Origin of the sequence: Alkalibaculum sporogenes (assembly GCF_009362815.1) — a bacterium.
Taxonomy (GTDB): domain Bacteria; phylum Bacillota; class Clostridia; order Eubacteriales; family Alkalibacteraceae; genus Alkalibaculum_A; species Alkalibaculum_A sporogenes.
In genome coordinates, this window is the sequence record NZ_WHNX01000001.1 from 115,344 (window position 1) to 173,014 (window position 57,671).

Annotated in this window: 49 protein-coding genes and 2 pseudogenes (1 of these 51 only partly in view); 35 read left to right on the forward strand and 16 right to left on the reverse strand. The window is 32.7% G+C overall.

Annotated features, from left to right (window positions below; genetic code table 11):
* Positions 1-548: the 3' portion of a uroporphyrinogen decarboxylase family protein gene (locus tag GC105_RS00565; RefSeq protein ID WP_152800625.1), read on the forward strand. The gene continues 433 nt to the left of window position 1, outside the view; only the last 548 of its 981 coding nucleotides appear in the window; its start codon lies beyond the left edge, outside the window; it ends in the stop codon at positions 546-548.
* 179 nt (positions 549-727) lie between these two features.
* Entirely contained in the window at positions 728-982 is a 255-nt protein-coding gene (locus GC105_RS00570) for a hypothetical protein (protein ID WP_152800627.1), read from the forward strand.
* Positions 983-1,014: 32 nt separating this feature from the next.
* Here GC105_RS00570 and GC105_RS00575 read toward each other — a convergent pair whose 3' ends face one another.
* From GC105_RS00575 to GC105_RS00585, 3 genes are all read right to left on the reverse strand, one after another.
* Positions 1,015-1,392, reverse strand: coding sequence for a zinc ribbon domain-containing protein (locus tag GC105_RS00575; protein WP_152800629.1), 378 nt, complete (start codon positions 1,390-1,392; stop codon positions 1,015-1,017).
* A 238-nt stretch (positions 1,393-1,630) separates the two neighbouring features.
* Entirely contained in the window at positions 1,631-2,617 is a 987-nt protein-coding gene (locus GC105_RS00580; RefSeq protein WP_152800632.1) for an acyltransferase family protein, read from the reverse strand.
* A 166-nt stretch (positions 2,618-2,783) separates the two neighbouring features.
* Entirely contained in the window at positions 2,784-4,055 is a 1,272-nt protein-coding gene (locus tag GC105_RS00585) for a hypothetical protein (RefSeq protein ID WP_152800634.1), read from the reverse strand.
* Between the two features lie 433 nt (positions 4,056-4,488).
* On the opposite strand from GC105_RS00585, the gene GC105_RS00590 reads away from it, so the two are divergent.
* Positions 4,489-5,586 (forward strand): radical SAM/SPASM domain-containing protein, encoded by a 1,098-nt coding sequence (locus tag GC105_RS00590; RefSeq protein WP_152800636.1) that lies wholly within the window; start codon positions 4,489-4,491, stop codon positions 5,584-5,586.
* Positions 5,587-5,733: 147 nt separating this feature from the next.
* On the opposite strand, the gene GC105_RS00595 is transcribed toward GC105_RS00590, so the two are convergent.
* Entirely contained in the window at positions 5,734-6,546 is an 813-nt protein-coding gene (locus tag GC105_RS00595) for a DUF169 domain-containing protein (protein ID WP_152800638.1), read from the reverse strand.
* Positions 6,547-6,823: 277 nt separating this feature from the next.
* Between GC105_RS00595 and GC105_RS00600 the strand changes: the two genes are divergently transcribed.
* Positions 6,824-7,186, forward strand: coding sequence for a hypothetical protein (locus GC105_RS00600; RefSeq protein WP_246169633.1), 363 nt, complete (start codon positions 6,824-6,826; stop codon positions 7,184-7,186).
* A gap of 108 nt (positions 7,187-7,294) precedes the next feature.
* Here GC105_RS00600 and GC105_RS00605 read toward each other — a convergent pair whose 3' ends face one another.
* A complete protein-coding gene (locus GC105_RS00605; RefSeq protein ID WP_152800640.1) occupies positions 7,295-9,034 on the reverse strand; it encodes an ABC-F family ATP-binding cassette domain-containing protein in 1,740 nt (579 codons plus the stop codon).
* A 590-nt stretch (positions 9,035-9,624) separates the two neighbouring features.
* Between GC105_RS00605 and GC105_RS00610 the strand changes: the two are divergent.
* The 8 genes and pseudogenes from GC105_RS00610 to GC105_RS00645 form a co-directional block, all read left to right on the forward strand.
* Positions 9,625-9,759 (forward strand): annotated as a pseudogene (locus GC105_RS00610) (P1 family peptidase); the annotation flags it as partial.
* A 65-nt stretch (positions 9,760-9,824) separates the two neighbouring features.
* Positions 9,825-10,478 carry a response regulator transcription factor gene (locus tag GC105_RS00615; protein ID WP_152800642.1) on the forward strand — a complete coding sequence of 218 codons (654 nt, stop codon included), beginning with the start codon at positions 9,825-9,827 and terminating at the stop codon, positions 10,476-10,478.
* A gap of 1 nt (position 10,479) precedes the next feature.
* Positions 10,480-11,901, forward strand: coding sequence for an ATP-binding protein (locus GC105_RS00620; RefSeq protein WP_152800644.1), 1,422 nt, complete (start codon positions 10,480-10,482; stop codon positions 11,899-11,901).
* Positions 11,888-12,622: a hypothetical protein gene (locus GC105_RS00625; protein WP_152800646.1), complete on the forward strand. Its 735-nt coding sequence runs from the start codon at positions 11,888-11,890 to the stop codon at positions 12,620-12,622. Before GC105_RS00620 ends, GC105_RS00625 begins: the two co-directional genes overlap by 14 nt.
* 108 nt (positions 12,623-12,730) lie before the next feature.
* The gene (locus GC105_RS00630; protein ID WP_152800648.1) at positions 12,731-13,594 is read left to right on the forward strand and encodes a M15 family metallopeptidase; all 864 of its coding nucleotides are present in this window, start codon (positions 12,731-12,733) and stop codon (positions 13,592-13,594) included.
* 240 nt (positions 13,595-13,834) lie between these two features.
* Positions 13,835-14,161, forward strand: a pseudogene (locus tag GC105_RS00635) (Ryanodine receptor Ryr); the annotation flags it as partial.
* A gap of 543 nt (positions 14,162-14,704) precedes the next feature.
* Positions 14,705-16,639, forward strand: coding sequence for an FAD-dependent oxidoreductase (locus GC105_RS00640; protein ID WP_246169646.1), 1,935 nt, complete (start codon positions 14,705-14,707; stop codon positions 16,637-16,639).
* A 106-nt stretch (positions 16,640-16,745) separates the two neighbouring features.
* Positions 16,746-17,564: a MurR/RpiR family transcriptional regulator gene (locus GC105_RS00645; protein ID WP_152800652.1), complete on the forward strand. Its 819-nt coding sequence runs from the start codon at positions 16,746-16,748 to the stop codon at positions 17,562-17,564.
* A gap of 143 nt (positions 17,565-17,707) precedes the next feature.
* On the opposite strand, the gene GC105_RS00650 is transcribed toward GC105_RS00645, so the two are convergent.
* The 3 genes from GC105_RS00650 to GC105_RS00660 are packed head-to-tail and all read right to left on the reverse strand — an operon-like array spanning position 17,708 to position 20,141.
* Positions 17,708-19,069 carry a DUF6179 domain-containing protein gene (locus GC105_RS00650; protein ID WP_152800654.1) on the reverse strand — a complete coding sequence of 454 codons (1,362 nt, stop codon included), beginning with the start codon at positions 19,067-19,069 and terminating at the stop codon, positions 17,708-17,710.
* Positions 19,056-19,538, reverse strand: a complete 483-nt coding sequence (locus GC105_RS00655) for a DUF6323 family protein (RefSeq protein WP_152800656.1) — start codon at positions 19,536-19,538, stop codon at positions 19,056-19,058. Before GC105_RS00655 ends, GC105_RS00650 begins: the two co-directional genes overlap by 14 nt.
* A 6-nt stretch (positions 19,539-19,544) precedes the next feature.
* Positions 19,545-20,141, reverse strand: a complete 597-nt coding sequence (locus tag GC105_RS00660; RefSeq protein WP_152800658.1) for a TetR/AcrR family transcriptional regulator — start codon at positions 20,139-20,141, stop codon at positions 19,545-19,547.
* Between the two features lie 354 nt (positions 20,142-20,495).
* On the opposite strand from GC105_RS00660, the gene GC105_RS00665 reads away from it, so the two are divergent.
* Positions 20,496-21,182, forward strand: a complete 687-nt coding sequence (locus tag GC105_RS00665; RefSeq protein WP_152800660.1) for a SatD family protein — start codon at positions 20,496-20,498, stop codon at positions 21,180-21,182.
* Positions 21,175-21,930, forward strand: a complete 756-nt coding sequence (locus GC105_RS00670) for a DUF3307 domain-containing protein (protein WP_152800662.1) — start codon at positions 21,175-21,177, stop codon at positions 21,928-21,930. The genes GC105_RS00665 and GC105_RS00670 overlap by 8 nt, the downstream gene beginning before the upstream one ends.
* A 57-nt stretch (positions 21,931-21,987) precedes the next feature.
* On the opposite strand, the gene GC105_RS00675 is transcribed toward GC105_RS00670, so the two are convergent.
* Positions 21,988-22,557 carry a LysM peptidoglycan-binding domain-containing protein gene (locus GC105_RS00675; protein ID WP_152800664.1) on the reverse strand — a complete coding sequence of 190 codons (570 nt, stop codon included), beginning with the start codon at positions 22,555-22,557 and terminating at the stop codon, positions 21,988-21,990.
* Positions 22,558-22,845: 288 nt separating this feature from the next.
* On the opposite strand from GC105_RS00675, the gene GC105_RS00680 reads away from it, so the two are divergent.
* Positions 22,846-23,481: a LysE family translocator gene (locus GC105_RS00680; RefSeq protein WP_152800666.1), complete on the forward strand. Its 636-nt coding sequence runs from the start codon at positions 22,846-22,848 to the stop codon at positions 23,479-23,481.
* A gap of 243 nt (positions 23,482-23,724) precedes the next feature.
* Here GC105_RS00680 and GC105_RS00685 read toward each other — a convergent pair whose 3' ends face one another.
* On the reverse strand, positions 23,725-24,228 hold the full coding sequence (locus GC105_RS00685) for a dihydrofolate reductase (RefSeq protein WP_152800668.1): 504 nt from the start codon (positions 24,226-24,228) through the stop codon (positions 23,725-23,727).
* 520 nt (positions 24,229-24,748) lie between these two features.
* Here GC105_RS00685 and GC105_RS00690 point away from each other — a divergent pair.
* From GC105_RS00690 to GC105_RS00700, 3 genes are all read left to right on the forward strand, one after another.
* Positions 24,749-27,325, forward strand: a complete 2,577-nt coding sequence (locus GC105_RS00690; RefSeq protein ID WP_246169634.1) for a PAS domain S-box protein — start codon at positions 24,749-24,751, stop codon at positions 27,323-27,325.
* Positions 27,326-27,439: 114 nt separating this feature from the next.
* The gene (locus GC105_RS00695) at positions 27,440-28,021 is read left to right on the forward strand and encodes a vitamin B12 dependent-methionine synthase activation domain-containing protein (RefSeq protein WP_152800672.1); all 582 of its coding nucleotides are present in this window, start codon (positions 27,440-27,442) and stop codon (positions 28,019-28,021) included.
* A 397-nt stretch (positions 28,022-28,418) separates the two neighbouring features.
* The gene (locus GC105_RS00700) at positions 28,419-29,783 is read left to right on the forward strand and encodes an MATE family efflux transporter (protein WP_152800674.1); all 1,365 of its coding nucleotides are present in this window, start codon (positions 28,419-28,421) and stop codon (positions 29,781-29,783) included.
* A 40-nt stretch (positions 29,784-29,823) separates the two neighbouring features.
* Here GC105_RS00700 and GC105_RS00705 read toward each other — a convergent pair whose 3' ends face one another.
* The 3 genes from GC105_RS00705 to GC105_RS00715 all read right to left on the reverse strand — a co-directional run bounded on the left by GC105_RS00705 (position 29,824) and on the right by GC105_RS00715 (position 31,580).
* A complete protein-coding gene (locus GC105_RS00705) occupies positions 29,824-30,939 on the reverse strand; it encodes an anti sigma factor C-terminal domain-containing protein (RefSeq protein WP_152800676.1) in 1,116 nt (371 codons plus the stop codon).
* Positions 30,929-31,132 carry an RNA polymerase sigma factor gene (locus GC105_RS00710; RefSeq protein ID WP_152800678.1) on the reverse strand — a complete coding sequence of 68 codons (204 nt, stop codon included), beginning with the start codon at positions 31,130-31,132 and terminating at the stop codon, positions 30,929-30,931. The genes GC105_RS00705 and GC105_RS00710 overlap by 11 nt, the downstream gene beginning before the upstream one ends.
* A 97-nt stretch (positions 31,133-31,229) precedes the next feature.
* Positions 31,230-31,580 carry a sigma-70 family RNA polymerase sigma factor gene (locus GC105_RS00715; protein ID WP_152800680.1) on the reverse strand — a complete coding sequence of 117 codons (351 nt, stop codon included), beginning with the start codon at positions 31,578-31,580 and terminating at the stop codon, positions 31,230-31,232.
* 181 nt (positions 31,581-31,761) lie between these two features.
* Here GC105_RS00715 and GC105_RS00720 point away from each other — a divergent pair, with 181 nt between their 5' ends.
* From GC105_RS00720 to GC105_RS00800, 17 genes are all read left to right on the forward strand, one after another.
* Positions 31,762-31,968: a hypothetical protein gene (locus GC105_RS00720; protein ID WP_152800682.1), complete on the forward strand. Its 207-nt coding sequence runs from the start codon at positions 31,762-31,764 to the stop codon at positions 31,966-31,968.
* 526 nt (positions 31,969-32,494) lie between these two features.
* The gene (locus GC105_RS00725) at positions 32,495-33,535 is read left to right on the forward strand and encodes a GGDEF domain-containing protein (RefSeq protein WP_193708213.1); all 1,041 of its coding nucleotides are present in this window, start codon (positions 32,495-32,497) and stop codon (positions 33,533-33,535) included.
* 254 nt (positions 33,536-33,789) lie between these two features.
* Positions 33,790-34,260: a YbaK/EbsC family protein gene (locus GC105_RS00730; RefSeq protein WP_152800686.1), complete on the forward strand. Its 471-nt coding sequence runs from the start codon at positions 33,790-33,792 to the stop codon at positions 34,258-34,260.
* 421 nt (positions 34,261-34,681) lie between these two features.
* Positions 34,682-35,284 (forward strand): dienelactone hydrolase family protein, encoded by a 603-nt coding sequence (locus GC105_RS00735; protein WP_152800688.1) that lies wholly within the window; start codon positions 34,682-34,684, stop codon positions 35,282-35,284.
* A gap of 683 nt (positions 35,285-35,967) precedes the next feature.
* The gene (locus tag GC105_RS17560) at positions 35,968-36,147 is read left to right on the forward strand and encodes an NUDIX domain-containing protein (protein WP_343029911.1); all 180 of its coding nucleotides are present in this window, start codon (positions 35,968-35,970) and stop codon (positions 36,145-36,147) included.
* Positions 36,144-36,356 (forward strand): NUDIX hydrolase, encoded by a 213-nt coding sequence (locus GC105_RS17565; protein ID WP_343029916.1) that lies wholly within the window; start codon positions 36,144-36,146, stop codon positions 36,354-36,356. Before GC105_RS17560 ends, GC105_RS17565 begins: the two co-directional genes overlap by 4 nt.
* A gap of 169 nt (positions 36,357-36,525) precedes the next feature.
* Entirely contained in the window at positions 36,526-39,699 is a 3,174-nt protein-coding gene (locus tag GC105_RS00745) for a DUF3427 domain-containing protein (RefSeq protein ID WP_152800690.1), read from the forward strand.
* Between the two features lie 89 nt (positions 39,700-39,788).
* Complete coding sequence (locus GC105_RS00750) at positions 39,789-41,606, forward strand: GmrSD restriction endonuclease domain-containing protein (protein WP_207706915.1); 1,818 nt, start codon at positions 39,789-39,791, stop codon at positions 41,604-41,606.
* A 149-nt stretch (positions 41,607-41,755) separates the two neighbouring features.
* Entirely contained in the window at positions 41,756-42,796 is a 1,041-nt protein-coding gene (locus tag GC105_RS00755; RefSeq protein ID WP_152800694.1) for a restriction endonuclease, read from the forward strand.
* 317 nt (positions 42,797-43,113) lie between these two features.
* A complete protein-coding gene (locus tag GC105_RS00760; protein WP_193708214.1) occupies positions 43,114-45,690 on the forward strand; it encodes an AAA domain-containing protein in 2,577 nt (858 codons plus the stop codon).
* A gap of 577 nt (positions 45,691-46,267) precedes the next feature.
* The gene (locus GC105_RS00765; protein ID WP_152800698.1) at positions 46,268-46,615 is read left to right on the forward strand and encodes a hypothetical protein; all 348 of its coding nucleotides are present in this window, start codon (positions 46,268-46,270) and stop codon (positions 46,613-46,615) included.
* A 13-nt stretch (positions 46,616-46,628) separates the two neighbouring features.
* Positions 46,629-47,225, forward strand: a complete 597-nt coding sequence (locus GC105_RS00770) for a hypothetical protein (protein ID WP_152800700.1) — start codon at positions 46,629-46,631, stop codon at positions 47,223-47,225.
* A gap of 468 nt (positions 47,226-47,693) precedes the next feature.
* Positions 47,694-47,933, forward strand: coding sequence for a single-stranded DNA-binding protein (locus tag GC105_RS00780; RefSeq protein ID WP_152800704.1), 240 nt, complete (start codon positions 47,694-47,696; stop codon positions 47,931-47,933).
* Between the two features lie 76 nt (positions 47,934-48,009).
* Positions 48,010-52,956: a hypothetical protein gene (locus GC105_RS00785; RefSeq protein ID WP_152800706.1), complete on the forward strand. Its 4,947-nt coding sequence runs from the start codon at positions 48,010-48,012 to the stop codon at positions 52,954-52,956.
* A 98-nt stretch (positions 52,957-53,054) separates the two neighbouring features.
* The gene (locus tag GC105_RS00790) at positions 53,055-54,377 is read left to right on the forward strand and encodes a hypothetical protein (RefSeq protein WP_207706916.1); all 1,323 of its coding nucleotides are present in this window, start codon (positions 53,055-53,057) and stop codon (positions 54,375-54,377) included.
* An 87-nt stretch (positions 54,378-54,464) separates the two neighbouring features.
* Entirely contained in the window at positions 54,465-55,703 is a 1,239-nt protein-coding gene (locus tag GC105_RS00795) for a hypothetical protein (RefSeq protein ID WP_193708215.1), read from the forward strand.
* Between the two features lie 24 nt (positions 55,704-55,727).
* Positions 55,728-56,627, forward strand: a complete 900-nt coding sequence (locus GC105_RS00800) for a hypothetical protein (protein WP_152800710.1) — start codon at positions 55,728-55,730, stop codon at positions 56,625-56,627.
* On the opposite strand, the gene GC105_RS17670 is transcribed toward GC105_RS00800, so the two are convergent.
* From GC105_RS17670 to GC105_RS00815, 3 genes are read right to left on the reverse strand one after another with little or no spacing between them, the layout of a single operon-like run.
* Complete coding sequence (locus tag GC105_RS17670) at positions 56,583-56,873, reverse strand: helix-turn-helix domain-containing protein (RefSeq protein WP_425481508.1); 291 nt, start codon at positions 56,871-56,873, stop codon at positions 56,583-56,585. The genes GC105_RS00800 and GC105_RS17670 overlap by 45 nt on opposite strands.
* On the reverse strand, positions 56,839-57,111 hold the full coding sequence (locus GC105_RS00810) for a helix-turn-helix domain-containing protein (RefSeq protein WP_152800712.1): 273 nt from the start codon (positions 57,109-57,111) through the stop codon (positions 56,839-56,841). Before GC105_RS00810 ends, GC105_RS17670 begins: the two co-directional genes overlap by 35 nt.
* Before the next feature lie 26 nt (positions 57,112-57,137).
* On the reverse strand, positions 57,138-57,461 hold the full coding sequence (locus GC105_RS00815; RefSeq protein ID WP_193708216.1) for a hypothetical protein: 324 nt from the start codon (positions 57,459-57,461) through the stop codon (positions 57,138-57,140).
* Positions 57,462-57,671 lie beyond the last annotated feature (210 nt).

The following is a 57,671-nucleotide window of genomic DNA, read 5'->3' on the forward strand; positions in this document are numbered from 1 at the left end:
TGCATGAGCTCATTGAATTTATAACACAATACGAAATAAAATTAGCTAATGAAGTGATAAAACGCATTCATCCTGATGCTCTATTTCATCATGATGATTGGGGTAGCCAAACTAATTCTTTTCTGTCACCTGATATGTTTGAAGAGTTCATCGTACCTGCTTACAAGAAAATATACGGTTACTATAAAGATAATGGCGTTGAGTTAATTGTTCATCATAGTGACTCATATGCTGCTAATTTAGTTCCATTCATGATAGATATGGGTATAGACATTTGGCAGGGCCCTATGAATACAAACAATATCCCAGAACTTATTAAAAAATACGGTGGGAAAATATCTTTTATGTCAGGAATACATAGTGGTGTTGTAGATATTCCAAATTGGAAACCAGAAGTGATTGCGAATGAAGTAGAGAGAGCTTGCAAAGAAAATGGCAAGTTATATTATATCCCATGCATATCCCATGGAGGGCCAATGAGCCATTTCCCAGGAGTGTATGAAAAATTGGATCAACAGATAGAAATAATGAGCCATAAAATGTTTTAAGAGGGGCAATCGGGAGTAGCCCTATTTAAAAAATCAGTACACTAATAGGAGCTGTACTGATTTTTTCGTATTAAGAAAAGATAAATTGATCACAAAATACAAAATATGGTATAGTGTGTTATAATTAATTAACCATATTAATTGTGGAGTTAATTTGAATAAAAAAGGAGTTGATAATTATGGATATTATTCATTTTATCATCATAACATTTTTATTGATTATTTCTTTATATGTTTTTTTCCCTGTATCTACTGATCCAATAAGAATATTTAATTTAAGTGAGGAAAAAGAGAATAGAAATATTAAAATGCGGATAATATTAGGACTTATTCTCTTTATTTTATTCATTATTGTTTATTCAAAGTTTTATTTCAATGGGCAAGAAAGCAATATGTCACATTTGCGTCAGTTATTACATGTAGAAACATTATAAAAAGTATTGACAACAAGCAATTAAGGGCTAAACTATAGCTTCTTTCCACAATTAGGACAAAAATGAAAAGGTGTTTCAATGGGATTACCACATTCAAAACAATGATGCATTGGTGAGCAATTGTTATTGATATTATAGCTTAACTCTTTATCCTCAATTACAGTCTCAACACCCGTTTCAAGTTTATTACCTTTATCATTTGATATTTCAAATATAGTATTGCAGCATCTACTGATTAAGTAATACTTTACACCCCATTTGAATAATGGGATAAAGAAAAAATGAAAGTATGAATACTCTTTCACAAGTTTATAAACGCCTAATCTCATACATTTATGACAAGTTATATTATTGATATCCATAATTTCTTTAGATTTAACTTCAACTCCAAAAATTCCAATAAAGAACATCGTTACCTCCTGATGTAAGAATAATTCTAGTTTACACTTTACAATCAAATATGTAAATGTGTAAGATGGTTTAAACATGGAAACAATCCTGAAACTAAAAAAACTTTCCAATACTGAACCCAGTCAAGTGAGATATGAACTATCACGTTAGAACATTGACACCTAATACTACTATTTGAAACATATAAAATGACTCCTAATATGTTATTTAATAATCTTTAGGAATCTTCCCTTGTTTTTAATATTTGTACTTATTGTACGAAGATCGAATTATAAATATCGAGATAGAAAGAAACAAGCCCAACAGAGCACCGATAAACACTAAAGCAATCCCACTAAATATCTCATAAAGCCCATTGTACTGCAATATTTTTAAAATCAATCCATGAGCTAGGTAGACGTATAAGGTTTGGGATCCTAGTTTTGAATAAAATTTTTCACCTTCTGGAATGAGTATAAAGAATCCAATGCTAATTAATGTACTGATTCCGTATAAGGTTAGACGATATGCCCCTGCGTACCACATATCAAGACCAACCATTGCATAAGAGCTTTTTCCCTGCAACAGAGGCCTTGGTATCAAATCGTAGTTCAACAGTACAAATACCAATAAAACACACAATGCCCAAATTGCATACTTCCACTTTATTTCTTTAAGGGTTGAAATATGGTCTCTCTTTAAAAAATAACCCAATAAAAAATACGGAAAGTACACAACTGTTCTTGATAAGGACATAGACAATCCGAAATCTCTGTCATATCCCACTGTAATTCCAACCAAAATGGAAATCAATAGAATCCATTTAATATCTTTTACATAGGGAAAGATCACATACCAAGCCACCAAGCTAAGCATAAACCAATAGGTATAGTAAGGCATTGAATAAGTAAGGTTCATTTTTTGTCCTAATAGGTATTTCATTACGATGAAATACACAGTCTGCATTACTACATAGTACTTCGTATATTTGAATACATATTTGTTGAGGTTTTTAATATACTTCATGAAATGCCCACAAATAATAATAAAGGCTGGCATGTGGAATGTGTATATAAAATAAAACAATCTCTCTAAAAACCACGATTCACCCATGACAGGAGAAAAAGTATGAGTTGCCACAACTAATATAATTAAAAAAAACTTTACATTGTCATAATAATAATCCCGTTGTTTCTTTGTACCTATCGCATTTGCACCAGTTATTACATTTGTTGTATTTGTCAAAATATAAACTCCTCTATGTGAAAAGTGAAAGTTGAAAGGGAAGAAACCTACCTTTCTATAGGTGGAAGCATCACATAATATTCAGTAGGGAAATGAAGGATACTCCTACTAAATAAAGTTTCACTTTATCATTATCATTGCAATAGAATAATTACTATAAATTTTTTTAATCATGTATTTTATTAATACTTTTACTTAGAACAAAAGGTTTTAATAATTCATTGATTCGTAATTCCAGTTTTTTATAGAATGAAAGTCTTACTTTTGAATAGGATTCCAATTTTTTATATAGCTTTTCAGAGACTAAGGATTGGTTTCTTCCAACAGCATCCATAATCATAATAAGGGTACATGATATTATAATTTCCTTCATTAAGGTTGTGGTTCTAGATTCACCTATTATAGGTGTATTGACTTTAAATATATAGGATATCAACCTATTGATGTTTTCGTCAAAGCTCTCATCTTTATTATGTATACTGAATATCGTCTGATGTCCTTCAACCTTGTCTTCAATGGCATCCTGAAGATCATCAAGAAGTTGAAGAAATACTCCATATTCAAAGGAAAATCTAATCTCATCACTTGAAAGATTTCCCTTTACAAGAAAGGCATCAGCAAGGACGGATGAACCACCTTTTAAAAAACTTATAGGTAGAATATCGTCAACTGTCATTTTAGTTTCTTGATCCTGCTTAAGGCTATTTATTTGAGCTTTTTGTATCAATAATATACTTTCATATACTTTAGTATATTTGTCCCTATTATATTGAGATTCAATCTCTTTAACTAGAGCAAATACTCGACTCTCGTGTGCATTATTTGAAAGCTGATTTTCACCATTTAACGCCCTGCTAAGTCGAAGATTAAATTTTTTCTTATCTATCATATCTATTTGTGGATTATCGAGAAAGTTATCAGTATATGGGTAGAGCATACTATATCCATATATGGAAGATGTCAGTCCTAGAGTTATCCCCCACATAATCTGTAGACTATTCATGATCCACACATTTCGCATGGCTTGAAATATCTCAATCGGTTTAAGATGACCATCATCTCTCGTAGCACGACTAATAAACTCATCTGCTACATTTATATATCCCTTATCTATAAAGAATTTTAGGAATGGTTTGTCAAAGAAGTATTTCTTCTTATCAAATTCGAGGAGATAGGAGACTATTATCTCTTTAATACTTTCAGTCTCTGTAAATCTCGGATCTATAGGATTTTTCTCCCTATGTATCTGTATTTCAGTAATTAATTTATCTAATAGGTAGTGTATCTGTTTTTCATTTATAATTTTTTTAATATATGATGTCTTCTTCATTTCTTTAAAATCAGGGAGATCACTACTAAGATAGTCACTTAAGGCTTGTCTAATTAGATAATCCGTTGCAATAGATTTTCTGCTGTCATTGGTAAATGTATTTTCCATAATTCGATTTCACTTTCTATTTTCAATTTGTCATTTTCTAATATATTGTATTTTTTTGAAATTCGCTAATGTTTTCTAATTTAAGATTTATAAGTTTTTTTGTTTTATATACAGTATCTTCTTTTTCATTTATACTTATAGTTTACCTTATTTTTTAGATTTTGTGTTCTACTCTGTGAACATTTTTAATTATATAATAAGAGGATTTCATAAAATCTAAAAAATGTCATGTAATAGCATACTAAAAACTATTTCAATATTTGAAAGGTTAACATTACTTTATGAGGTTAGTTGAATTCAAAATAAGAAAAAGAGTAAAATAGAAAATATTATTTAATAATATGATTTACTGTACCACATGGAACAAAGAAGTTTATAATAAAGGATATAAGAAATAAATGATTTTATGAACCTGAGATTAGGAGATGAATAAATGAGTAATCAGTTTGATTTACAAGACTATGTAAGCAATGGAATTGAAAGTGTAATTAGAGGAATTATAAAAGCTTCATTGAAAAACCCAAAGGAAACAGCTTTTGTCATTAAATTTGCATTAGCTATCAAAGAGGCACAAAGAAAAAAGAAACTCAATGAAGAAAATGGTCATAGTATACCTGCATTTTTAATTTCCAGTATTTCTAGTAGCTGCAATTTATTTTGTTCAGGTTGCTATGCTAGAGCTACTCAATCTTGTGGAGATGGATTTTCTAAAGAACAAATGACCAATGAAAGATGGAAGGAAATTTTTATAGAGGCAAGAGAATTAGGGATTTCTTTTATTTTGCTAGCCGGTGGGGAACCTTTTATGAGAAAAGATGTTCTTCAAAGTGCCGCACAAGTAAAGGAAATCATGTTTCCCATCTTTACCAATGGAACTATGTTTGAGGAAGAAGATATAAAATTATTAGACAAGAATAGGAATCTTGTCCCCATTCTAAGCATTGAAGGAGACAAAGAACAAACTGATAAAAGACGTGGACAAGGTACATATAATATTATAATGGATTCTATGGATAATCTTCATAGCAAAGGAATACTATACGGAATATCAGTAACAGTGACGAGGGATAATATTGAAACTATTACCAGTGAAGATTATTTTGAATTATTGTATAACAAAGGTTGTAAGGCTTTGATTTATGTTGAGTACGTGCCATTAATAGAGGAAACAAAAAACTCGGCTCCAACTGATTTTGAACGAACTATATTAGAAACAGAATTGCAAAAGTTAAGAATGAAGTACGAAGATGCTATATTTTTATCATTTCCTGGGGATGAAAAATTTTCTGGTGGCTGTCTTGCAGCAGGTAGAGGTTTCTTTCATATTAATGTTGATGGCTCGGCAGAACCATGCCCCTTTTCACCTTTTTCAGACACAAATTTAAAGAATTGTAATCTGAGGGAAGCCCTGAATTCGCCATTATTTAATCATTTAAAGGAAAGTGGTATGCTTTTAGAAGAACATGATGGTGGATGTGTGCTCTTTGAAAAAGAAAATGAAGTAAAGGAAATTATGAATAAGACAAAATAAATATATAAAGTTGGTATGTTATTGTCATTTAAAAAAGAGTTAAGACATAATTAGAGATGAATATTGATAATTGGAAAATGAAGAATCAAGATCCATCTCTTACTGATATATGTATTATTCAAGTAATTTAATTTTGTTTAACTTACACTACTTTTGCCATACTTCTCCTACTTCTAAGCCCCACATTTCAAATACATTATTGTAGAACTCTGGTCTTGGGTAATCAGCTTTCATTTCCATATTAAGCTGAGTATGCCCAAGTTTAATTGTTTCTACGACTTTTAGGCCGGAAATCAATTCTGAGATCTTGTCTTTTGGAACTGAAAAGATAATTTCATCTTCAGAAGTCAAGGCACGTTCGTATTCACCAGGATCTGGTACAGTAATACGATAATCGCCATTTTCAATAACGGGGAGAATAGAATAAACGCAGGAGTCGATAGGATCAAATTGAGAGTTCACTACAGCTCCAGTTTTGTATTTTACCGCCCAGAGTATGCTCCGCAGTTGTGCATTATTTGAATAAATCAACACTACATCTGGTTCAAAGTTTGCTGTGATTAAGGGAGCAGAAACTATACCCGCATATTTTCCATACTCTAAGCGTGGAAAGTTTTTAACAAATTCTTTCGCTTTTTTTGGATCTTCGATACCAATGTACTTGGATATTTCATTATAGCTTTCATGTCCTTCATGGAATTCAACTGCACCAAAAGAAATTAAAGGCGCCCAACACCAGTGATCTTCCTTTTGCATAAAAATAGTTTTTTTCTGGCGACGAGACATAGCAAAAGCTTGACATAGTGCAATATGCACACCAAGGTCTTTTTTTGGTTGAATTGCACCATCTGGGATTTCGTCCTCACTTTTCAATAACTTAATAGCTATAGGTGATGTTCTAAGCATTAAAATCCTTTCTAATTCTTTTCCATAGTTACTGTAGTCTATTACATCGGTCATATCTTTTCATCATCCTTTCATTTTTTATACTTTAAAACCTTTGTTCTTTCGCCGAGTCTTCAATTATGCCGATTCCACATAAGACTAATATAATTAGTCTATGAATCATTCATAAGTATGATATTAATCATATCATTTTCAACGACATATAGTCATAGAATTTTAATTATTTTTATAAAAACATACTTTATTATTATATTTAAAGTTTTGCATATTTAAGGGCGTTGTGATAAACGCTTGGTATAACTGTTTACTATGAAGAGAGCGTATCATTGAGTTGAAACGTTCAATACATATCTTAAATTTACTCAACAAGGCACACATAACTACAATTTTTGGTGTTAAGATTGACAAGGAATTACTTCTTGCAATTTTGTCAGGTTTTGGATGTATTGCTGGAGCAACAGCAGGTAAGACTTTAGTTGCAAATTTAATGAAGTTTATACTAGGAGCAGGTACAACAATTGGTGGTGCTATTAGTGATGTGACTGCAAGTGTATTAATTACAGCATTAGCCTTTTCTTACATAGAAGTTATGAAAAAAGTAACAGCCAATCAATATGATGGTAAAGTAACAGAAAATGAAGAGATATCAAAAATGATGTATAATGAACTAAAAAAATATTTCAAGAACAAGTGAAAAAGACAAGACAATAGAAATTCAATAATATCCAATAGTATATAAACATAAAAAGAAAGCAGCTATGAGTAATTATATAGTCATCATAGTTGCCAAATTTTAGTTAGTTCAAAGTAGCTGAATCAGCGATTCTAACTCTGTAGAGAGAACTTTTGCAAGTTCATAATCAGTGTTTTTTAATGCCAATGCTATTTTCATTTCAACTGATTTTTTCTTTTGTTCAATTTCTAAATAATCTCTATCAAAATGACTCGCATAAATCATCTTTCGAAATTTTCTCATACTCATTTTTCTGATGGTCTTATCTTCAATGATTAGAACATAATCCATACAGTTTACAATAGAATAGAAATCATGAGAAATCATGAGAATTGCACCTTTATAGTTTTCTATTGCTTTTTCCAGTGCTATTTGAGTATAGGTGTCTAAATGGCTTGTAGGTTCATCAAGAAGTAAAAAGTTTGCTTTAATAGCAGAAACTTTAGCCAATTGAAGTATATTTTTTTCTCCACCAGATAAGGTTCCTATCTTTTGATTTATGAGTTCTTCGTCAAAACCATAGTCTGCAATATATAATCTGATTTCTGTAGAAGTTTTGAATCCTAAATCAATAAACTCTTCAAGAATTGTATTGGATTCATTTAATATTTCTCCTTGAAGCTGAGATAAATAAGCCATCTTAACGTCCTTATTTAGTTCAATAGAATCATGGTTGTTTTTAAAAATTTCTCGGAGTAAAGTCGTCTTACCCGTACCATTTGAACCTATAAGAGCTACTTTATCTGTAGCTTTAATCTCGAAATTAACATTTTTCAGAAGCATTTCATCAAAGGCAATACTGTAATCATTTACTTTTAAAGCAATGGTTTCTTGGATTTCATTTTCAGATACAAAACTAAAATTAGGATGTTCAATATCTACAAATGGTGCTTTAATTTTACGTGCTTCTAATCTTTCTTGAATTTTAACTCTAGCTTTTAGAGATCTACCTTTGGAAGATTCAGAATTGTTTGTAGCAATAAATCTCAATTTATCGATTAAGATATCATTTCTCTTAATTTCTACATTATCAGCAATAGCTAGTTCTTGTAACTCAATCTTACTTTGAAGTAATGTGAAGTCATAGTCAATGTATCTTCCATCAAACTCTTGGAGCTCCATGTTTTCAAGGTGGACGATTTTATTAAAACAATGATTTAATAAATATCTGTTGTGAGTAATAACAAGCATGATTCCTTTGTGGGAATTTATTAGATTTCTAAGAGATTTCAGATTTTCAAAGTCTAAAAACACCTCTGGTTCATCCATAATTATTAAGTCTGGACTATTTATCATTTCCTTAATTACTTGAATAAGCTTGAATTCTCCTCCACTAAGTGCAGATACATTTTGATCTTCAAGCTTGATTAGGTTTGCTAAATTTAGTTTCTTATTAATTTTGCTTTCAAATTGATCTCCACCAATTGCATCAAATGTGTTTAAGGATTTTTGGTACTTATCTAGTAAAGAATCAATATCAGAAGATGTTTCCATTTCAGTACAAATAGATGCTATTTCATTTTGCAGCTTAATAAATTCTTCCCCGATATATTCAAAAACTGTATTTTCTTTTGTTTTGTCTAGTTGTGAGAACTGACTTACATACCCAATTCTACAATTTGGGTCTATTTCTAATTTTCCATCGAACATATATTTTTCAGGATCCATAATGATATTTACTAGTGTACTTTTTCCACTGCCACTTCTTCCTATAAAAGCACAATGTTGACCTTCTTCTAATGTAAAAGAAATCTTGTTAAACAGGTCTTTTTGCGGAAATGAATAAGATAAGTTATCAATTTTTATCATAATAATACCTCTCTTTATTACTAAAAAAAGCCTATAGAAAATAAGCTCTTCATTAATATATTTTCTTAATTGCAATCTTGCAATTAACTATTATCTAGCAAAGACATTTTTTTTGAGTTTATCATGGTAGCATAACACTATTTACGGTTAAGTTCAATCATTTCATAGGAAATATATAGGAGCGTTAGTTCTTAAAAATTGATGATTATTAAATTATATCTAATTTTCCATTTGAGTAATGAGCTCTTTTTGTCTTTCATAGAATAACAAATTCTTATTATGTTTGAATAAACTGGACGACCCTTGCTGATGATAAACTTAGTACTACTATAGTTGATGGTTAGTTCTGTCATAAGCACAAGAATCTCTTGCCCATCACCAAAGGCTTTCTTAACAAAGGCAAACATATAAATATGGTATAGTATTAACATAATATACTACATATAAAGGCTATGAGCCAGTATCTAGTGAAGCAGCGTGGTAGATTCTTGGCCATTACAAAATTGTTGTAATAATGATTCATGTTCCATCGTGGGATTGATGGAGAAATTGGTGTTGTTGAATATGATAAAGGAGTGAACAAAAATATGATGAAACAAATAAGATTCATAGATATACCTGGAATAAAAGTAGGACATGCTCAAAATATTAATGCGGCTACAGGATGTACTGTAGTACTATGTGAAAAAGGTGCAGTTGCAGGTGTTGATGTTAGAGGAGGCTCAACGACTTGATAACGCAACTTGTACACATCTATGTGATATAACAAATGAGAAAGCGGGTGATAAACATGGTAGATATTCTGATTGTAGAAGATGAACAGGCAATTGCTAATCTAATCTATGCCAATTTGAGCGAAGAGGGTTACCACTGTCAATGTGCTTTTGACGGCAAAGAGGGCGCTAATTTGATTGAGCAAAATGTATATGATCTTATTCTACTAGATATCTGGCTCCCAATAATTGATGGCTACGAATTAATGGAATATATTCGCCCTACAGGTATACCCGTAATTTTCATTACAGCAAAGGGAAAGGTTCAGGACCGTATCAAAGGTTTGAAACTGGGTGCAGATGATTATATTGTAAAACCATTTCAGATTGGGGAGCTTCTTGCAAGGGTGGAAGCAGTGCTCCGGCGTGTGGGTAAAATCAATAAGCAGTTATCCATTTTTGGTGTAGATATCAATTGTGAATCCCATACTGTAACGAAAGACGGAAAGGTCATAAATATGACCGTCAAAGAATTTGATTTACTGGTAGAGCTTGTCCGTAATAAAAATGTGGCTCTTTATCGCGAACGTCTTTATGAAAAAGTTTGGAAAGAACCCTTTACTGGTGAGACAAGAACCCTAGATTCTCATATACAGCGACTCCGCCGCAAGCTTGATTGGGATGAACATATCAAGACGGTATTTCGTATAGGTTATCGGTTGGAGGTGTAACGTGAATCTGTTTTCTAAGGTGTTTTTATGTACTTTATTCATTTTAACACTGTCTTTGGGTGTTGCTGGATATTATCTTATTTCAACGAGCTTCAACGCATCTTTACAGCGTGAAACAGATAGAGCGCTGGAGCAATATCAACTTATTAAATTTAACCTTCAGTCATCTATACTCGGTGCTAATGACAAAGTTCGCTTATCTGACGAGACGCTGACTACCCTTTCTCAACAGACCGTAGAGTTTGCACCAGAGGAAACTTTGGTAGGCATATATGATGGAGATACTCAGAGTTTGATTAGTTCTGACACTGATGTTCCATGGACATTTGAAGATATCAAGCACATATCACAAAACCAGGTCCATTATCAGTTACTGCTTACAGAGGACGACAATAACTTCCTTGTGGCTGTCGGCGCATTTACCCAAAGTGATCAAGAAGTCATACTTTGTATCGCACGAAACATTAATGGGGTATTTTTTGAACGTAGCAATTTAATTAGATCCTATCAGACCATATATGGCATCGTTTTACTGATTAGTACAGTTATTATGTTAGGCTTGTTTGCTATACTTATGTATCCCATTAAAAAGTTGACCCAAGCCACCGTTCGTATTGCAGAGGGCAACTATTTCGAGCGGGTAAAAGTAACCAACAGAGACGAAATAGGCGTGCTCGGTGTGGGATTTAATCGCATGGCGGCTACTATTGAAGCTAAAATTGATGAACTAGAACGAAATGCACATCAGAAAGAGGATTTTGTTGCCAACTTTGCCCATGAACTCAAAACCCCCCTTACATCGGTAATTGGATATGCTGACATGATTTATCAAAAGGATTTATCCAAAAATCAGTTGAGGGAGGCCGCTACTTATATTATAAGCGAAGGAACGCATCTTGAAGCTTTATCTTTTAAGCTCTTAGAATTAACTGTTTTAGGAAGAAAGGATTTTGTGTTGGAGCAATTCATAGCTGACGAATTGCTGGAGGATATTAAGAAATCAATTGCGCCACTGATGGAGAAGAAAAAAATGCAGCTGGAATTTATAGCCCAGACTGCCTATGTCTATGTGGAATATGATTTGATAAAAACTATGCTCCTGAACCTCATTGATAATGGAGTAAAAGCCGAAAGCACACAAATTCGCATTTTAGGTGAGTTTAAAGATGACCTATATACTATAACTGTTGCTGATGATGGGAAAGGCATCCCCGAAAATGAGCTTTACCGCATTACCGAGGCGTTCTATACGGTGGATAAGTCTCGTTCTAGGCAACAACACAGTGTGGGATTGGGGCTTTCTATCGCCGCGCGAATTGCAAAAATACACGGGACACAGCTTCAATATACCAGTAAATTAGGATTGGGCACAGAGGTGTCATTTGTACTTTCTGCAAAGGAGGTAGAGCATGGAGAATCATAAACGGATCACAGGTTTACTTGTATATCTGTTGGTTGTACTAGTTATTATAGCAGGGATGGTGATTCCTAAAATTTTAATCGAAGAGCAACAAGGACGTATATTTGGTAATACGCATATTATCAAAATACAGGAGAAAGAATCAATGTTTTCTAGGAAAGAAACAACAACTATTGAGATAACCCAAACAGAGCTCATAGAAAGGCTTGCTGCATGGAGTAAAGCCCGTGGAACATATTTTTCACGGGAGCCTTACCAGAATGAGCTTTCAATGGATGCCGCGTTTTCTATAGCCAAGATAGAAATGCAAAAATTAATTGAGATGAGCGCAGTTCCCTATATTGACATCCAGAAATATCGTTTAGACAGTGCTGAGTTATGGGCAAACTCTGAAGGAGTGGCGAGATGGACCTTGAAGATTTCTCACGATGAAAAACCGATGACTCTTGAGTTAGATGCGATGACAGGTAAAATTTATATCATTTCTTTTTCATTTTATCAGGGTGATAGTACATTAAACTTTGACAGTACGACTAGACTATTTGCAGAGTACCACGAAATAGAGTCAGTGGAACAATCCTATTACAGTGATGCCGGTATGCATATTTTAACAACAGAAAAGTCAACAGAAAAGTCAACAGAAAAGTTTATGATATATGTCAAGAGCTTTAGTTCATCCACAGATAATTCTAATCTGTCCATTATTTTAGATATTGCACATTAAAAATAATTAACATTTTTCTAATGATTTGCATCTAATACACAACTACGTAAAAAGTAAGGCACATCTCCTTGGTATGATAATATCAAATATTGTATCAAGGAGGCTTTTATGAAACGTGTGATTATACTATTGGCTGGGCTAATTTTGCTAATGTTGTCAGCCTGTCAAATAACACCCCATCAAGAAAATGATACCAAGAAGATTGAAAACAACCTTGCAGCAGTGGAAGATCATTCTTCCATTGAAACACCTTCAGAATTAATCGATGAGAAGGGATCAAAGAAACAGGATCATTCTTCCATTGAAGCCCCCCCAGAATTAACTTATGAGAAGGGACCAAAGAAACAGGATCATTCTTCTATCGAAACACCCCAAAAATTAACTGATGTGAAGATCCCAAAGAAACAGAATCAGTGGAATTTGCTGCTGGCTAACGGGGAATTTCCTTTACCGGAAGACTTTCGAGTGCCGGCACTTAAACAACTAAGTACTGGACACATGGTGGACTCTCGTATTTATGAAGATTTACAGCATATGCTGGTTGATGCAAAGGCTGCGGGAGTATCGCCTATTATCTGCTCAGCCTATCGCTCTGTGGATCGTCAGACAACTTTATTCAATCAGAGAGTTGCAAGAGAGATAGATTCAGGTAAAAATGAAGAAAACGCCGTGGCTGCCACTGCCATGGTAATTGCAGTTCCGGGCACCAGTGAACATCATACAGGATTGGCGGTGGATATAGTAGATATTAACTATCAGCTTTTGAACGAAGAGCAAGAAAACACCCCAGCACAAAAATGGTTGATGGTCAATTCCTATAAATACGGCTTTATCCTCCGCTACCCCAAGGATAAAGTAGACATTACAGGTATTGTTTATGAACCGTGGCACTATCGTTATGTGGGTAAGGATGTTGCCAAAGCAATCTTTGAGCGAAGGATAACCCTTGAGGAATACTTGGATGCACATTAAATTATTGATATTATCAAAAGGTAAAAACTTGACATCTAAATCCAATTAATAGAAAGCTCACAAAAGCACGATTCTAGAGACGAAACGGGACCTTTATATAATATCTGTTGTAGGTGATTTTAGTTTAGTTACGGACGATTATAAGAAAATATAGTATATTAGTGGGAAGTGTACAGCTAATAGTATTTATGTTAGGGATAACGGGATGAGCAGATGCGTATAAAGTCAATAGAAGATCTAGATTTAATAAGTCGATTGAGGGGTTACGTAAACATATTAGGTCCAAATCCCACTGCTGAGAATGATGGAATTTTTGTCATAAGACGTGCAATGGTGATTAGATCTCTTATAGAGAGAAGATCACCTCATATTATAAATGAAAGTGGAGAAACTCAAATTGACAATGGTGTTTTAAGGGCGATGCTTAAGGTTCCTAAATTCAAACATGAGACGAGATCGATTGAGGCCATTTTAGATATGAGTATGTTAAATAAAGTAAAGAAGTGGGAGCAATCTCATTTACCTTCAAAGGAACAGTTAAAACTTCATGTTAACGAAGAACAATTTATTGTACTTATTGTACTAAAATCGAATTATAAATATCAGAGAGAAAGCAACAAGTCCAACAGAGCCTTATAAACACTCAAAGAACTCCACTAAACATCTCATAGAGCCCATTATATTGCAATATCTTCAAAATCAATCCATGAGCTAGGTATATGTATAAGGTTTGGGAACCTAGTTTTGAATAAACTTCCTGACCTTGTGTAATGGTATAAAGAATCCAATGCTAAATAATGTACCGATTCCGTATAGGGCTAGACGATATGCCCCTGTGTACCACATATCAAGACCGATCATTGTATAAGAGCTCAGAGGCCTTGGAATTAAATCGTAGTTCAATAGTACGAATGCTAATATAATATCAACTGTTATTATAAACTTATGAATATTTTATAACAAATAACCTTAAAGTAGACAAATATTGTCTGACACAGACAAACATACCCATATATAGAAGTAGATTAGAGAATCTGTTGTGATAAAATTAGCATTGCTAAGTATACTTAGCTAGTTTTTATCATAATAAGGGGGATTAAGAAATTGAAAATGAAAATGAAAAAAATGCTTGTGATTTTGCTTTGTGTGGCTATGATATTTACATTGGCAGCTTGTCAAACACAAGAAAGTAAAGCTGAGTACAAAGTCGGTAATTATACTGCAAGTGCAACTGGGAAAAATGGACCTATTAAAATAGAAACCATGTTTGCCAAAGACAAAATTGAATCAATTAAAATAATTGAACATAAGGAAACAGAAGGTTATGCTGATGGTGCACTGGAGAGCATTCCGTCTAAAATCGTGTCTGAACAGACCCTAGCAATAGATACGGTAAGTGGTGCGACATTTACTAGTAATGCAATACTAGAAGCAGTAGAAGATTGCATTGTACAAGCAGGTGGAGATGTGGCTGCTTTAAAGGTAGAAAAAAAAGAAAGTGTGACAACAAAAGTAGAAGAAGTAGATTATGATGTTGTAGTCGTTGGTGCTGGAGCAGCTGGTACTTCCGCAGCATTAGCCGCAAGTGAAAAGTCTGATAAGGTATTACTGTTAGAAAAAACAGCCAACCCAATGGGTGCGGGTACTCTTGCAGGTGGAATGTTTGCAGCAGAAAGTTCATTACAAAAAAAAGCAGGTAAGACAGTAAGTAAAGAATGGCTTTATGAGGAATATATGAAATCATCATCTGGTTATATGAATTCTGTATTAGTTAGGAAAATAATTGATGAATCTAGTGAAACCGTTAATTGGTTAATAAAAAATGGGATGGAATTAAATTTAATAGATGCTGGTGTAGGCTTAAGTTATGAAAATGTAGGTAGACCAGCGACACTCCATGGTTATAACGAAGGTGGTACTGTGGCTATAACAAAGCTTATTAAGAAGTTTGAAGATAATAAAGGAACAACGATGTTCGCAACACCTGCTACAGAGCTAATAAAAGATGATAGTGGGAAAATTACTGGAGTTGTAGCGACTAAAGAGGATGGAAGTAAACTAAAGATAAACGCAAAAGCGGTAGTAATAGCTACAGGTGGTTTCGGTGGTAATATTGAAATGTTAAAGGAACAAATTGGAAATAAATATACTCAGGGTCAAGTAGCTTCTAGCACAGGAGATGGTATTAAAATGGCTTGGAGTGCTGGAGCAGATGAATATGGCTCTCAAGCAACCCATTACTTCGCGCAAACATTTACCCCCGAAGAGTTTGGTGCTTTAATCGAATCAGCAGGGGAAGGTTTTTACTCATTGACAGACTTCACTCTTTATCCTCATTTAAGAGTGAACACACTTGGTCAGCGATTCTCAGATGAAACCACAGCTACAAAATTTGGTATCCACGGAGCACAAGTTCATATGCAACCAAATCAGACAGAGTATATAATATTAGACACTAGTATACTGAAAAAAATTGCAAAAGAAGGTTATGCCTCGGTAGAAGAACATTATAGTGCATTCAAAAATAATCAAAATTTTTACATGGAATTTAACGAACCTGTTGATACGGATAAACTTATTGAAAAAGAACAAGCACCTACTGATTACATACCACTATTAAAAAGTGCGGAAGGCACAGGAGTTGTATTTAGTGGTAATGATCTAGAAGAATTGGCAAAAAAAATGGGAGTAAATGCGAATACATTTACTGCTAATGTAGAGCAATACAATAAAGCAATCGAATCGGGTAAAGATAATTTGTTTTTTTCTGACACAAAACGTTTGGTACCTTTAGAAAAAGGGCCATACTATGCAGTAAAATTTGTTGCCCGTAATTTAAGTACTCTAGGTGGCGTAGGAATTAATGAAAAGATTGAAGCAATAGACGGGGATGGTGTTGCAATTCCTGGTTTATATGTAGCAGGTGCAGATGCTGGTGGAATGTATGGACTGTCGTATGTTGATGTTGAAGGAGGTACTTTAGGCTTTGCATATACTTCTGGTAGATTAGCAGGTGAAAATGCAGCTTCCTATATAAACAAATAATTATATAATTGAACCACTCTTTTGAAGGTGATATACTATTAACGATATGTGGATATTATTTAGACACCTTAATAATATCCACTATATCTTTGAAAGGGGAATTACTTTGATAGGTTTACTCGGATTGATTCAGATGTATAATACTTATGATCATAAAGACATTTATCACGAAGTGGCAAGCTGCCTTCTTAAAAACTATAATCATTTAGATACAATGACAGCTGGAAAAATAGCAGATCTATGTAATGTTTCTCCATCTACCTTAAACCGTTTTTTTAAGATGATGTCTTATCCTATGACTGTTTCTAAGTTGCCGTATATTGTCAGTCAGAGTAAGGAAAATTATATGTTTGATGGCAATTATCTTCCTTTGACGGAAAAGAGTATAGAGGAATCTTCTATTGATTTTTACTTAAATAGCTTACAAGAACGAATTTTATCTTTACACAAATCGATTAATAAAAATCAAATTACGAGTTTAGTGGAAGATATTATCTCATGTAAAAAGGTAGTGTTCTTAGGTTGTCCAATTCCACAAGGGATTTGGAGATTTCAAATGGACTTGACTTTGTTCGGTATTGAAACAAGTGCATTTATGGATCCCAATTATCAGTATGATGCACTTGAACATCTTGAAAAGGGGACAATCGTATTTTATACACAGTATTGCAGATTGGGAGACAATGAGTATAAGAAAAGTATCTTAGGATGCAAGGAGAGAATCAATAAGTTTGTATTGCTTTCAAATGCTGAAGTACATCCTTTATCTTCTTTTGCTGATTATATCTTTTCGTACTCTGGCAATGGAACAGAGCAAGATACAATCTTGATGAATATATATATTAATCTAATTGGAATGAGTTTTCGTGAAAAGATAGGCTCTTTGTCAAATCGTGTTAGTGAACAGAAAAGGAAAAATTTATAATGTATATACAGCTGCTTTGAAGATTTAATTGATTTTATAGCTGTTTTAATAATCAATTTTTTCTTTTTTTGTTCGTATTATCAGATTCTTTTATATCCATTTTAAGTAATAATATTCAGTTGTTAACACTAAGAATCAACTATCTAATCAATTAAATCTATTGCTTTAGCAGCTTTTTTAATCCATATTTGCTGTTGAGGCGGCAAAGCGATCAGAAAGTCGTTTAGGTAGTTACATAATAATACTTCGCTCTCTCGCAAATTGTACAACTCTATTTCTTGCAACATAGGGTGTTTCTTTATCAAAGCCACAATTTCGGTTGGAGTTAACTCATGCAAAACAGCGTTTACATCTTCTGCAGACAGATTTGCGTCAAGTAAAATGTCCTCCAAGTCCGCAAAGGAATAGATATTTTCTTTGATAATCTTTATTTTTGTTGATGTATCCTGACTTTGCATTATCTCGTCAATAATTTTTCTATAAAGCTCGTCATCCATCTTATCACCAAAGGAAAATGATAATACTGGGGTATTTTCGGGATATTTGGAAATGAGGAAAACCCTATCCATTGTATTCAAAACAATAGCATTTTCAATTACTGAGATGATTTTGGGTAAACCTTTTTTCATATAGCGTAGTGTGTAGGCTGGTAAAGAAAAGAGTTTTCTTAATTCATCTAAAGCTGATTGTAGTATTAGCTCAGTTTTTTCGTTTGAAGCTCCCTTAAATATTCGGGTGAGATAGTCGATATCAGCAAAACTCAATTTTAAGTTACTAACATCTGCATGGGCGATCACACAACCAAGCGCAGTTATAAAGATAGGTTCAAAAAGATTGATTAGTAAATTTTGATAATCCTCGTGATAGCCACAAAGCAAGTGATGAATACAGTCTGCAGTAAAATGATTGCAAAAGGAATTTTCGCAATAAATATTCTCCAAATATTGCTTAATAAACTCTATTCCTACTAATCCACAAACTTCATGATAGGTGGGATAATCTGCTGTAATATGAATTTCATGTGCAGAAAAATCCTGTCTGTATAGCTTGAAAAAACCATTTATACCGTCTGCGATCGTTGAACCATAGAAAATATTCGGCGTATCAATCAAATCGTTTATAATTCTACCTTGAAGTAGCTTTGTGATATTCAGCATTTTATCAATTTGCTTACGTCCGTACAGATACAGTGTTTCTAATTTCTCTTTTCGCAATGCGTCAATGGCGTCATCAGGACAATCACAAGTTTTTAAATACAAGCCTACTGTAAACATGATGGAGGTCAAGATATTCTGTGCGGCTTCGACCTGGATAGAACTACTATCTCCGTTATTATACTGTTCTGCTCGTCTTGCTAAAATAGCAAGACAATCAAATTGTATTTTTTCTAATTCATCCTCAGAAAGTAAACCTATAAGATACGCCTGTTCAAGTAGAGATTGAAAATAATGTTCTTCATTTAATTTTAGCCTATCAATTCTACTGAATTTTTCAATATTCTCCATCTTCGTCCTCCTCGTCTTGCATATAGTTGGGAGCATAGCCATAGCGCATATTATGAGCTAATCGGTCTAATTCGCGTCCTGAAAGTAACTCCAAAGAACCTTGGCATACTCCGTCGAACGCCGTTTTCATATAATTAATCAAATCGTCGTCGCTGATTAGGTCAAGGGTTTCATTTTTATAGTAATAAAAAGTTTCTATCAAATCGTGTAATATCTGCTCATAATTGTTTGCCCAAATATACGGAGAATCGCAAAACTTATATATCAATTTATCTATAACACCGCCGCCGAACTCAATTCGTCCGTTTTCTTTCAATGCAAATATACGTGTTTCTACTAATGCAATAGCTTGTTTTTCTGTAAGCTCAAGTCCAAAATGAGAGGTAAGGTCATTATATTTTAAGACTTCATTGACTGCCTGCTTTTGGATGTGCGCGTTATTATTAAATAACGCAATTTCAAATCTCAAATAGCATCACCCCCGCATATATAGAGAGAAGATGTAAATTGCTTGACTTACAATATAATTTTTTAATTCAGTTTCATCTTCGATTAAACCTCTGCCGGAAATATAGTTAGAAACTTCTCCAATAATATAACAATGAGTGTTGTGTAAAACACGGTCAACCATATCTGTTTGAGGAGTAATGCCCGTAATTTCTTCCCATATATCTATCACGTACTGATTTAATTCTAAACGCGTATTTTGTATCGCTATTTTATTGCTTTCGGGGCGAATATCTCCGATATATTCAAGCCATGCCAATCGAAACCAACCTTTGTTAACTATATATATCTGTAAGAACATATTAAAAAAATGACGCAATTTAATGTCTGCCGTTGTAGCTGCAGAGAGGTTTTCCCTCAAACTCTGCATAAAAACCTCCTGCAAAGCAGTATGCGTTTCCCATAGCAAGTCTGTGTAGGACGAAAAATAGTTATAGATATTTGTATGAGCACAACCGAGTGTGCGAGCAATCTCTCTAAGATTTAAGCTCCTTAAATCTTTCTTATCCCGCATTAAATCAAGTGCAGTTTCAATAATTTGTTCTCTTGTAATGCTTTTTTTCATTAAGACCTCCTAATTACGAAAATTAATTACCACTGGTAATACGATTATAGAGGATAGCATTATTTTTGTCAATAGGTTTACGAAAGGGTTTATAATCTTATGTGAATAATTTAAAGAGACACTAAAAAAACTAGGAGCAAAACGTTGATTCTATTTTCATTCTATACTAGATAATGGATTGGTTTTTGCAGATGATATTAGATTCAATAATACAAAGTTTTAAAGAGTGAATAATAAAAGAGCTATTCGTTACACAGGTTATATTTTGATATTATAACCTGTCAGATGAATAATAGTTGATTATTCACTTTTTTGATTATATAATTAATATATTAAAAACTTGGAGGTAAATTTATGTTTTTCTTTTTCTTAAACAACCCATATGTTGCAATTATAGGTGATATAAAAGATTCAAAAAAAATCGAGAATAGAAGTGAAATACAAAGAAAATTAAAATTAGTTTTACAAGAGATTAATGAAAAATATGATAATGATATTTCATCTAAATTTACTATAACATTAGGAGACGAATTTCAAGGATTACTGAGTAATGGGGCAAATACTTTGCCTATAATATTAGAAGTTGAGAGAAAAATGTATCCAATTAAAATAAGGTTTGGAGTTGGGATAGGAACTATCACAACAGAGGTCAATAAGGAAATGTCCCTAGGTGCAGATGGACCAGGATACTATAAAGCAAGAAATGCTATTGAATATTTAAAAGATAATGAAAGGAAAAATCAGTCAAGTGCAGCTGATATAAGATTTGAGGTTGAAAGTGAAAATCAAGAAACAACAATAATGATAAATACAGTTATGTCATTATTAACTGTAATCAAAGAGTTTTGGACTGACAGGCAAAGGGAAATTATTTGGGATATGTTAGAACATCAAGACAGTCAAATTGCAGTCGCTAAAAGATTAAAAATTAAACAACCGGCGGTACAAAAAAGTTTAGCAAAAGGAAAATACTATGCATATATAGATGCAATAGATACTATAGGAAAAGCACTTGAGGAGGTAAGCCGATTAGATGTTTAAAGAATATTTTGTATTACTTCTTTTAGGACATATTTTAGGCGATTTTTACATACAAACAAACAAAATGGCTCAAAAGAAAGAAAAGAGTTTGAAGTGGGTACTGATACATTGCTTATGTTATGGGAGTGTAATGTTGATGATTAGTATACCAATAATATCATTGAAAATTGCATTAGCTGTATTAGTGGCAGCAATATTACATTTGGTAATTGATGTGATTAAGTTTGTTTATATATTACTAAAAACCAAGAAAGATAAAATTACATTAACTATAGAAAGAAATATTTTTTTTGTAGATCAAGCTTTACACTTTGTATGTCTATTTGGAATTACATATTGGGGAATAAGAAGTGATGTGTCAATAAATGCATGGAAAATAATTAAAGATTTCTTAGAAGCTGCTGGAGTGTCAGAAGGGTTAACAATATCGTGGGTTCTTGCATTATTAGTAATACATAAGCCGGCAAATATAGTAATACAAAAGTTATTGATGATTTACAAGCCAGAGAGCAATGATGAAGAAAAAAAGAAAGATAACAATGCAGGAAGATTTATAGGTACAGTAGAAAGAGTAACAATGTTGATTTTTTTGTCAATTGGACAATATTCAGCAATTGGGTTGGTGTTAACAGCAAAGTCCATAGCTAGATATGACAAGATATCTAAGGAAAAGGATTTTGCAGAATACTATTTATTGGGGACATTAATAAGTACGATTATTGTGATTGTATCTTCATTTATCATCTGAAATAGCTGCGCTTTAAATTTGCAACGGTTATGAAACTGTGCACCATTTTATCCCGCATTAACATGAACTACTATTTATAATACCTTCGAAAGCAATTCCTCCTGATATTCCCATTTTTGAATTGATGGGACCAATGGTTACTCTTGAATTTGGTGTAATGCTAGCTGCTGTGGGGAGTTCTATTCTACCTGACCATGTAGGGGGATCTTCTGGGGTTGGAAACAGTTGACTTCTAAATTCACCCACTGTAGGTATATAAATCTTACCTACATAGATATCGTAATTACCTAAATATGAGGGTAGTGGAAGAGTTGCCAGAAAACTGATGCTTTGGCCTCCTCTAGGAGCAAAATTTATGTATACAATGGCACCAGTTCCAAAAGGTAAATCAACTTTTGGTGTTAACTCTATGATACAAGGATATGGTATAAGCCCTGGAACGCATAGAACATCACCAGGAAAGATAATGTTAGGATTATCTATATGGGGATTATTTACTGCAAGGGCTTCCATTCTCACCCGAAATAATTGTGATAGTTTATATAAATTATCACCAGATTTAACAGTGTACCTTCCTAGAAAGGCTGGAAAACATTCTTTTGGTATTCGACGTTGCACAGTTGGCATCTTGAAAACTCCTTTTCCTTTTTTTACTTAACATAAACGTATACTATATTATGTAAATACGATAATAATCGTTCTTATTGTTTTTAATTTTTGATTCCCATACACTATAATGAGACTACAACCAGTAATAGTTACAATAAATTATGATATACTTAAGTCAATAACTTTTTACTAAGGAAGTGAAGAATTTCTTGGTATAATGGTCCCTTGAGAGGCAGATAGAATGTCAATTATAATACTAAAGGGAGAATAGAAATTAAAAAAAATTCTAATTTAGGGGGATTTAACATGTTTGGAATTGTAAATTACGGAGTTTTTATCTTATCAGCAGTGGCATTAAATTTAACCCCTGGTACAGACACTATGTATATTATAGGAAGCAGTATGTCTAACGACAGAAAGTCAGGGGTATTATCAGCATTAGGAGTTTCTAGTGGTTGTATAGTCCATACAATTATGGCTGCTTTAGGATTGTCAATGATATTGTCTAAATCAGCTCTGGCATTTGATATTATTAAATACATAGGCGCTGGATATTTAATTTATCTTGGTATACTTTCATTTGTATTAAAGTCTCATTTGGTTATGAAAGAGGATAAAAATGAAAAACATAGCAATAAGAAAATATTCCTTCGTGGAGTACTAACAAATGTATTAAACCCTAAAGTAGCTCTTTTTTTCTTGGCATTTTTACCTCAATTTATTCATTCAAACAATACATATGGAACACTACCATTTTTACTACTTGGTTTTACTTTTATAATAACAGGAACAATATGGGGAATTGTATTAGCAACATTTTCATCATATTTCGGTCAAAAGTTAAGTGAGAAGCTAGGTGAGTCTAGCTTGTTAAGTAAAATATCAGGAGTAATTTATATAGGACTAGGGTTAAATTTATTAAGATCAAAATTAGCAAATTAGAATTTGTTAGAGATTAATACAGTAACACATCTGTGGAGTATTAAACCTAAATTAAACCTGATTACGAATCGGTAATTGTGATTTATCCTCTTCATCAATCTATTGCTCCCTCACTAATTGCAATGCCCATATCTGCAGCTGAAAATGCTGGCAAATCTTACGATAAGCAATAGATTAGCGTTAATATTGTCAGTTTTTGTCTTATTTTTACCTTTATAGTCGAGACCGTTGTACTTAATACAATTAAGAACAAACTTTTACCTTACGTTCAAGGGTAATAAACTTATGGGGAATAGTATTATTTTCATCTAAGATTCCTTCTTTTTCATCGATAATTGTCCAGTCTTTAGGATCAGGTTCGTTAAAATATACTGTTGCTTCAAATGATTTGTCAATCCTCGTCAAATAAATTTTATCCGTGTAAGGTAATAATAAATCAAAAATTTGAGAACCTCCTATTACTGTATATTCTTGAGGTCCAGGTGTTTTAGATAAAAGCTCATCTAATGAGTATACTACGGATACTCGATTATGATCTATATGATAACTTTTATCCCTTGTTAAAATAATATGATGTCTATTTGGAAGCACTTTTAAAAGACTTTCAAAAGTTTTTCTGCCCATTATCATTGTATGATCCCAGGTAACTTGTTTAAAATACTTTACATCGTTGGGTAAATGCCAGGGAAGGTGATTGTTAACACCCATTTCGTTATTTTTACCTACTGCTACGACAAAACTATACATCCATATTTCCTCCGATTATTTATTATCTTAAGCTTTAAGCGTATTTGATTACTTTATAAACTATAAGGATTTGCTTTCGTTTTTAACTTAAGGCTGTATTATAAATATACCCATTGATTATAAATGTAATCGAAGTTCAGTCCCTCTATGCAATATTATATAATCGTAAAGATAGATAGGGGGGTGTTCAGGTAACAAAGGCTTATAGCTTTGGACGAGTAGTCCTCATTAAGAAGCATACCCTAGCTAAAAATTCTTACTAGTATTATATTGTATTATAACCTTAAAATGTTTAATAAGATAAAATAACATAATAGTTAAAAAAATAACAAAACAAAGAAATGTATTGTTATAATAAGGTGAATACATATAAATTAATTCATACATGGCCATCACATTTGTCAAAGGTTGTTGTAAATTGTAATGCTAGCAAGTATAATTATGATAATATAATTTATCACTTTTGTATACTTGATAACGCTATATATGAATAAAAGTCCTAGGTAGGAGAATGAAAATAATGAATAACAACGATTATGAAGAAATGATCCATCTAGCGCCCTTTGGTTATGCTTATCATGAAGTAATACTAGATGATAAAGGTAATGCAATCGATTATATCTTTTTAGATATGAATAAAAGTTTTGAACTTATGACCGGGTTTGAAAGGGAGAAAATTTTGAATAAAAATGTTACCCATGTACTTCCTCAAATTCGCATCGGTCAATTTGATTGGGTAGATTTTTATGGCAAAGTTGCATTAAATGGTGAGAAACAAGAGTTTACCGAATATGCAGAACCCCTAAATAGATGGTATAAAGTAACAGCATTTTCTACTAAAAAAGGATATTTTACTACCTTTATACAAGATGTAACTATTGAGATGGATCAAATGATCGAATTAGAAAAACAAAAATCTAGTTTTGAAACAATTTCTAGGGAGCTTGAGATTATTTTTAACAGTACTCAGGATGCCATGGTTCTAATACAAGTAGATGACGGAAAGTTTACATTTATCAGAAATAATGAGGCTCACCAAAAAGCTACAGGTATTAGCATTGAAGAAATAAATGGTAAAAAGCCATCGCACTTCTTTGGACAAGAAATGGGAGAAATTATAGAAAAAAAATATCGTGAATGTGTAGAAAAAAGAGAGCCCGTGATTTATGAAAGAATTCTAGAATTACCCACCGGAAAAAAAACATGGCTAACATGTATCAATCCAGTAATTGAAAATAAAGATGTAGTATTTATTGTTGCTGCAAGCAAAGATATTACACTAGAGAAGACTATAGAAAAAGAAAAAGAAGACCTGTTACAAAGATCTAAAGCTGTATTTAATGAACATACAGCAGTTATACTAAATATTGAATCTGAAAGTGGACATGGAAGAATTATAGATGCTAATCCTGCAGCATTGTCTTTTTATGGTTATAGTAGGGAAGAAATCTTAAAATTACATATACAAGATATCAATATATTATCACAAAGCGAAATCGAAAAAATAAAATTGAGGGCATTGAGTAACAATCAAAAGTACTTCCTTTTTCCTCATCGTCTTAAGAATGGAGAAATTAGGTTTGTAGATGTTTATTCCAGTCCAATAAGAATAAATGGTAAGAAAGAACGATATTCTATCATATTTGATGTAACTGATCGTGAAGAATATAAAATGAAACTATTTCATGAAAAGGAATTGCTACGGACAACCTTACTGTCTATCGGTGACGGAGTCGTAACAACTGATAAAGTTGGTAGTATAACTTCTATGAATAAAGTTGCTGAAGAAATTACTGGATGGACACAGAAAGAAGCAAGGGGCAAGTCGTTCTCTGAAGTATTTAAGCTAATTAGTGAAACAACATTAAAAGAGGTTGAAAATCCTATAGAAATTGTATTGCGTTCAGGTAAAATTGTTGGTTTGGCAAACCACACAGCCCTTATCAATAAGTATGGAGACATGATTCCAGTGGCAGATAGTGCTGCTCCAATAAAAGATGAGAAAGGTAACATTTTTGGAGTAGTCATGGTGGTAAGAGATGTGTCAAAAGAAAAAGAACAAATGGATAGAATACTATATCTTAGCTATTATGATACATTAACTGGCTTATATAACCGTGGATTTATGGAAGAAGAACTATTACGTATAGATTCATCAAATGAAACTCCATGTGGGGTGATATTAGGTGATTTGAATGGATTGAAATTAGTTAATGATGTTTTTGGACATGCCAGTGGAGATGAATTATTAATTTGTGCAGCTAACATTATAACAGAATGTTGCAGAAAGGAAGATATCATCGCTAGGTGGGGCGGAGATGAATTTCTTATCCTTTTACCTAAAACCGATGCTCTTACTATTGAGAGAATTGTTCAGCGAATAATGGATAAGTGCCTTGAAGACAATAAAGATGGAACTCAAGTTAGTATTGCATTAGGGTATGCAGTAAAGAAAAATGATTATGAAAATATTAATAAGACTATTAAAGATGCAGAAGAACACATGTATCGCAGAAAGTTATTAGAAGGAAAAAGCTTTAGAAATTCAATTATAAATACAATGATAAGTACACTATTTTCTAAAAGTATGGAGACAGAAGCCCATGCTAGTCGATTAAAAGATCACTGTGTAGAAGTTGCAAATCGATTAGAACTATCTTCAAAAGATTTAGATGAATTAGTATTATTGGCAGTCTTACACGATATTGGGAAGGTAGCGATAGATGAAAGTATACTAATGAAATCAGGTTCATTAACGGAACAAGAATGGGTAGAGATGCGAAAACACCCTGAGATAGGATATCGGATAGCCCATAATATTCCTGAGTTAGTAAGTGTAGCTGATTATATTTTGCATCACCATGAAAGATGGGATGGGAAGGGTTATCCTCATGGTTTAAAGAGAGAAGAAATTCCTATACATTGTCGTATACTATCTGTGGTTGATGCATACGATGCCATGACAAATGACAGATATTATAGAAAGGCTATGAACAGTCAAGAAGCTCTAGAAGAATTAAGGCGTAATAGTGGAAAACAGTTTGATGAAAGAGTTGTGGATACTTTTTTACAATATATTGAAGGTAAAGATTTATAACAGTATTAGAAATGAAAATATGGACCATGGTATTTGTAATTGTTTCTATAAAAAACGTGATCTGTATAATCTATGCACTATGATAACAATAATAGAGAAAGAGTGAGGTTAAGTATGAAAGTAGAGATATTTCAAGATATTACTTTTTCAATTAATGAACAAAATCTAAAAGAGGCATTAAAATTAAGAGAACGACTAAAGCTTGATGATCTTGTAAGTGAACTTATAAGTAACGCCGAAAAAATTGCTAAACCAAAAGCAATTTATACTAAGCTTCAATCTTCAGTAGATCGAAAGAATGGACAAGTTTTTATTTTAGATAAGGTATTTCACAGTAAGGTTTTAGCTGAGAGTATCGAAGATACAACAAATGTTTTTCCGTATATAATAACATGTGGTATGGAAATTGAGGAATGGTCTCAAAGTATCGATGATATTATGGAACAATATATTGTCGATGGTATTAAGGCACAAATTTTATTTGAGAGTACTGAATATATATCTCAAAAGATTAAAGAAACAAATAATCTAGAGAGTCTAGTATATCATATTCCCGGGTTTTTAGATGACTGGCCAATTTACGAACAAAAAGAATTGTTCTCAATATTTGGCGACAAAACTCAAGAAATCCAAGTGTATCTTACAGAGAGCTCTTTAATGAGGCCTACAAAATCTGTTTCAGGTATATATTATTGAAGCAATATGGATAGCTGAATTCTATATACGTAATTATGATATAAACAATATAATTATCATACTAACTACAAAATGTGATACATTTTCATAGATCTATTTACTTATTGTAAGTATTATTATAAAGAAAAATAATGATTGGAAATACATAAGACATAATATGGATTAACTTAATTTAGAGATGGACTGATGTGCAAATTAGATTTTTCAAATCTTTTATAAAGCTATATTTGATTATCAACTCTATGCTTTCATGCTTAGAGTTTTTTGATAAAAGATTCCTCCGTTGTCCAATTAATATAATTTATTAGATAAGTGTTATTTGATTTACAAAAAACCTTGTTTATAATATTATGATACTTGGCGTTTTATTTTAGAGTGAGCAACATGGAGGATCATTATGAATAGTGTGTTTAATTTATTTAAGGTTAAAGATAAAAAGTTTTATAAGGCAATGCTAGTGATAGCATTACCAGTTATGATACAAAGTTTTACGACTTCTTTGTTGAATATGATTGACACTGTTATGGTTGGAAAGTTGGGTGAAACTGAAATTGCTGCAGTTGGTATAGCAAATCAATATTTTTTCTTTTACAATATGATGTTATTAGGAATATGTGGTGGATGCAGCGTATTTATATCCCAATATTGGGGCAAAAGAGATGCAGTAAATATTAAAAGAGTACTAGGGATAGGCATTATTTCTGTTGTATTACTATCTATGATTTTTTTATTAGCTGGATTGGTTAATCCCAAAGGTATTATATTCATTTTTAACAATGATCCTATGGTTATCATGGGAGGTGCTAGCTATTTAAAGATTGTAATCTTTAGTTACTTATTTACAGGAATTACATTTTTGTATAGCTTTTCACTTAGATCTATTGGTAAAGCGACGCAGCCACTGATTATTAATTTAATAGCACTGATTATTAATGTTATATTAAATTATATACTAATATTTGGTAAGATGGGTGCTCCTCAAATGGGAGTAGCAGGTGCTGCTCTTGCAACTCTGATTGCTAGAATCATTGAAACAATTATTCTATTATTATCTATTTATATTAAAAATGGAATATTAGCTGCATCTATCAGAGAACTTACGGATATAACTTCAGATTATATAAAAAAGGCCTATAGAACCATTTTGCCTGTAGTACTAAATGATATGTGTTGGGGGCTTGCAAGTCTCGTTTACATTGCAGTGTATGGTAGGATGGGTACACAGGCAGTAGCCGCAATACAAATTTGCAATACTGTAAACAATCTTTTTATGGTTGTAGCCTTTGGATTATCTAGCGCCGCATCAGTAATGATAGGTAATAGTATTGGTCAAGAAAACGAAAATCAAACGAAGGAATATGCGAAAAACTTTATTGGAGTTTCTCTTTTAGTAAGTATATTTTTAGGAGTTATTTTAGCAGTAGCTTCTCCCTACATACTTGGATTTTTCAATATATCCGATCATGTAAAAAACAGTGCGCAATCAATTTTATATATTATATCAGTAGTGTTTTTTATTCGGTTGCTTGGGATTATGCTTATTGTAGGTATTTTAAGAGGTGGAGGAGATGCGAAAGCTGCTCTGATCATAGAAGGATTTACCATGTGGTTTATAGGTGTTCCTCTTATAATGATAGGTGCTTTTGTTCTAAAACTTCCCATTTATATTGTATACTCTCTTGCAATGGTAGAAGAGTTGTTTAAATGCATTATAAGCCTTTTCCGTTTAAAATCAGGAAATTGGATCAATGATCTTACATAAGTACTCCTCAGACAGATAATATGTCTGAGGTAGAATCATATTATTTAAACTGCACACTGTTAATTTGTACATTTCCAATAAATTCTTCTTCGCACAAACCCAATACCGATTTTGGATCCCCGTTCACAATAATACCAATTGTATTTACCCCATTTTGTTCCAAAAAATCTAATGAAGACTTATAGTAATTATGTAGATCAAAACCAGATTCCTGCAATTTTAGAAATTTTTTATTATCTATCATTATTTTCAACAGGCTCTTTACATGGGTCTCATATAGCTCGCTAGAAGTTTGATTGTTTTGGTTCGTTATATATTCATCAACTTCATAATTTGGATATTTCTCATTTACATCGCTATATACATTACCATCTCCAACCATATCAAAACCCATAGCCATAGGAGGCCAATCATTTCTATCTTCAGCGATGCGAATACCTGCCCAGCTAAACCATATTCCAGAATCTTTATATTTACTCGATAATGCTGCTAGATCTTCCATTGATAGATCCTGGTTAAAGGATACCTTTGCCTGTATAGTTACATAAGATGGTAACTGAGATAAGTAGTTTTTCTGTAATTCAAAGTCAATTCCTCCATCGGAGTAAAATCCAAGAAAATTATCCCAATAGTTTATGGGGAAAGAAAATTCACCTCTTTTTAATTTAGCTATTTGATATTGATACTCATTTTGCATATAATTGTAACCCATTATAGTAATATCATATTCTCCTATTCCCGTTCGATCTGTAGTAATACCGATACCATTAGGTTCTGCAAAATGTAATTCATGGTATACCTCCATACATAATTCAAAATCACTCCCTTGAGAGCTCATTGTTCTTTTAAATGGATTATAAAATAGATGATCCATCAAAGGGATTGCAGTAAAATTGATGAAAATAAGAATCGAAATAACTAAACATGCAGACATAAATACAGTTCTTCTTGTTCTACGCTTCATTGATTTTTTAATTGCATATAGCTCATCTAAACTCTCTTTATTTATCATATCTTCTGGTTTGATTTTGAGTTGCTGATCTTCAAGATAATCTGAGATTACTTGGAATTTTTCAATTTCTTCTTCTACATATTTTTTTTGAGATTCTGGTATTTTTTTTGCTATATAAGCGTTCAATAATTCTTTAAAACTCATAGCCTTTTCCCTCCAAATTTTCTTTCAGTTTACGTCTTGCTCTAGAAAGCAAAGTCTTGGTATTGCTAATAGAATAGTTTGTTATATCACTTATGGATTGTATACTTAAATCTCCGAAGTAAAATAATATTAATACTTCTCTGTAATTTGTCTGAAGCGCTATAATCTCTTGATAAAGCATTTTGTCCCGCATTAACAGGCACTAAGACTCCCACTTTAAGATTTTAAGATGATAGAAAGATAAGTGGCGGATTAAGTGCCTGTAAAAGCCCGATTGGTTCTACTAATATTCAGTAGGGGATGAAGAGAACCCCTACTGAATAAAGTTTCACTTTATTTCTTTCACAAAGTATGAGTTTATTTTCAATATTTTCTGATGATACAATACTATGTAGTTCTCCTCCTGAACTATCTGTAACATGCTTTGTTTTTCGGAGTTCATCAATCCAGAGGTTTTTACATACTCTCAACAACCAAAATTTAAAATCCACCCTATTATCATCTAAGGTTAGTAAAGCTTTTACAAATGCATTACTAACAATATCCTCTGCAAGGTGAAGGTTACAACTTAATGATAGGGTATAATGATATGCTGTACTATAGTATTTATTATATAAGATTTCTATTATATTTGATTGCATTTCATTCTCCCCTCATTTAATAAACGTATGACTTAAAAAAAGGTTACACATTTTTTTAATATAATTATAAATGCTAGTATTGTGCTTTTCAGAAACGATAAATGAATAATGAATACAGTAAAATGAGATAATAAGATTATATCGTACTCTTAATTTTATAGAAAGAAAGGAAAAGTGATAAATGCAAAAAATAAGACTAAATATTGACGGTTTAGTGCAAAAAGAGACACAGGTAAGAGTCATAGACCAATTAGATGGTATCATAGGTGTACAGGATTTAAACTTGAGCGATGATGAAAAATTTATAGAGGTTTACTATGACGATCAAACATCGGAGGATGCTATCAATAGTCATTTGCAAAATAATGGATACAAAATATATAAGTAGAATATTGAAAACAAAACAACTATCAAATATTGATTGTTGTTTTGTTTTTGAGTAAGTGTATTTATAGGATTTTCTTATCATCCGATTGTCTACATAATATTAACTATTTTAGGACAACTTTTATTTGACAAACTCATAGTATAAAATAGTATAGAACTGATTAATATGTCAGATAAACACGATGGAACGAAAGAAGTCATAATTTAAAGAATAGATAAAATAACGTATGTTATATTATTATATATATAGTATAATTAAAAATATTACCAATTAATTACTAACTTCAAAATTCCAGGGAAGTATATGAGCAATTTTTTAAATGAGAAATTAAGAAGCAAAGTAAATATAATATATCCATATTTTTAGTATAAATATTCATAAAGATAGATAGAGGTGAAAAATTTTGAATCCTGCGTATAATTTAGTTATAAATAATATATATTCCTTTGGAATACTGATATTCATCTATATTCATGCAAAAAATAATAACGAAAAAATCTTTCTCCAACATAAAATCTATATATTAATGTTGAAAGTAACAGCACTGATGCTTATAGTAGATATATTTAGCAGATTTGATGGTTCCCCAGGAACATTTTATGTAGTACTAAATCAGTTTGGAAATTTTATGATTTATTTTTTGAACCCCATTGTTCCTTCACTTTGGTTACTATATGTACACTGCCAAATATTTCAAGATGAACAAAAAACAAGAAGATGGATGGATATCCTCTTATCAATTAATATGATCTACATAGGCATCTTATTATTATCACAGTTGTTTGGATGGTTTTATTATATTGACTCAAATAACATTTACCATAGAGGAACGTTTTTCTTAATCCCTGCTTTGCTTTCTGTGGGGTTAGCGATTTCAGCTATTTTTTTAATTGTAGTAAATCGTAAAAAAGTTGATCAAAAATATTATTTACCACTTTTAGCATTTCCTATTCCTCCTTTGGTGTGTACATTTTTACAGATAATTTTTTATAATATACCGTTAATATTAAATGGTCTTACATTTTCCCTACTAATTGTTTTTTTTAATATTCAAAGTCATAGTATTAATACTGATTATTTAACTGGTGCGTATAATCGCAAGAAATTAGAAACTTATATGAAAGAAAAAATTAGTACAAGTACGGAAAATGTAACCTTTTCAGCAATTTTGATAGACATAGATAAATTCAAGTCTATTAATGATACCTTTGGTCATGATATGGGAGATGATGCACTGCAAACTTCTGTAAACTTAATCAAAACATGTATTAGATCACGAGATTTTATTGCACGGTTTGGTGGTGACGAGTTTTGTATTCTCTTAGATGTAACAAATATCAAAGCGCTAGAAGCTACCACCGATAGAATTAGTAGATGTATCGAAAGACATAATAAGGTTGGGAATAGACCATATAAACTTGGATTTAGTATGGGCTATGCAGTTTATGACTATAAATCCAATATGAAAGTAGAGGATTTTATAAGATATATCGACACGTTAATGTACGAAAACAAACGTGGTATTACAATAGAGGAAAGGAAACAAAATTACGAAATTTCATATTGAATTACTGACTAGGTCACTTCTTGAAAAAATTGATATTTCCATATGACTAGTTGATAGAGTAGAATAAATACGTCTAAGATTTATTTATTTAAATATCAACCCAAATGGCTTGCTAACTGAAATTTGAATGCATATATTGAAGTTTCAAAATACATTGTAGAAGTAGTATAATTGCGGCTTCAAAATTCTACTACTTTTACGAGATAAATTTAACACTATATGAATAAAGAAAAGTACCAGGAGGAACTGTAAACATGTCTATAGAAGAAGTAAGAGGGTTTTTACAACAATATGGCAAGGCAAAAGATATACTTGAGATGAACGATTCTACAGCTACTGTAGAGTTAGCTGCACAAGCTTTAGGTATTGAACCCGCAAGAATTGCAAAATCAATATCATTGCAAGATGGAGACAGTGGAATGATTGTTGTAGTTGCAGGAGATGCAAAAATAGATAATAAAAAATTTAAAGAAGAATTTGGTTTTAAAGCAAAAATGCTTACACCTAAAGACACATTAAGCATCACTGGTCATCCAGTAGGAGGCGTATGCCCCTTTGCATTGCCAAAAAACGTAAAGGTATTTTTAGACGAATCTATGAAAAGATTTGCAACTATGTATCCTGCATGTGGAAGCCACAACTCTGCAATTGAAGTTACCTTGATAGAGCTAGAACAATATTCCCAGAGCCGAAAATGGATAGATGTGTCAAAGATTGTGACCTAACCACACATATGGCATACTTCAAATCCACCACTATGTGTGTGCGTTAATCTTGATTTGTCCCGCATTAACAGGCACTAAGACTCCCGTCGTAGGTTGCGGGCTTCTAGCTCCTTACAGTCGTTACAAGCCTCGCCAACCCTGATCGGGGAAATACCATTCAATTCATCTTACCTTTCAGCCAATATAAATCGGGTATTGCTCCCACTTCAAGATAGTAAAGAAAGATAAGTTGGGGATAAAGTACCTGTAAAAGTCGCGATACTCGCCAAATGAAAGCAAACTTTCATTTGCGTACCTTAATAACTATACAGTTAAATAGTAAACTATTTAACTGCTCCGTCATTAAGGTACTACGAAAATAAAGTTTCACTTTATCACATTACCCTATTCAATAGAACCAACAACAAATAAGGTGGATTATATGAAAAAAAATAATAATTTCAATACTCTAATCATAGTATTACACGAAATCTACGGACTAAATCAACATATGAAAACCGTTTGCGAGAAATTTTCTATGGATGGATACGATATTATATGCCCAAACTTAATCGATCAAAAGCAGCCTTTTAATTATGATCTTCAAGAAGAAGCCTATATTCATTTTAAGAATAACATTGGGTTTGATTTAGGGGTACAGCAAGTAAAATATCTATTGAAACAATCGAAAAAACAATATAGACATGTATTTTTATTAGGATATAGTATAGGTGCAACAATTGCATGGATATGTAGTAGTGAAGAAAATATGTGTGATGGGATTGTAGGATATTATGGATCGCGAATTAGAGATTATATGAATATTACTCCCGAATGTCCAGCTCTCTTGATTTTCCCCAATGAAGAAAAATCGTTTAATGTGACTGATTTAGCTGCTTCATTGAAAAAACAGAATATTGATGTACATATATTAAGGGGAAAACACGGGTTTAGTGACCCGTATTCTAAAAATTATTGTCTACAGGCTTCACAAGAAGCACAAAAAGTAGTAGATGATTTCTTAAAGAAACTAATTGGCTATTAAATGGTATATCATCGATCTATTTATTTCTCAGGAAATAACCGTAATCCGATCTATTTTTATGAATTACGACGATCTATAAATAAAAATAAAAAGAAATAAATTAGGAGAGTAATTTTTAGATATGCCTAAAAAGAAGAAGAAAACTAAGTAAGGTGATAGGAATAATGCCGAAATATGGACAGAAGAACAATATGAAGAATATTCAAGAGTTATGTATGATATTGAGTCTATAGCTGGATTCACATATGGTGGAGTACCATTTGTGATATTCAAAGAAGATAATGGTACTTATGACAATGGCAGTTCAGACGAATTACCATTTTAGATAAAATCGATATTATCCACACCAAAGTTCTGTAGGGGAGAACTGCGTTCTCCCGATATCTGAAAACATGATGTGGAAAACAGTAAGATATTAAAACGTTTAACATCCCTCATAACTAAAATCGCGACCTGTAGCCGTGGGGCTCCACTCACCATCTAATTACCCAAGTAAACATAAAACCATAACATTAACTCAAAACCCTTATAAAATAAGGAAAAAAGGCTACTTAAAGTGATACTTTAAGTAGCCTTTTTTTTGTTCAATGACATGTAAAATTATCCATGAGTTATAATAAATGTAGTATAATGAAAAATGACGGTTATAAAGTTGGGAAGATTATTACAGAAGGGGCTTACAAATGAAAGAAGTAGTAGCAGGAATACTTTATCATAATGACAAAATCCTTTTAGCACAAAGATCAATAGGTCAAAAACTAGAAGGGAAATGGGAGTTCCCAGGTGGTAAGATAGAACAACTCCCGAACAAGCCCTTGTTAGAGAGATATGTGAAGAACTTTCCATTACTATCAAAAATATAAGTTGCTATGCAGAGAGTATCTATAAATACGAATTTGGCCAAATTAAGCTGCTTGCTTATAAAGCAGAATGTCTACAACAAACTATTACATTATCTGTCCATAGTCAGATTAGGTGGGTGGAGACTAAGGAACTATTAGATTTTGATCTAGCTCCTGCGGATATACCTATAGCAGAGAAGTTGTTCAAAGCGTATCGAGGTAATGTATAAATATATTTTATTAATGGATCCTGAATATTGTCATTTAGTGAGTAGTTGCTGTGTCCAGTTTAGGGGAAATATCACCGTTTTTATTCAAACTAAATACATTAACATAGGAACAACATACTATTGTATTCTGATACTATCATCAAGTTCAACAACAATTAGGAGGAAACTCATGATTAAAGAAGGTATATATGAACAAATTATAAATCAAGAGCTTAAGGAAAAATTCAAGGAATTAGAATTAGACAAGTACTTACTTGAAAAAGAACTCATAGATGTTGAAGAGGCGAAGACAATCTTATCTACCTATATTACTAGTGTCATAAAGAAGAGCTTACGATTTATTAGAGAAAACAATAAACAAAATGACAAAGAAGCTTTGCTTTCTCAAATAAAAGCATGTAATGAACTTATTAATAGCTTAAGCATAATGGCTGAGGATAAAGAAATAGAAAGTTTTAAAATCGATGAAGAGGGAGAAATGTTAACAGCATTGTATTCTAAGATCAATAGTATTAAAGCTATTAAGACAGAAAGAGTTATCCGACCTATAACACCCCTGTCTCAGAGTTCTCTATTTACAGGCTCTAAGCAAGAACCGGATATGATGGGTGAAATGAAAAAAGAGATTCTAAGCTGTGACTCTATAGATATGTTGGTTTCTTTTATTAAATGGAGCGGACTTCGTTGTATCATAGAAGAATTAAAAGAATTTACAGATCACCCTAATCATACCTTAAGAATTATTACCACTTCCTATATGGGTGCAACGGATTATAAAGCTATTGAAGAATTAAGTAAACTAAACAATACACAAATTAAAGTATCCTACGATACAGATCGAACTAGACTACATGCAAAAGCCTACTTGTTTCAAAGAGAAACTGGTTTCACTACTGCTTATATAGGTTCTTCTAATTTATCTAATGCTGCACTTACCTCAGGTTTAGAATGGAATATTAAAGTAACAGAAAAAGATTCTTTTGACATCATCACAAAATTTAATGCTACCTTTGAAACCTATTGGAATGACGAGGAGTTTACTTCTTTCACTGGTAGTAATGAAGATCAAGAGAGATTGAAACAATCTTTAAAAAAAGAATCTAATAACAAAGAGGACATAAATTGTTATTTTGCTTTTGATATTCATCCATATTTCTATCAAAAAGAAATACTGGAACAGTTAAAAACTGAAAGAACCTTATTTCATAGATATAGAAATTTAATTGTTGCAGCTACAGGTGTTGGCAAGACAGTAATTGCTGCCTTTGATTATAAAGACTATGTTAAAGAGCACAAGAAAGAAAATAACAGACTCTTATTTATAGCACATCGAGAAGAAATATTAAAGCAGAGTATGAGTACGTTCAGAGCCATTTTAAAGAATAATAACTTTGGAGATCTATATGTAGGTGGTAATGTTCCTAGTACCTTAGATCATTTATTTATGAGTATACAAAGCTTTAATTCAACTAAACTCTATGAAAAAACAACTCCAGATTTCTATGATTTTATCATCGTGGATGAATTCCATCATGCAGAGGCACCTTCTTACAAAAGGTTGTTAGATTATTACTCTCCCAAAATTCTATTAGGGTTAACTGCTACGCCAGAAAGAATGGATGGCAAGAATGTTCTAGAACATTTTGACGATAGAATAGCAGCAGAAATGAGACTTCCAGAAGCAATTGATAAAAAACTACTCAGCCCTTTCCAATACTTTGCTATCTCGGATACCATTGATCTTTCAAAGGTAAAATGGACTAGGGGTGGATATGATACAAAAGAATTGGAAAATGTATATACCAGTAATGATCTAAGAGTAACAGGGATTATCACTAGTTTAAATAAATATGTGACAAATATAAATGACGTGATGGGCTTAGGATTTTGCGTCAGTGTACAACATGCTAAGTACATGGCAAATAAATTTAATCAGAGCGGAATACCCTCTATTGCAGTGCTAGGGGAGACCCATAATGATGAAAGAAATGACGCTAAACGAAAACTAACAAGTGGAGAAGTAAGGTTCATTTTTACTGTTGATTTATATAATGAAGGAGTTGATATTCCTCAAATCAATACAGTCTTGTTCCTTAGACCAACAGAAAGTTTAACCGTATTTCTACAACAACTCGGAAGAGGGTTACGGTTAAGCGAGGAGAAAGACTGTCTCACAGTTCTTGATTTTGTAGGACAAGCACATACGAACTATGACTTTGAGCAAAAATTTAAAGCCTTAGAAGGAAGATCAAAACATTCAGTGGAATATGGTATAGAAAATGGATTTATCAACTTACCAAAAGGTTGTTATATCTATCTAGAAAAACAAGCAAAAGAATATATATTGAGAAATATTAAAGCTGCAAAAATTACGAAAACTCGTCTAATTAGCAAAATGAGATGCTTTAAACAAGATGCACAGAAAGAACTAACTTTAACAAATTTCCTAGAATTTTATCATTACTCACTTACAGATTTATATGGCTCAAATGGAAATAGAAGTTTTCAAAGAATGATGGTAGAGGCAGGAGTAAAGGATGATTTTAATAACAAAGAGGAAGAGTTAATTACAAAACGATTAAAGAACTTATTTCATCTAAATTCTAGAAAATTGATCGAGTTTGCAGTACGAGAATTTACCTCCAATTTTGAGACAAGAACATACTCTACGGAAGAATCAAGAATGTTAGGAGTAATCTATTACAGTATTTACACAGAAACTCCACAAAAATTAGGATATGAAAGTTTTCGACAACCATTACAAGATTTATATGAAAACAATAAAGAAATGATGCAAGAAGCTGTAGAAATACTTGAGTACAATTATTCCCACATTAAATTTATAGATAAGACAGTAGATTTAGGAGAACCTTGTCCTTTAGCACTTCACTGTACATACTCTACAGATCAAATCATGGCAGGCTTTGGTTACTATGATGAAGAAAAGAAACCAGCTTTTAGAGAAGGAGTGAAGTATTTTAGTAATTCAAAAGTAGATGCGTTCTTTATTACCTTGAATAAATCTGAAAAAGACTACTCTCCATCTACACTATACGAGGATTACGCCATAAACGAAAAACTATTCCATTGGCAAAGCCAGAGCAGAACATCAGTCGGAAGTAATACAGGTCAACGCTATATTAACCATCTGAAGACAGGAAATAAAATCGTCTTATTTGTGAGAGAAAACAAAAAACAAGATGGACTTACCGCTCCCTATACTTATTTAGGAGAAGCAGAGTATGTCAAACATAGCGGGAATACGCCTATAAGCTTCGTATGGAAATTGAAGGATGAGATCCCAGCATGGATGATGAAGGCTGCGAATAAGGGGGTTGTTTAGCTATATACACTAACTTAAATCATATAGGTAAATATTAGTAGCAGCATAGGTGGTTTTTAAATTTATATTATTTTATGGAGGTACACATAATGTCGAGTTCTTTTAAATCTAATGATACAAATGTAGCGGATATTCTAAAACTAATAGCAAATGGAGAAAATCAGCTACCTGACTTCCAGCGTGGTTGGGTGTGGGATGATAACAGAATTAAAGCCTTAATAGCAAGTATTTCAAATTCTTATCCTGTTGGTGCACTTATGTTTTTAGAGTATGGAGGTGATAATGTAAGATTTAAATATCGTCTATTTGAAGGTGCAAAAGCTGATGGGAAACCAGACGTTTTAGTTTTGGATGGTCAACAAAGACTAACTTCTATTTTTGGATCTATGTATTGTCGCGATGCAGTTAGCACACGTACAGATAAGAATAAAGCGATAAAAAGATTCTATTATCTAGATATAAATAAGTGTTTAAACAGTACAGTTGATAGGGATGAAGCAATTTTATCAATACCTCAAGACAAAATGTTAAAGTCGGATTTTGGCAGAAAAATTGACCTCGACTTGAGTATAAGAAAAAAAGAGTTTGAGAATCATATGTTCCCATTAAATATTGTTTATGATCTAATTGCTTGCGCTATGTGGCAGAATGAATATCAAGCATATCATAATTATGCACCTGAGATTCTTCAAAGGTACGCTAAATTTAATGTTGATGTTTTGGTACCTATTCAAACTTATAAGGTACCGGTTATAACGTTGGATAAAACTACTCCAAAGGAAGCTGTATGTCAGGTTTTTGAAAACGTAAATACAGGGGGCGTATCATTGACCGTATTTGAGTTAATTACGGCCACTTTTGCTGCTGATAATTTTGAATTAAGAAAAGACTGGGATAAACGTCATGAAGATTTTATAAATAAGTCTGCGCTGTCTGTAAACAATCTCAACCAAGCAGTTTTAGCAGTGGTATCATCTACTGATTTTTTGACTGCAATTACTCTGTTAACTAGATATAATATTAAGAAAAATGGTGGTGAAGCAGTAAGTTGCAAAAGAAAAGATGTGTTAAGATTATCTCTTATAGATTATAAGCAGTATGCTAACCAACTTTCAGAAGGACTTATAAAGTCAGCTACGTTTCTTAAAGAACAGAGAATTTTTTCGGCTAGAGATCTACCATATAGTACGCAATTAATTCCAATGGCAGTGGTTTTTGCTTTGCTTGGGAACAAGACTAATGATGTTACTGTTAAAGACAAAATTGCTCGTTGGTACTGGTGTGGTGTCTTTGGTGAAATGTATGGCGGTGCCAATGAAACAAGGTATGCAAATGACGTCGTTGGACTTATGTCTTGGATAGAGGAAAATGGCAGTGAACCAGAAACGGTTAGTAGAGCATTTTTTAATCCCACCCGTTTGCTATCTTTGCAAACAAGGTTGAGCGCTGCGTATAAAGGAGTAATGGCACTTATTTTACATGCAGGAGCACAGGACTTTATTAGTGGGAGTGCTATGGATTTTACAACTTTCCTCGATGAAAGTACAGATATCCATCATATTTTCCCGCATGCATATTGCGAAGGACAATGTATTGAGAGGGTGAAATGGAACTCAATTATTAATAAAACTCCATTGTTTGCCCGTACCAATCGAATTTTAGGTGGTAACGCACCTAGTTCATATATTAATTATATTAAAAAAAATGGTCATGTTACTTCGGTACAGTTAGATAAACATATAGCTAGCCATCTGATTGATGTAGCTTCTATTCGGTCTGATAATTTCAATCAATTTATTATTTGCAGGGCAAAGGCACTGTTAGATTTGATTGGTTCTGCAATGGGTAAGACAATCACCAATCGTGATAGTGATGAAGTAATAGCGGCATTTGGGCAGAAACTATAGTTTGACTAATAAATACTTTTATGTGCTTAAATGTATATGGTGATTTTGACCCAATAGGCTATGAAGCTATAGATATCGCGAATGGAGACCTTTATGCTCTAAAATTTTAAGTAAAAATATAGCTAGCTAAAATGTGGAGGGGATACATAATGAGTATTTGGTTGTTTCGAGCAGGTAAAAATGGAGAGTTCGAAGAGAAATTTTTGACAGATAATAGAGTATATTTAACCTGGATAGATTTAAATTTTGATCTGTCATTGGTGGCAAAAAAGCAAGACTTGTATAAGACTTTAGTTAGCCATTATAATTTAGAAAAAGAAAAAACAGCTATAAACTGGGCTTCGCAAATTTGGCCAATTGCCCATAGAATGGGAATTGGAGACTGGGTTGTTTTACCTTCGAAAGTAAATAGAACAATACATTTTGGTAAAATAATTGGAGAGTACAATTATAATGAATCATTAGGTAGTCCATATTATCATTATCGTGATGTTAAATGGTTTGCAGTTGATATTCCAAGAGATAAATTTGATCAAGATATTTTGTATTCTTTAGGCGCTTTTATGACAGTATGTAAAATACACAAAAATGATGCAGAAATTCGTATAAAAGAGATGTATAAAAATGGTTGGAAATCAAAAAATGTTTATCCGATTATTGGAAATGAAAATGGAGAGAGCATTGAAGAGAGTATTGAAGACAATATCCCTATTGACCTAAATGAATTTATATTTGATAGAATTTCGGAACGAATTATACGAAGATTTAAAGGTCATGAGATGGAACATTTGATTGAAGAAATCCTAAAAGCTAAAGGGTTTACAACATATAGGAGTCCAGAAGGTGCAGATTTTGGAGTGGATTTACTAGCATCAGCCGATACACTAGGTTTTGGTTCGCCAAGAATTTGTGTTCAAGTAAAAAGTACTGATGGAACGGTAGACAGACCAACATTAGATCAATTAATTGGAACAATGAGCAACTTTAATGCTGATTTTGGTCTATTAGTATCGTGGAGTGGATTTAAGAGTTCTGTTATTAAAGAAATTCCAAAGCAATTCTTCAAAGTAAGATTATGGGATTCTAAAAAGATTATTCAAGAAATATTTGAAAACTATGAAAATTTAAGTGATCAGATTAAAGCAGAGATTCCTTTGAAAAGGGTCTGGATGCTTAATGAAGATGAATAATAAAGTATTATAATGAGATCTACTGTATCGAAAGAATAACTTGGAACTGGGTACTAATGGTACCAATAAATGAAGAAATGAGGGAGCTAGCGATATACAGTTAAAAAGTAATGAATTGGTGAATTTAAAATAACTTTGGTAAATTGAAACTAAATTCTATCTAGGAAGTAGGTCGGAAAATAATAAATTCAGATAAAAACCTTATCATTGTAAAAAACGAAGATAAAACAGCTCAAATTGAAAAATGGGATTATACGAATACAAAATATAATATAACTTTTTGTGGTGGAAAAACATACAGTTATAGTTATCAAAATGTGGAGTTTGATAAAGATCCAGTTCCATTGGATATAAAGAATTTACTAATTTCATATCAGGGAAAGGTGCTCTATAAAATAGTGAAGGCATTGCAATTCTCAAAGTATACAAGAATATATTTTGAAAGTAGACATACGGAAACATATGAAAACAGTAGATTATCATTTGTAAAATCTGCCTTAGCAAAGGAGAGTTCAAACAATATATTTCAGTATTTTAAAGAAATAGCACATAAAGTTAGTTTAAAAACAGATGACGGGACGAACATATTAGGAAATAGATATAAGAAGATAGATTTTATTAGACCAGATAGTGTATTAGCTTCATATTTGTCAGGGGAAATTAATGAGAAAAAAGATTTCCGGAATTTAGATATCATATATCCTTTTGGTTTTAATGCAAGCCAGAAACAAGCCGTAGAGAATGCTATGAATAACCAGGTAAGCATTGTCGAAGGCCCTCCAGGTACTGGGAAGACTCAAACCATTTTAAATATCGTTGCAAATGCTGTAATAAAAGGAAAGAGTATTGCTGTTGTTTCAAGCAATAATGAAGCAACAAAAAATGTGTTTGATAAACTTGCAAAGAATGATGTGTCATTTATTGCAGCGTATCTTGGAAGTGGAAAGAATAAACAAGAATTTGTTGATTCTCAAAGTGGATGCTTGCCTGAATTTTCAGGTTGGGAAAGAAGTATTCAAGAGAATGAGGATATCCAGTCAAAATTATTAGAATTGGCGAAAAATCTTGATGTAATGCTTGTTAATAAAAATCAGTTATCGGCGTTACAGCAGGAACAAGATGTAGTCCTTACAGAAAAAGAGCATTTTGAAGAATATTACGATAAAATCAATCAGGAACAGATAAATATTAAAGCTCGTAAAATTCTAAAGCCGAAAGCTGTATTAAAACTCTTAATTGAATTGGAAAATAGAAATGTAGACAGTCGTATATCCTTCTTTCGCAAAGTTGCATATGCCTTTAAATATGGTATATGGGATAAAAGCTTCTATTTAGCAGAAAACAGTGTAAGGATTGCTATCTGTCAGAAGTTATTTTATACATTAAAAATTAGTGAGTTAAAGCAAGCTGTAAACAAATTAGAAAATGAGTTAGAACATTATAATTTTATAGAGCGTATGAACGAATATTCCGAACTGTCCATGAAACTTTTTAAATCGTATTTGCACAAGAAGTATGCAGGAATGAATGAACGAAAATTATATAAAGTGGATGATTTATGGAAAAATTCAGAAGAATTTATTATCAATTACCCAGTTGTCCTCAGTACAACATATTCTTTACGAAGCAGTTTGTCTAGTAAATTAGTATACGATTATGTGATTGTGGATGAGGCTTCACAGGTTGATTTGGCAACAGGTGTACTTGCACTTTCCTGTGCGAAGAATACAGTAATTGTAGGAGATCTAAATCAGCTGCCAAATGTAATAAAGGATGAAACGAAGAAAGAAACAAACTCGATTTTCGAAAGATATAACCTTTCTGCGAAATACAATTATTCCATGCATAGTCTTTTATCCTCCGTTAGTGCAGTATTTGAAGATGTAGAACGTATTATGTTAAGGGAACATTATCGTTGTCATCCGAAGATCATAGGATTCTGCAATCAGAAATTTTATGATAATCAGCTCATTATATTGACAGAACCGAAAACGGATAAAGAACCCCTTGTTGTCTATAAAACAGTTGCTGGTAATCATAGCCGGGATCGTATGAATCTTCGTCAAATTGATGTTATTGAGAAAGAAGTAATACCGGAGCAGAAACTTAATGTTGATATAGATTCTATTGGAATTGTGACACCATATAGAAATCAAACAGAACATCTTCAGCAAGTTTTTAAGAATACAAAGGTAAAGGCCGATACAGTAGATAAATTCCAAGGGCAAGAGCGGAATATTGTTATTTTGTCTACTGTAGATGATGAAATAACGGATTTTACAGATGACCCTAATAGATTAAATGTAGCTGTTTCAAGAGCAATTGACCAGCTGATCGTGGTTACAGATGGAAACGATCCGAAAAGAAATACAAACATAGGTGATTTGATTGGCTATATTAAATATAACAACTGTGAAATCATAGATAGCAAGCTCTACTCCATATTTGATTATTTATACAAATATTATGAGGAACAACGGAAAGTGTTTTTGAGAAAAACAAAGCGAGTTTCCGAATATGACAGTGAAAATCTGATGTATGGATTAATTATGGAAGTGCTGCAAGGAGATTTTAGAAAATATGATGTAGCGGTACATGTGCCATTAAGAATGATCGTTAGGGAATCTCTACTTTTAACAAATGAAGAAAATAGATATGTTCTGAATGAGAATACTCACGTGGATTTCTTGATTTATTCTAAAATAGTTCATCAGCCAGTATTAGTTATAGAAGTAGATGGATATGAATTCCATAAAGCAGGAACTGTGCAGATAGATAGAGATATTAAGAAAAATGCTATTCTGGAAAAAAGCAAGCTACCATATATTAGATTTGCAACCAATGGTAGTGAAGAAAAGGAAAAGTTATATGAGAAATTGAAATCAATACTATAATTATAGTTGATTATGTAATTTAAGTAGCTTAGAAAAGAAATATTCAACGGTTGCAATGATATGTAAAATTATCCATACTTGATTTTAAATGTAGTATAATAAAAGATATCGATTACAAATAGTGTCGAATTTTGAACTAAGGTGATAATGAATTCCTAATAAGGGGTAATATCGGCGGTGCGGGTTAGATTTATTTTATCAAATCAACTACATGAATCGATACAGTAAGTCCCGCCTCTAGCGTAACTGTAGAGACTAAAATTTGAGATATGTCCCGTAGGTTTATGGTGACATTCTAAAAGATAACGGCCTTGAATGGGGCACGGAATTTATGCGGAATGGTGATGTTTCAAATTTGAATGCACAGTGTGTGCTTGCACGTGTTAGATGCTACCAGATACTTTTTTGTAGATAAGCTTTATGAGTCTGACTTAAGAAGATAGCTCCAAGAGCTCCAATGGGCTCACGAGTATTTGATTTAACACAAATTCTGGAGACTGAGAAGCTGCCTGGAACTCAGGAAATTGCAGAACAGCTTGCTACAAAGACATGGAGTTAATCACTGGAGGGAACGGATATGTATGTGGATTCATTGGAAAAACGCCAAGCTAGAGGTAATGAAATAAGACTTGTAACTGCAGCTTTGTATGAAGCAAAAGTTAAGGACGAAGAAATCCTGCGAGTATTGATGAATGTATGTGATGCAGATAGAAAGGAAGCAACTAATGCGTTTCGTAAAGAAAAGTTCATGTTGTACCCTTGTAGAGAATTGTATCAATACTTGATTCTAGAAAAAGGCTTTGAAGAACATGACGCTGATGTGTTTATACACAATAAAGCCACACGCGTGTTGGCGGACAATAGAGAGCTAAGTAAATTATCACCAGCTAAAATGTTTGAGGCTATTAATAAGGCTAAAAAATAGTGGAGGAAAACTAATGGCTAAAAGAGACTGTTATGATGTGCTCGTTATACTTACAAATAATGTGGCTCTTATATGGAAAGAAGCTCATGGGATAGCACCGGATACGGTGGCAGATAAGCTGGACGATGCTATGCTTGAATGGCAAAGCGAATTAACTAAAACATTGAAAATTTGGATTGATAAAGATCTCACAATAACTACAGGTGAGCTGATTCTTGCATGTGCAAATCTGGGTGCAGTCGTTGAGTCGTGGCTTAAATTCTTTTACTGTGTTTATTATGAAGATTATTGCAAGAGCCCGATTACAAATAATAAAGGTAAAATGATAGCGCCGGAAAAAGCGTCGTTCAATAATCTTAAAGACTTTAGTAGTGGAAAGCTATGGGCTGATGTGAATTCACCAGAGTACGCTTGGGTTGATTCAGTGCAGCATAAAAGAAATTCGATTCATTCATTTAAGTATAGCGATATAGGAACACCACAGGGTTTTCTGGATGATATTGATTACCTATATGACTTTGTAGATAATGTGCTCTCACACTTGCCGCCGCTTGAGGACTTTATTGAAGTGTACCCGGCTGGATATGTGATGAATCCATATTTTAATTGATATGTTTCCGCACACTGCGAAAGAACTAAAAAAAGGTTGACCTGTTTCCGAGAACCCCGACATCAATAATGGCAACTCGAGCCATGTGGAGTGCGTAATAAGAATGCAAAGGAAAGATACGTAGAAATCCTTAGTTTTCTGCACTTTGCGCGATATATGACTTTCACAACCGACGGCGATGATTTCAGAAATAAGGTGTTGAGAGATAAAATTGATGTTTCAGTTGTCTTGGACATGGAGTGTGTAGACATGTTTAATGCATGTGTAGATTAGAGTGTTTTGGTATCTATATATTACGCAGTATGAAGTGAATTTAAGACTGGGCAATGATGAGAGAATACCGGCTTTTTTATCCGGTATTTTCTTTTTATATATAGAATTTCATAAGATGGATGGAAATAAATTCATATAAGTGGTATAACTATATTAATAACGTTGTTTTCATTGATATTATACGGAGGTCTTTTGATGCCGGGTGTAAATGATATTCTAAATATTGCAATTAAAGAAACAGAGTTTCTGAATCAAGGTGAAGTTTTCCTTGTAAGAGATATATTTAAAGGCTATGAGTGGAACAGGATTTCTCGTAGCGAACGGCTTCTACTTGGTACACTATTTTTAAATTATGTGAATACATCAAGAGGTTCCATCCAAGCAATTGAGAAAACCTCATCAGGGCAACAGAAGTATAAAATTAATGTGAGATAATTTGTTCTGACTTATAATCAGGAGTTACAAAGTTAAATTTTTTATAGATTATTAAGTTTGGTTCTGGGGTGATAACATGGAAAGTATTAAAACTAATGCAGGGGCGTTGCCTTCTAATGCAGGAGATGATTTTCATCTTTTGTGGGCAGCTCAAAAAATATTGGAAATGCTTAAGCCAAATGTAACACTTACAGCAGTAACCGTAGAGGGGCCTGCATGGCAAGATTCAGTTGTCGCTGATATAGACGATAGTAAGTTGTATGCAATTGACTTAGCTGAGTATTATGGAGGTACTGATTTTCAAAGTGCGTCAAAAATAGTTTTTTCTCAATTAAAATATAGTACATATATGGGTGACGTGGCATGGACTGCTGCAAGTTTATGTCATTCTGATAACAAGAAAAAGGATAATTCAATTATTCGGAGAATTGCTGATGCTTATAAAGAATATACAGAAAAGAATGCAGATTCCAGAGACAAGCTCATTGTAAAATTTGTAAGCAATCGCTCCATTTCTGATAGTTTGAAACAAAGTATCGTCAAAGCAAAAGAACTTTTAGCGAATAAAAACTATAAGCAAGCAAATACCCTAATTAAAAATCTTTGCCCAGAATTTAGAGTAGAAATTGAGAGATTTTATAAAGAATCGAACCTTAATTCAATAGCATTTCTGGGCTTTATTAAAATGCTTGATTTTGAGGATTGCGGTACAGCTACAAGAAGCATTAAAAAGGCTGAAATCATTCAACTACTAGGCAACTGGGGGATAGATAGCTTACAAAACAAATATAACGAGATAATAATGACTATACGAGATCGAATGATGCCCGGAAGAAATGCAAATGTAGCTATGACTAAAGATTTTGTGTGCTCTCTCTTTGGTGGCAATTATACTCGGTTTTTTCCGGCTCCTACAAACATTCATTTGTTGAAAACAGGTTATATTGAAAGAGTATGCGTTCATGATTTAATAAAAATTGTATTGGAACAAGAAAAAGCACCTATATGTGTTCATGCGACAGCCGGCATCGGCAAAACTACACTTGTTAACAACATGGGAAGATATCTCCCCTATAGCTCTGCTGTGGTCTTATATGATTGCTATGGAGGAGGGACTTACTTACAGCCTTCTGACTCGAGGTATGAATGTGATACTGCCATACCTCAGATTTGCAATAGCTTGGCACTTGAATGTAAAACCGATTTTTTATTGGAACGCAGATTGAAGGGATCTGAGTTTTTTCAAGAGTTATGTATACGATTAGAACATGCAGTTAAATATGTAAAATCATTTTCTGAAAACGCTATTATATTGCTGATTATTGATGCAGCGGATAATAGCGTATTTGCAGCTAAACAAAATGGAAGTAGTTGTTTTATTGATAAATTGCTGCAACAGCATTTGCCTAAAGGTGTACGATTACTTTTGACATACCGAACAGAACATGCGAATTATTTTTCTTTTCCGGATAACTCGATGTTTTTTCAAGTTCCTACATTTAATTTACATGAAAGTACAGAACATATTAGGTCCTTTTACCCCGTAGTAGCGGATGAAGTTTGCTTAGAGTTTCATGATTTAAGCAAAGGAATACCACGAGTCCAGGCATATGTGTTGGCGTCAAATCGAGAAACATCTCATGAACTGGTAGATATGCTACGACCAAATGGAAAAACTACTGAAGATTTGCTTAATGATATACTTGAAGAAATCTGGCAGAGATATGGAGAGAAGAATGAAGAAATTTCATTAATCTTCGGACTCCTAATTAATTTACCACGCCCGATACCAATAGTGATTGCTACTAAAATTATTGATTGCTCACCGGAAATGTTGCAGAGTTTAAGTGTTGACTGTTCTTTCGGTCTTTATATTGAAAATGACTTTATTTACTTTCGTGATGAAGATTTTGAAACATTTTTACGGGAAAAATATTGTGATAATTTAAAAGCAGTCAGTACTATTGCTGACTATATGTACCAGCATCGGCACCAAAATCCTTACTGTGCAAAACATGTACATAGCTTCCTTGCCCAACAGACTGATATTTCCAAACTTTTGAATATTTCCTTGGAGGAGTCAATAGATGAATCGCTTGTGGATATTACAGAAGCTAGTAGGATTATGCTCTCGCGAATTAAAGCTACTTTAAATATTCCTATCATAAAGACACAGGAATACTGGAAGGAATCTTTTCAGCTAATATACAAAATCATCGATTTTTCAAAAAGTGATGAGGCTATCAATAAACTAATACAAAGTAATCCGGAACAGGCATATTTGTATTGCGATAACAACACTCTTTTAAAAGTATTCACTACTGACAGAAATGATTTTGATTTAGGAAAAGCAGCATTTATCTTCTCAATGAAATCGGAGACAGAGACAAAAGCTCTTTCCTACTTGGATAGCTATAGAGGCGCTATTAACTATTATTATAGTAAACCTGATGAAAAGAGAAATCCTGTAAAAAGGCCACACCTTGGTGATATTGTCAATGTAGCAGAATCACTGCTCAGGCTTAAAGACGAAATATCGATGAAACGCTGGATAGCCTCTTGGACTAATAAAGTATTCCAAGCAAATGTATTATTCGAAGTTTTCGTTCGATTAATTAACCGAAATGATATGCAATTAGCAAACCAAGTTGAAAGAATGCATTGGTCGTTTCACTGCAAACTTTCCATAGTTGCAGTTTATTTAAAGTGCAAAAAAGTACCTCCGATTTATTTGGTTGAATATCTTATAAAAATGTTTAATAAAGCACAAGCTTTGAATCTGGATGATTTTAATAAAGATCATGTGATTTTGTTTCTTGAGTATCTTTGTAAAGATGATAAAGATAGAGATATGCTTCCTCTTAATATTATATCAAAGTACAAAATTAACTATCGTGTTTCATATTTGTCCTATATTCATGGTGAAGATGAGCATGAATTAGACATTAATGTAAGATTTTATATATTGGGAAAAACATTAAGGAACGAGAATATTAATTCCGAAGATTTCTGTGATAAAGATGGCTTAAAAAAGGATAAACGCTTAACACAGAAAGAAATAGATGAACGCGTAAAAGATATTAAGAAAGTCTACGATTTTCTCCTTCCTGCTTATATGTATCGTATTCAAGTAATATTAGGAGTTAATAGAGAGACTACTGAAGTATTATATAAAGATTGCTTGACTAAATTAGATCGGATGTTTTGGAATGATTTGGATAGTCAAAAATCTGGAAGTATTCGCCTATACCTGTTGGCTTTAGCCGATGCTGTTTTGTATATGAACATAACGGACTCTCATACAATACATAATAGTCTGCTGAAAATAGCGAGAACTACTAAAATATATCGTGACACGAAATTTGCCTTAGCAGATTTATGCTCGTATGATCGTCGTTCGTACCAATTCACATTAGAAACACTTAAGTCTATATCTGATGAACTCATTCAACATCCTATATCAGCAATGGAAGCATCAGAGGCTTATATTCAATGTGCTCAGATTGGGCAAAAAGTTGAAATAAGTGTTGGTCAGATTTATTTTGAGAAGGCGCTTCAAGCTGCTAAAGGGTTGGATTATGAATCATATCGAAAGCTTGAGCTTTTTAATGTTTTGTCCAATGTCGCTTCCAATAGAGGATACTTATCGGACATTGAGCTTTCTCATGAGTTTATGCGTTTAGCAGAGGATTATTATCGAAAAATGGGTGACTCAAAGAATTTTCCTTATAAAGAAGTCTTTGAGACAGCAACGACATTATGTCCAGAGAATATTTTTTCTGTAATGTGTCGGCTGGATGATCGAAACGATTTCGATCATTTTTCCCTACCTGAAAGTGCTTTTTATGTATTATCAGGATTATTGGAAAAAGGTATTTATCAACCTGATATTATATCTTCACTATCCACAATTTTACTACCAGAACAGCCATCTGATTATAGCAATCTAATAGAGAAAATCTTGCATCAGCTAAAAAAAGCACCAATTTCAGTTCAACAAAAGGGTTTGGACATACTAATTCATGATACCTTATACAATGTGCCATTAACCTATAAAGATACATTAGCAAAAGAGATTACCATTTATATCAATAAAAATCAACTATCTAGTTGTAAAAATTGCCAGGAGATTACGGCATTAAATGATTTTCTTTGCTCTATTGATAATCAGGAAGCGAAAGAACAACAGATAGAAAATGAAAAAACAAATTTGCCTATTCCAGATATGAATTATATGCAATCTCACCCCATATCTGGCTCTATACAATTAGTGGACTATTTAAAAGAATTAGATAGGGATGGCCAAGTCAAATTTGTTGATCTATGGCTTGCTAACACTTTACCAGAAGGTTATATTTCTAGCGCGAACATATTGATAGAAGCTTGTTTAAATGGAATATATTCTATTGAATGGACAAAGATTATGAACGTTTTTATAAAGCACATAAATACTTGGAGTGTTTGGCCATCTGTGGAAGCTTGGAGAAACGATGTAAGCATCCAAAGAAAAATATTTGTAGATCATATGGATAAGATTTTGAGTTCCTATCGTAATTATTATGATAAGTTGACCAGTATTTTTAACGTTCAGACAGTTGATATTCGAGCATTTTTTATAGAATACTTGATATCACAAGATAATGTTTCAAGTGAAAACATTATGGAAATATTAAAGAAATTATCTATACGTCTTCCTGCTGGTTTTGCGGAAGAAGCTATAAAATGGTGCGTCTTTATAGAAATCCCTTCAATACATCCATTGTACGGTGATAAACCATTTTCTGATAACTTTTCACAGATCGACGAGGATTTACTGCCGGTCTGTAAATTGCTATGGCGGATGTTGGGACATCCAGATAAAAAATATCGTTGGACCGCAGCGCATATACTACGAAACTTATATTCATGCGGATACTCAAGTATTATAAGGCATCTGATTACTTTGTATCACGCTCCTTTTGATTCACGATATATGGATAAAAATAACTTCTTTTTTGTGGGTCAGCTAAATTATCTTTTTTAGTTGTATGCCTTCGAATTTTTGGTGAAGAACCGAAAGACGGAGTTCCCTTTTATAACTTCTTTAAAGAAATTGCATGCTCAGATCAAATTACTCATGCATTGCAAAGAAGGTTCGCCAAACATATTAGTCTTAAAATTGCTGATACAAGTTACTCTGGTGACGTTGCGCAGCTATTGAGCTCTGATGAACTAAAGCTTGGAAAAATTAAAAAGACTCCTAGATATGCAAGAGCAAATTTATCCTCAAAGGAAAAATTCCGTTTTCATTTTGATACAATGGATACGCTCCGCTATTGGTATGATGATGTTGCTGATATCTTTAGCCTCACTCAGGAGGAAGTTGCTAAAGACTGTGATAACTATATCCAACAGTTTGGAATTGATAACGATAAAACTCGAATATGGCGCGATGCATATTTGCATTATAATAGATATCGTAATCGCAATACTTACAATGATCATGGTTCCTTGCCAGAGATAGAAACATTAGAAAAGTTTGCGGAATGGCATGCAATGTTCTATGTTGCAGACCAATATCGTTGCACTTTGCCCTATTCCGAAGGTTCATATAAAAATTACCATGACTGGCTTGATTCATATCTTCCCGGCTATCAAGGGTATTGGAGTTGTGAATTCCGTGATCATATTCCCTTCATTCCATTTCTATGGGAATTTAAAAAGTATAAGAATCCAGAGAATGACCGTGAATATATGATTGAGCCGGGTTTAATTAATTCATTAATTTTAAGTAGAGATAGCATTATAACTTACTTAAACTATAATTCTTCTTTTGATCAAAGCAGTCAGCGGATAAAGATAAAGAGTGCTTTCATTGACGAGAAAGATATTCCTAAGCTAATAAGTGAATTTAAGAAACCACATAACATATTTGAGTACTTTTATTTTGAACCAGATCCGGAAGAACGTAAATATCTTAAAAAAACTGCTGTAACAATTTGGCCTATGCATGTTGATATTGATTCCTTAAGAGATGACCGGCTTGACCAGCATGACCGATTTGCAAAAGATGTATACACGAATATCTATTCTTTTTCAGAGGATGTACTGGCTTATTGTAGATATGAACATTTCAAAGTAGGGACGCTTTCGCTTCCTGCTAAAAATAAGGATTTTCCGTGTCATATAGCAAAATGGAGTGAACCAAGCGAAGAGGGTGGATATACAAAACAAGGAACTTATGGCAGTATTGCAGAAATAAGAACCAAACTGTTCTTGGAATATCTTGTTAGTATTAAGAAAGCTCTTATTTTTGAGTACAGCATAGTCTTTGAAGATCAGACCTATCATTTTTATGGAACGCCAAGTAAGGCAGCTAAAGAAGAGGGTATTTTTATCATTCATTTAAATGGTAGTACCGAATCGTATGTATTAAAACGAGATTCAGACATTGTTTATGATTAAATTTATGGCCTTAATATTTACATTAAATGTAAAATCCTCATTTTAGAGACTATGAGGTCAATAGGCAGTTAAAAGAGGGTGAATAATGTGGATAACTTTCGATGGATTCGTCCTAATATTAATTTAAAATGTTTTATAAAAGACGGCGAATATAACGTTATATTACATAATAGCGGAGATCTCGTATCAGACTTTAAGTATTACGCTGAACAGTTTTATGCCGGTGCCGAGAATTTGATGGCATATCTTCTAAATGAAGCCTCAAGTAAAGGTGATATCGCCAAACTAGACTTGTGGTATTTTGCTATTGTCTATTTATATCGGCAAAGCTTAGAGCTACTTTTAAAATCAACCCTCTTTCAATATATTGTGAATTTCGAAGACAGGAAAATAGCTATCGGAAGTATTAGGCATGATCTTGCACAAGGATTGGAATTGTTGCTTAATAGCATCCCTGAAGCTAAGGAAAGCCAAGAACATGAAGGGGTAATTTGGTTAAAAAGCTTTTTTGAAGATATATCGCGTGTAGACAGGGAATCTGATATGTTCAGATATCCTTTCGGAAATAATATGAAAGTCCTTTTTGAAAAGCAAACCCATATTTCCTTGGTTGCTACACAAACAAACATGCAAACCGCCTTTTATATCTTGAAAGATATAAATAAAAAAGGTTGTTCATTTATTGGAAATCATATAGTTTATGATCCTAAGCTGATTATAGAAGGTGGAGCATATTATGAACAAAGTGTAGTGGGATATAAATATGCTGAAAGAAAATTTTATCCATATTTCTCCTCATATGAAGAAGCCGCAAAGCATTTAGAGAATGAGATTAAGCAAAATCACAATTCAGCATTATTTCTTCCAATGTGTTATTTATTTAGGAATGCAGTAGAATTGGGTTTAAAAAGAATTATTTTAGAAGATAGCCATGTTCCATATGATGAAGCTATGAAAAAGCTTAAGAGGAAGAAGCATAGTCTGGTTAGCCTATGGAACAGTATTTCTGTAGAAATTGCGAATTATGCCAATGCACCGGATGACGATACTACACTGATTGATACAAATAAATACATTCATGAATTTCATAATTTTGATCAAGAATCTGATATATTTAGATATCCTGTAAACAAGAAATTATTGACGTACTTTGGTGATGGGCAAACCTTTGATATGTTAAATGTAGCAGGTTGCTTTCACGAGTTGTGTAACTTTTTAGATGCCGTTGATGGCATGCTATCAGAAATAAAACAGGTTGAATTGGAAATGATGTATGAGTATGAATCTGAAATGCATAGCGAAATGAACTATTATAATGACTATTAAGAAGAATACAAGGAAGTGGGTATTATGCCATCGGTAAGAACTTATAATCTTGATACAATAGATATATCTGGAATACGGGCTCTACTTTGGGAGACGTTGAGTTTGAAATGGGTAAGAGAGGGTCATTATCCTGTCCATTCGAACTACAGAGTAAAATATGATGATATCTGTATTTCAATTGCAGAATTAGCAGCAAAAAGGAATATAATTCAAAATCCCCCTATTCCACAAATACAACCTTTTACAAGAGAAATTTCTACTCTATCGAAGCAGAGAATAGGAAGTGTCATTTGGGAATTAGTGTGTCAACAGATCTTATATATAGATCTAGCGCAAAATAATTATTCTGGAAATCAGGGCTTTACTTTTGACATTACTGAATATGGGCAAAAAGTGCTTGCAAATGGAAACCCGATCCCTCATGACCCTGAAGGATATTTAGATTACTTACAACATGAAATTCCAGATATTGATAGTGTTATTTATACCTATGTTGCAGAAAGCATCCATGCATATAATATCAATTTGCTCTTATCTGCCACAACAGCAATTGGATGTGCATCTGAAAAAGCGCTCCTGCTTTTAATTGAGGCTTATATCCCGTTCCTTCCTACAGAGAAGGAACGAGTGGGTTTTGTGCAAAAAACAAAAGGTAAATTTATTAAAAATCAGTTTGAAGAATTCCAAAAAAGTTTAGGAGGACAAAAAGGACGTATACATAAAGAATTGGTCGATGGTATAGATATAGTTATCAGCGGGATATTTGAATTGTTACGTCAAAATAGAAATAGTGCAGGTCATCCTACAGGTAAAGAGATGAAAAAAGAAAATGTTTATGCTTCTTTACAAATCTTTATTACTTACTGTAAACGGATTTACTCACTTATGGAATTTTTCAAAAATAATCATTTCACAATAAAATAACATTGAGTAGGTATTGAACGATTGCATGCTGAATGCTAAAAGTACAGGTTTAACAATGATAAAACTCAAATGACTAAGAGGACATGGGCTTATAGCCTTTGTTCTCTTTTCATAAACAATAGATTGATGTAAATGGAAAACTACATTACTGTGATCCAAGGAAAGATTCATAATAGAACATATTTTTTCAATTCTATAGTTTAATGAGTTTCTATGAATTTTTAGAGCAGTTGCTGTATTGGTAATTTTTTTTAGAGTTTTCTAGGTATACATATAGTGTATTAAGGAATTCTGTTTTATTAGAAGAATCATACTCTACTAATTTTAAAATAGAGGGATGACAAAACTTATTTAATTCTTCTGTAGTAAAATTTCTAAGCATCTCGTAAATTGCATAATCTTCATAATTATACACAAGTTCTTTTTTATTTACTACATAACCAAGTTCGATTGAGGTTAGTGATTGCATATAGTATTTATTCAAAGTTTTAAGGTCGCTTATTCTTCGACTTACGCCTGCATACATAGCATTATTCTTAAGGTATTTTTTAGGTTTTTCGTTGTACTATCTTTTAACGTGTTTTGATTACTAGTCGTTAGAATAAAAACAATATGACCATTATATATAATGGAATTGCTGTCTTCTAGAATTTCTTCAATTTTATTTCTACAATAATCTAGATTTGTATTAGTCACTTCAGATTCGTCAATAGAGAAAGTCATAATAGCTGTATTTTGTGTAAAATTCAACCTAAAAAGGTTACAATTATCTTCTATGTTAGTAGCGTCTGTTATTTTACCTTCAAGTAATTTAATCACAAAATTTCCAAACATGATTTTATTAGTATTACAAACTAATTTATTTTTCTCTATTTGAAGTTTGCATAAAAAAGTAATGAAATTTAAATTTTCTTACTCAATAGGTTTCATTGGTACCTAACTGTGCGAATACATTCCCATTTAGAACGATAGTAAATAAAATATTTCGATATTTTGAGTAAGGAAGAGTTGTAATGATGGGCTTATGTTCTGTATTTAAACGTA

What these genes read in the sequence shown, in the direction of transcription:
- GC105_RS00570 (WP_152800627.1), top strand. Translation starts at nt 728, where the DNA reads ATGGATATTATTCATTTTATCATCATAACATTTTTATTGATTATTTCT.
- GC105_RS00575 (WP_152800629.1), bottom strand. Translation starts at nt 1,392, where the DNA reads ATGTTCTTTATTGGAATTTTTGGAGTTGAAGTTAAATCTAAAGAAATT.
- GC105_RS00585 (WP_152800634.1), bottom strand. Translation starts at nt 4,055, where the DNA reads ATGGAAAATACATTTACCAATGACAGCAGAAAATCTATTGCAACGGAT.
- GC105_RS00590 (WP_152800636.1), top strand. Translation starts at nt 4,489, where the DNA reads ATGAGTAATCAGTTTGATTTACAAGACTATGTAAGCAATGGAATTGAA.
- GC105_RS00595 (WP_152800638.1), bottom strand. Translation starts at nt 6,546, where the DNA reads ATGACCGATGTAATAGACTACAGTAACTATGGAAAAGAATTAGAAAGG.
- GC105_RS00605 (WP_152800640.1), bottom strand. Translation starts at nt 9,034, where the DNA reads ATGATAAAAATTGATAACTTATCTTATTCATTTCCGCAAAAAGACCTG.
- GC105_RS00615 (WP_152800642.1), top strand. Translation starts at nt 9,825, where the DNA reads ATGGTAGATATTCTGATTGTAGAAGATGAACAGGCAATTGCTAATCTA.
- GC105_RS00625 (WP_152800646.1), top strand. Translation starts at nt 11,888, where the DNA reads ATGGAGAATCATAAACGGATCACAGGTTTACTTGTATATCTGTTGGTT.
- GC105_RS00630 (WP_152800648.1), top strand. Translation starts at nt 12,731, where the DNA reads ATGAAACGTGTGATTATACTATTGGCTGGGCTAATTTTGCTAATGTTG.
- GC105_RS00640 (WP_246169646.1), top strand. Translation starts at nt 14,705, where the DNA reads ATGAAAATGAAAAAAATGCTTGTGATTTTGCTTTGTGTGGCTATGATA.
- GC105_RS00650 (WP_152800654.1), bottom strand. Translation starts at nt 19,069, where the DNA reads ATGGAGAATATTGAAAAATTCAGTAGAATTGATAGGCTAAAATTAAAT.
- GC105_RS00660 (WP_152800658.1), bottom strand. Translation starts at nt 20,141, where the DNA reads ATGAAAAAAAGCATTACAAGAGAACAAATTATTGAAACTGCACTTGAT.
- GC105_RS00665 (WP_152800660.1), top strand. Translation starts at nt 20,496, where the DNA reads ATGTTTTTCTTTTTCTTAAACAACCCATATGTTGCAATTATAGGTGAT.
- GC105_RS00670 (WP_152800662.1), top strand. Translation starts at nt 21,175, where the DNA reads ATGTTTAAAGAATATTTTGTATTACTTCTTTTAGGACATATTTTAGGC.
- GC105_RS00675 (WP_152800664.1), bottom strand. Translation starts at nt 22,557, where the DNA reads ATGCCAACTGTGCAACGTCGAATACCAAAAGAATGTTTTCCAGCCTTT.
- GC105_RS00680 (WP_152800666.1), top strand. Translation starts at nt 22,846, where the DNA reads ATGTTTGGAATTGTAAATTACGGAGTTTTTATCTTATCAGCAGTGGCA.
- GC105_RS00685 (WP_152800668.1), bottom strand. Translation starts at nt 24,228, where the DNA reads ATGTATAGTTTTGTCGTAGCAGTAGGTAAAAATAACGAAATGGGTGTT.
- GC105_RS00690 (WP_246169634.1), top strand. Translation starts at nt 24,749, where the DNA reads ATGAATAACAACGATTATGAAGAAATGATCCATCTAGCGCCCTTTGGT.
- GC105_RS00695 (WP_152800672.1), top strand. Translation starts at nt 27,440, where the DNA reads ATGAAAGTAGAGATATTTCAAGATATTACTTTTTCAATTAATGAACAA.
- GC105_RS00700 (WP_152800674.1), top strand. Translation starts at nt 28,419, where the DNA reads ATGAATAGTGTGTTTAATTTATTTAAGGTTAAAGATAAAAAGTTTTAT.
- GC105_RS00705 (WP_152800676.1), bottom strand. Translation starts at nt 30,939, where the DNA reads ATGAGTTTTAAAGAATTATTGAACGCTTATATAGCAAAAAAAATACCA.
- GC105_RS00710 (WP_152800678.1), bottom strand. Translation starts at nt 31,132, where the DNA reads ATGCGGGACAAAATGCTTTATCAAGAGATTATAGCGCTTCAGACAAAT.
- GC105_RS00715 (WP_152800680.1), bottom strand. Translation starts at nt 31,580, where the DNA reads ATGCAATCAAATATAATAGAAATCTTATATAATAAATACTATAGTACA.
- GC105_RS00720 (WP_152800682.1), top strand. Translation starts at nt 31,762, where the DNA reads ATGCAAAAAATAAGACTAAATATTGACGGTTTAGTGCAAAAAGAGACA.
- GC105_RS00725 (WP_193708213.1), top strand. Translation starts at nt 32,495, where the DNA reads ATGTTGAAAGTAACAGCACTGATGCTTATAGTAGATATATTTAGCAGA.
- GC105_RS00730 (WP_152800686.1), top strand. Translation starts at nt 33,790, where the DNA reads ATGTCTATAGAAGAAGTAAGAGGGTTTTTACAACAATATGGCAAGGCA.
- GC105_RS00735 (WP_152800688.1), top strand. Translation starts at nt 34,682, where the DNA reads ATGAAAAAAAATAATAATTTCAATACTCTAATCATAGTATTACACGAA.
- GC105_RS17560 (WP_343029911.1), top strand. Translation starts at nt 35,968, where the DNA reads ATGAAAGAAGTAGTAGCAGGAATACTTTATCATAATGACAAAATCCTT.
- GC105_RS00745 (WP_152800690.1), top strand. Translation starts at nt 36,526, where the DNA reads ATGATTAAAGAAGGTATATATGAACAAATTATAAATCAAGAGCTTAAG.
- GC105_RS00750 (WP_207706915.1), top strand. Translation starts at nt 39,789, where the DNA reads ATGTCGAGTTCTTTTAAATCTAATGATACAAATGTAGCGGATATTCTA.
- GC105_RS00755 (WP_152800694.1), top strand. Translation starts at nt 41,756, where the DNA reads ATGAGTATTTGGTTGTTTCGAGCAGGTAAAAATGGAGAGTTCGAAGAG.
- GC105_RS00765 (WP_152800698.1), top strand. Translation starts at nt 46,268, where the DNA reads ATGTATGTGGATTCATTGGAAAAACGCCAAGCTAGAGGTAATGAAATA.
- GC105_RS00770 (WP_152800700.1), top strand. Translation starts at nt 46,629, where the DNA reads ATGGCTAAAAGAGACTGTTATGATGTGCTCGTTATACTTACAAATAAT.
- GC105_RS00780 (WP_152800704.1), top strand. Translation starts at nt 47,694, where the DNA reads ATGCCGGGTGTAAATGATATTCTAAATATTGCAATTAAAGAAACAGAG.
- GC105_RS00785 (WP_152800706.1), top strand. Translation starts at nt 48,010, where the DNA reads ATGGAAAGTATTAAAACTAATGCAGGGGCGTTGCCTTCTAATGCAGGA.
- GC105_RS00800 (WP_152800710.1), top strand. Translation starts at nt 55,728, where the DNA reads ATGCCATCGGTAAGAACTTATAATCTTGATACAATAGATATATCTGGA.
- GC105_RS00815 (WP_193708216.1), bottom strand. Translation starts at nt 57,461, where the DNA reads ATGTTTGGAAATTTTGTGATTAAATTACTTGAAGGTAAAATAACAGAC.